The organism is Comamonas sp. C24C, assembly GCF_053345995.1.
Map to the genome: position 1 here is coordinate 107,004 of NZ_JBKFBC010000012.1, position 57,671 is coordinate 164,674.

Annotated in this window: 46 protein-coding genes, 1 tRNA gene and 1 pseudogene; 29 read left to right on the top strand and 19 right to left on the bottom strand. The window is 59.5% G+C overall.

The annotated features are described in order from the left end of the window. From ACLBXN_RS20250 to gcl, 3 genes are all read right to left on the bottom strand, one after another. Window positions 1–839, bottom strand: an 839-nt coding sequence (locus ACLBXN_RS20250; protein ID WP_447613336.1) for a 2-hydroxy-3-oxopropionate reductase, incomplete at its 3' end; no start/stop codon positions are given. An 84-nt stretch (window positions 840–923) separates the two neighbouring features. After that, window positions 924–1,727: a hydroxypyruvate isomerase gene (gene hyi, locus ACLBXN_RS20255; RefSeq protein ID WP_114864882.1), complete on the bottom strand. Its 804-nt coding sequence runs from the start codon at window positions 1,725–1,727 to the stop codon at window positions 924–926. A 149-nt stretch (window positions 1,728–1,876) separates the two neighbouring features. Then, a complete protein-coding gene (gene gcl, locus ACLBXN_RS20260; RefSeq protein WP_043008766.1) occupies window positions 1,877–3,667 on the bottom strand; it encodes a glyoxylate carboligase in 1,791 nt (596 codons plus the stop codon). A gap of 109 nt (window positions 3,668–3,776) precedes the next feature. Between gcl and ACLBXN_RS20265 the strand changes: the two genes are divergently transcribed. Further along, complete coding sequence (locus ACLBXN_RS20265) at window positions 3,777–4,694, top strand: LysR family transcriptional regulator (protein ID WP_003052436.1); 918 nt, start codon at window positions 3,777–3,779, stop codon at window positions 4,692–4,694. A 144-nt stretch (window positions 4,695–4,838) separates the two neighbouring features. On the opposite strand, the gene ACLBXN_RS20270 is transcribed toward ACLBXN_RS20265, so the two are convergent. Next, window positions 4,839–6,191 (bottom strand): glycerate kinase type-2 family protein, encoded by a 1,353-nt coding sequence (locus ACLBXN_RS20270; RefSeq protein ID WP_211459415.1) that lies wholly within the window; start codon window positions 6,189–6,191, stop codon window positions 4,839–4,841. Window positions 6,192–6,403: 212 nt separating this feature from the next. Here ACLBXN_RS20270 and ACLBXN_RS20275 point away from each other — a divergent pair, with 212 nt between their 5' ends. The 4 genes from ACLBXN_RS20275 to ACLBXN_RS20290 are packed head-to-tail and all read left to right on the top strand — an operon-like array spanning window position 6,404 to window position 11,091. Beyond that, on the top strand, window positions 6,404–7,081 hold the full coding sequence (locus ACLBXN_RS20275; RefSeq protein WP_019043607.1) for a GntR family transcriptional regulator: 678 nt from the start codon (window positions 6,404–6,406) through the stop codon (window positions 7,079–7,081). Beyond that, window positions 7,078–8,034 carry an allantoinase PuuE gene (gene puuE, locus ACLBXN_RS20280; protein WP_407714004.1) on the top strand — a complete coding sequence of 319 codons (957 nt, stop codon included), beginning with the start codon at window positions 7,078–7,080 and terminating at the stop codon, window positions 8,032–8,034. Before ACLBXN_RS20275 ends, puuE begins: the two co-directional genes overlap by 4 nt. Before the next feature lie 7 nt (window positions 8,035–8,041). Then, window positions 8,042–9,817, top strand: coding sequence for a 2-oxo-4-hydroxy-4-carboxy-5-ureidoimidazoline decarboxylase (uraD, locus tag ACLBXN_RS20285; protein WP_447613337.1), 1,776 nt, complete (start codon window positions 8,042–8,044; stop codon window positions 9,815–9,817). Next, the gene (locus tag ACLBXN_RS20290) at window positions 9,814–11,091 is read left to right on the top strand and encodes a M20 family metallopeptidase (RefSeq protein WP_447613338.1); all 1,278 of its coding nucleotides are present in this window, start codon (window positions 9,814–9,816) and stop codon (window positions 11,089–11,091) included. Before uraD ends, ACLBXN_RS20290 begins: the two co-directional genes overlap by 4 nt. A gap of 84 nt (window positions 11,092–11,175) precedes the next feature. On the opposite strand, the gene ACLBXN_RS20295 is transcribed toward ACLBXN_RS20290, so the two are convergent. Continuing rightward, a complete protein-coding gene (locus ACLBXN_RS20295) occupies window positions 11,176–12,150 on the bottom strand; it encodes a LysR family transcriptional regulator (RefSeq protein ID WP_447613339.1) in 975 nt (324 codons plus the stop codon). A gap of 129 nt (window positions 12,151–12,279) precedes the next feature. Between ACLBXN_RS20295 and ACLBXN_RS20300 the strand changes: the two genes are divergently transcribed. The 4 genes from ACLBXN_RS20300 to ACLBXN_RS20315 all read left to right on the top strand — a co-directional run bounded on the left by ACLBXN_RS20300 (window position 12,280) and on the right by ACLBXN_RS20315 (window position 18,434). Further along, window positions 12,280–13,464 (top strand): MFS transporter, encoded by a 1,185-nt coding sequence (locus tag ACLBXN_RS20300; RefSeq protein WP_447613340.1) that lies wholly within the window; start codon window positions 12,280–12,282, stop codon window positions 13,462–13,464. A 657-nt stretch (window positions 13,465–14,121) separates the two neighbouring features. Then, entirely contained in the window at window positions 14,122–15,609 is a 1,488-nt protein-coding gene (locus tag ACLBXN_RS20305; RefSeq protein WP_003063711.1) for a nucleobase:cation symporter-2 family protein, read from the top strand. A 170-nt stretch (window positions 15,610–15,779) separates the two neighbouring features. Beyond that, window positions 15,780–18,077: an NADP-dependent malic enzyme gene (locus tag ACLBXN_RS20310; protein ID WP_167011343.1), complete on the top strand. Its 2,298-nt coding sequence runs from the start codon at window positions 15,780–15,782 to the stop codon at window positions 18,075–18,077. A gap of 267 nt (window positions 18,078–18,344) precedes the next feature. Then, window positions 18,345–18,434: transfer RNA gene (locus tag ACLBXN_RS20315), tRNA-Ser, on the top strand. A 510-nt stretch (window positions 18,435–18,944) separates the two neighbouring features. Here the strand turns inward: ACLBXN_RS20315 and ACLBXN_RS20320 are convergent. Together ACLBXN_RS20320 and ACLBXN_RS20325 are read right to left on the bottom strand one after the other, a co-directional pair. Then, entirely contained in the window at window positions 18,945–19,781 is an 837-nt protein-coding gene (locus tag ACLBXN_RS20320) for an alpha/beta fold hydrolase (RefSeq protein WP_447613341.1), read from the bottom strand. 37 nt (window positions 19,782–19,818) lie between these two features. Further along, the gene (locus ACLBXN_RS20325) at window positions 19,819–20,496 is read right to left on the bottom strand and encodes an isochorismatase family protein (protein WP_211457263.1); all 678 of its coding nucleotides are present in this window, start codon (window positions 20,494–20,496) and stop codon (window positions 19,819–19,821) included. Here ACLBXN_RS20325 and ACLBXN_RS20330 point away from each other — a divergent pair. Further along, window positions 20,495–20,653, top strand: coding sequence for a hypothetical protein (locus tag ACLBXN_RS20330; protein ID WP_447613342.1), 159 nt, complete (start codon window positions 20,495–20,497; stop codon window positions 20,651–20,653). The two genes, ACLBXN_RS20325 and ACLBXN_RS20330, sit on opposite strands and share 2 nt — an antisense overlap. A 716-nt stretch (window positions 20,654–21,369) precedes the next feature. Then, window positions 21,370–21,804 carry a sel1 repeat family protein gene (locus ACLBXN_RS20335; protein ID WP_447613343.1) on the top strand — a complete coding sequence of 145 codons (435 nt, stop codon included), beginning with the start codon at window positions 21,370–21,372 and terminating at the stop codon, window positions 21,802–21,804. Window positions 21,805–22,289: 485 nt separating this feature from the next. On the opposite strand, the pseudogene ACLBXN_RS20340 reads toward ACLBXN_RS20335, so the two are convergent. Further along, a pseudogene (locus ACLBXN_RS20340) lies at window positions 22,290–23,264 on the bottom strand (Bug family tripartite tricarboxylate transporter substrate binding protein). Between the two features lie 474 nt (window positions 23,265–23,738). Next, the gene (locus ACLBXN_RS20345; RefSeq protein WP_447613344.1) at window positions 23,739–24,296 is read right to left on the bottom strand and encodes an ureidoglycolate lyase; all 558 of its coding nucleotides are present in this window, start codon (window positions 24,294–24,296) and stop codon (window positions 23,739–23,741) included. A gap of 192 nt (window positions 24,297–24,488) precedes the next feature. Here ACLBXN_RS20345 and ACLBXN_RS20350 point away from each other — a divergent pair, with 192 nt between their 5' ends. The 15 genes from ACLBXN_RS20350 to ACLBXN_RS20420 all read left to right on the top strand — a co-directional run bounded on the left by ACLBXN_RS20350 (window position 24,489) and on the right by ACLBXN_RS20420 (window position 43,106). Next, a complete protein-coding gene (locus ACLBXN_RS20350) occupies window positions 24,489–25,823 on the top strand; it encodes an MFS transporter (protein WP_211459383.1) in 1,335 nt (444 codons plus the stop codon). Window positions 25,824–25,948: 125 nt separating this feature from the next. Further along, window positions 25,949–26,668 carry a FadR/GntR family transcriptional regulator gene (locus ACLBXN_RS20355; protein ID WP_407714014.1) on the top strand — a complete coding sequence of 240 codons (720 nt, stop codon included), beginning with the start codon at window positions 25,949–25,951 and terminating at the stop codon, window positions 26,666–26,668. A gap of 486 nt (window positions 26,669–27,154) precedes the next feature. Continuing rightward, a complete protein-coding gene (locus tag ACLBXN_RS20360) occupies window positions 27,155–27,811 on the top strand; it encodes a flavin reductase family protein (protein WP_447613345.1) in 657 nt (218 codons plus the stop codon). A 520-nt stretch (window positions 27,812–28,331) separates the two neighbouring features. Continuing rightward, window positions 28,332–28,826 (top strand): sigma-70 family RNA polymerase sigma factor, encoded by a 495-nt coding sequence (locus tag ACLBXN_RS20365; protein WP_447613346.1) that lies wholly within the window; start codon window positions 28,332–28,334, stop codon window positions 28,824–28,826. 1 nt (window position 28,827) lies between these two features. Continuing rightward, complete coding sequence (locus tag ACLBXN_RS20370) at window positions 28,828–29,865, top strand: FecR domain-containing protein (RefSeq protein WP_447613347.1); 1,038 nt, start codon at window positions 28,828–28,830, stop codon at window positions 29,863–29,865. Between the two features lie 285 nt (window positions 29,866–30,150). Further along, the gene (locus tag ACLBXN_RS20375; protein WP_447613348.1) at window positions 30,151–32,568 is read left to right on the top strand and encodes a TonB-dependent siderophore receptor; all 2,418 of its coding nucleotides are present in this window, start codon (window positions 30,151–30,153) and stop codon (window positions 32,566–32,568) included. A gap of 627 nt (window positions 32,569–33,195) precedes the next feature. Then, a complete protein-coding gene (locus ACLBXN_RS20380) occupies window positions 33,196–33,513 on the top strand; it encodes an iron uptake protein (RefSeq protein ID WP_447613349.1) in 318 nt (105 codons plus the stop codon). A gap of 17 nt (window positions 33,514–33,530) precedes the next feature. After that, a complete protein-coding gene (locus ACLBXN_RS20385) occupies window positions 33,531–35,234 on the top strand; it encodes a PepSY-associated TM helix domain-containing protein (protein WP_447613350.1) in 1,704 nt (567 codons plus the stop codon). Next, the gene (locus ACLBXN_RS20390; RefSeq protein WP_447613351.1) at window positions 35,201–35,515 is read left to right on the top strand and encodes a DUF3325 domain-containing protein; all 315 of its coding nucleotides are present in this window, start codon (window positions 35,201–35,203) and stop codon (window positions 35,513–35,515) included. The genes ACLBXN_RS20385 and ACLBXN_RS20390 overlap by 34 nt, the downstream gene beginning before the upstream one ends. Window positions 35,516–35,632: 117 nt before the next feature. Next, a complete protein-coding gene (locus ACLBXN_RS20395; protein ID WP_447613352.1) occupies window positions 35,633–36,181 on the top strand; it encodes a sigma-70 family RNA polymerase sigma factor in 549 nt (182 codons plus the stop codon). Continuing rightward, the gene (locus ACLBXN_RS20400) at window positions 36,153–37,325 is read left to right on the top strand and encodes a FecR family protein (RefSeq protein WP_447613353.1); all 1,173 of its coding nucleotides are present in this window, start codon (window positions 36,153–36,155) and stop codon (window positions 37,323–37,325) included. Before ACLBXN_RS20395 ends, ACLBXN_RS20400 begins: the two co-directional genes overlap by 29 nt. 150 nt (window positions 37,326–37,475) lie before the next feature. Continuing rightward, the gene (locus tag ACLBXN_RS20405; protein ID WP_447613354.1) at window positions 37,476–39,902 is read left to right on the top strand and encodes a TonB-dependent siderophore receptor; all 2,427 of its coding nucleotides are present in this window, start codon (window positions 37,476–37,478) and stop codon (window positions 39,900–39,902) included. 47 nt (window positions 39,903–39,949) lie between these two features. Continuing rightward, a complete protein-coding gene (locus ACLBXN_RS20410; RefSeq protein WP_447613355.1) occupies window positions 39,950–40,180 on the top strand; it encodes a hypothetical protein in 231 nt (76 codons plus the stop codon). 394 nt (window positions 40,181–40,574) lie between these two features. Next, a complete protein-coding gene (atzF, locus tag ACLBXN_RS20415) occupies window positions 40,575–42,362 on the top strand; it encodes an allophanate hydrolase (protein ID WP_447613356.1) in 1,788 nt (595 codons plus the stop codon). Between the two features lie 66 nt (window positions 42,363–42,428). After that, window positions 42,429–43,106: a GntR family transcriptional regulator gene (locus ACLBXN_RS20420; RefSeq protein WP_447613357.1), complete on the top strand. Its 678-nt coding sequence runs from the start codon at window positions 42,429–42,431 to the stop codon at window positions 43,104–43,106. A 30-nt stretch (window positions 43,107–43,136) separates the two neighbouring features. On the opposite strand, the gene ACLBXN_RS20425 is transcribed toward ACLBXN_RS20420, so the two are convergent. From ACLBXN_RS20425 to ACLBXN_RS20440, 4 genes are all read right to left on the bottom strand, one after another. After that, the gene (locus tag ACLBXN_RS20425) at window positions 43,137–43,934 is read right to left on the bottom strand and encodes an alpha/beta hydrolase (RefSeq protein ID WP_447613358.1); all 798 of its coding nucleotides are present in this window, start codon (window positions 43,932–43,934) and stop codon (window positions 43,137–43,139) included. Window positions 43,935–43,948: 14 nt separating this feature from the next. Beyond that, window positions 43,949–44,749, bottom strand: a complete 801-nt coding sequence (locus ACLBXN_RS20430; protein WP_447613359.1) for an ABC transporter ATP-binding protein — start codon at window positions 44,747–44,749, stop codon at window positions 43,949–43,951. Next, window positions 44,742–45,641 carry an ABC transporter permease gene (locus ACLBXN_RS20435; protein ID WP_447613360.1) on the bottom strand — a complete coding sequence of 300 codons (900 nt, stop codon included), beginning with the start codon at window positions 45,639–45,641 and terminating at the stop codon, window positions 44,742–44,744. The genes ACLBXN_RS20430 and ACLBXN_RS20435 overlap by 8 nt, the downstream gene beginning before the upstream one ends. An 81-nt stretch (window positions 45,642–45,722) precedes the next feature. Then, entirely contained in the window at window positions 45,723–46,661 is a 939-nt protein-coding gene (locus ACLBXN_RS20440) for an ABC transporter substrate-binding protein (protein WP_447613361.1), read from the bottom strand. Between the two features lie 608 nt (window positions 46,662–47,269). Here ACLBXN_RS20440 and ACLBXN_RS20445 point away from each other — a divergent pair. Continuing rightward, the gene (locus ACLBXN_RS20445) at window positions 47,270–48,124 is read left to right on the top strand and encodes an AraC family ligand binding domain-containing protein (protein ID WP_447613362.1); all 855 of its coding nucleotides are present in this window, start codon (window positions 47,270–47,272) and stop codon (window positions 48,122–48,124) included. A gap of 63 nt (window positions 48,125–48,187) precedes the next feature. Beyond that, on the top strand, window positions 48,188–49,240 hold the full coding sequence (locus ACLBXN_RS20450) for a threonine aldolase family protein (RefSeq protein ID WP_447613363.1): 1,053 nt from the start codon (window positions 48,188–48,190) through the stop codon (window positions 49,238–49,240). A gap of 34 nt (window positions 49,241–49,274) precedes the next feature. Here the strand turns inward: ACLBXN_RS20450 and ACLBXN_RS20455 are convergent, their stop codons facing one another. After that, complete coding sequence (locus ACLBXN_RS20455) at window positions 49,275–50,483, bottom strand: MFS transporter (protein WP_407714031.1); 1,209 nt, start codon at window positions 50,481–50,483, stop codon at window positions 49,275–49,277. A 129-nt stretch (window positions 50,484–50,612) separates the two neighbouring features. On the opposite strand from ACLBXN_RS20455, the gene ACLBXN_RS20460 reads away from it, so the two are divergent. Further along, window positions 50,613–51,515 (top strand): LysR substrate-binding domain-containing protein, encoded by a 903-nt coding sequence (locus ACLBXN_RS20460; RefSeq protein WP_447613364.1) that lies wholly within the window; start codon window positions 50,613–50,615, stop codon window positions 51,513–51,515. A gap of 323 nt (window positions 51,516–51,838) precedes the next feature. On the opposite strand, the gene ACLBXN_RS20465 is transcribed toward ACLBXN_RS20460, so the two are convergent. From ACLBXN_RS20465 to ACLBXN_RS20485, 5 genes are read right to left on the bottom strand one after another with little or no spacing between them, the layout of a single operon-like run. Continuing rightward, window positions 51,839–52,213, bottom strand: coding sequence for a hypothetical protein (locus ACLBXN_RS20465; RefSeq protein WP_447613365.1), 375 nt, complete (start codon window positions 52,211–52,213; stop codon window positions 51,839–51,841). After that, window positions 52,200–53,060 carry a DUF3325 domain-containing protein gene (locus ACLBXN_RS20470; RefSeq protein ID WP_447613366.1) on the bottom strand — a complete coding sequence of 287 codons (861 nt, stop codon included), beginning with the start codon at window positions 53,058–53,060 and terminating at the stop codon, window positions 52,200–52,202. The genes ACLBXN_RS20465 and ACLBXN_RS20470 overlap by 14 nt, the downstream gene beginning before the upstream one ends. Further along, a complete protein-coding gene (locus ACLBXN_RS20475; RefSeq protein ID WP_447613367.1) occupies window positions 53,057–53,359 on the bottom strand; it encodes an iron transporter in 303 nt (100 codons plus the stop codon). Before ACLBXN_RS20475 ends, ACLBXN_RS20470 begins: the two co-directional genes overlap by 4 nt. Beyond that, on the bottom strand, window positions 53,356–54,993 hold the full coding sequence (locus tag ACLBXN_RS20480) for a PepSY-associated TM helix domain-containing protein (protein WP_447613368.1): 1,638 nt from the start codon (window positions 54,991–54,993) through the stop codon (window positions 53,356–53,358). The genes ACLBXN_RS20475 and ACLBXN_RS20480 overlap by 4 nt, the downstream gene beginning before the upstream one ends. 25 nt (window positions 54,994–55,018) lie before the next feature. Continuing rightward, window positions 55,019–57,544 carry a TonB-dependent siderophore receptor gene (locus ACLBXN_RS20485; RefSeq protein ID WP_447613369.1) on the bottom strand — a complete coding sequence of 842 codons (2,526 nt, stop codon included), beginning with the start codon at window positions 57,542–57,544 and terminating at the stop codon, window positions 55,019–55,021. Between the last annotated feature and the right edge of the window lie 127 nt (window positions 57,545–57,671).

A 57,671-nucleotide genomic window follows, 5' to 3' on the forward strand; every position in this document is an offset into this window, starting at 1 on the left:
GCTGCACCTCCGTGGGCCACGCAGCTGTTGAACAGTTCCTGTGCCTGTGCCGTGTTGGGCAGAGACACACCCAGCTGACGTGCGCTGGACAGAGCCAGGTTCAGGTCCTTCTGGTGCAAGGCAATGCGGAAGCCAGGATCGAAGGTGCGCTTGATCATGCGTTCGGCATGCACTTCCAGGATCTTGGAAGAGGCAAAACCGCCCAGCAGGGCTTCACGCACGCGGGCTGGATCGGCACCGGCGCGCGATGCGAACAGCAGGGCTTCGGCCACGGCTTCGATGTTCAGCGCCACGATGATCTGGTTGGCCACCTTGGCCGTCTGGCCGTCGCCGTTGCCGCCCACCAGGGTGATGTTCTTGCCCATCTTGTCGAACAGGGGCTTGACGCGCTCGAAAGCTGCATCGGGGCCGCCGACCATGATGGACAGGGTGCCGTTCTTGGCGCCGACTTCGCCGCCGGAGACGGGAGCGTCCAGGTACTGGGCGCCAGCGGCTTCGATGCGCTTGGCGAAGTCCTTGGTGGCCACGGGCGAGATGGAGGACATGTCGACCACGATCTTGCCGGAGCTGCCCTTGAGGCCAGCTGCCACGCCGTCTTCACCGAACAGCACCTTCTCCACATCGGGAGTGTCGGGCACCATGATGAAGATGATGTCGGCACGCTCGGCCACACCGCGAGCGGTGGTGCACTGGGTGGCGCTGGTTTCGGCGATGTTGGCAGGCACCTTGCCCACGGTGTTGACGAACAGCTGGTGGCCGGCCGCAATCAGGTGGCCGCACATGGGCGCGCCCATGATGCCCAGACCGATAAAGCCCAGCTTGAGAGACGATGCGTTCATGGTTGTACTCCTCAGTTTTCTTGATACTCAAATTCGGGGGCCGATGGCGCTTTGCGATCAGGCGCCACAGGCCTTTTCATCCGTTCAGGCAGCCACGGCGACCTTGCTCCAGCCGCCGATCTTCTGCAGCCAGCCCAGGCCGGACTCGGTGCCGTTGGCGGGCTTGTATTCGCAGCCGATCCAGCCGTCGTAGCCGATGCGATCCAGGTGTGCGAACAGGAAGGGGTAGTTGATCTCGCCGGTGCCGGGTTCGTTGCGACCGGGGTTGTCGGCCAGCTGGATGTGACCGATGCGGCCCAGCTGCTTTTGCATGGTGGCAGCCAGCTCACCTTCCACGCGCTGGGCGTGGTAGATGTCGTACTGCACAAAGGCGTTGGGCGCACCCACTTCGTCCAGGATGGACAGGGCTTCATCCGTGCGGTTCAGGTAGAAGCCAGGGATGTCGAAGGGGTTGATCGGCTCGATGAGCAGGCGGATGTTGGCGGCGCTCAGGGCGGCGGCAGCAAAACGCAGGTTTTCCACAAAAGTGCGGCGCACCACGGCAGCGTCGACACCGGCAGGAACCTTGCCGGCCAGGCAGTTGAGCTGGGGCACACCCAGGGCGTGGGCATAGGTCACGGCCTTGGCCACGCCGGCGCGGAACTCGTCCACGCGCTTGGGGTCGCAGGCAATGCCGCGCTCGCCCGCATCCCAATCGCCAGCGGGCAGGTTGTGCAGAACAATCTTCAGGCCGGTGGCGTCCAGACGCTCCTTGATCTCTTCCACGGTATGAGCGTAGGGGAAGAGAAACTCCACGGCTTCAAAGCCTGCGTTTGCGGCACGCTCAAAACGCTCGAGGAAAGGCACCTCGGTGAACAACATGCTCAGGTTGGCTGCAAAACGGGGCATGATAAAAGTCTCCGGTAATCGTTAATAGTTGCAGGCGCTAGACGCCAAGCAAGGGCCTAAGCCGGCCGCGCCGCCCCTCAGCGAAGGTGTCGTCCCCCTCCCGCACAGAGAGGGGGAAGCGGCAGAGCCGCTCAGGGGGAGTTTTCCTATCAGTCCAGCAGAGCCAGTGCGCTGGGCGCGTCGGCCTTTTCGGTTGCCAGGTCTTCGAACTCGACCACGTTGTCGATTTCGGCGCCCATGGAGATGTTGGTCACACGCTCCAGGATGCACTCGATCACCACAGGGGTCTTGTGCTCGGCCATCCAGGCTTCGGCCTGCTGCATGGCGGGGGCAAAGTCTTCGGCGCGATGAACGCGAATCGCCTTGCAACCCAGACCTTCAACGACCTTAACATGGTCAACACCGTAGCCGCGGGTCGCATCACCCTCATCCATGTTGATATTGTCGAACGCCAATTGCACGCAATAGTCGATCGAGAAAGCGCGCTGTGCCTGACGGATCAGACCCAGATAGCTGTTGTTCACCAGCACGTGAACATAGGGCAGCTTGAACTGCGCGCCCACGGCCAGCTCTTCGATCATGAACTGGAAGTCGTAGTCGCCGGACAGCGCCACGATCTTGCGCTGGGGATCGGCCACGCGCACGCCCAGAGCGGCGGGAGTGGTCCAGCCCAGAGGGCCGGCCTGGCCGCAGTTGATCCAGTTGCGGGGCTTGTACACGTGCAGGAACTGGGCACCGGCGATCTGCGACAGACCGATGGTGGACACATAGGTGGTGTCGCGGTCCAGCGAGTTGTTCATGCACTGGTAGACGCGCTGGGGCTTCATCGGCACGTTGTCGAAGTTGGTCTTGCGCAGGTATTCGACGCTGTTCTTGCGCCCCTGGCACTCGGCCACCCAGGCCTTGCGGCACTTGAGCTTGCCGGCAGCCTTCCACTCCTTGGCTACAGCAACGAATTGCTCCAGAGCCGCCTTGGCATCGGAGACGATGCCGTAGTCAGGCGCGAACACGCGGCCGATCTGCGTGGGCTCGATGTCCACGTGGATGAACTTGCGGCCCTTGGTGTAGACCTCGACCGAGCCGGTGTGACGGTTGGCCCAGCGGTTGCCGATGCCGAACACGAAGTCCGAAGCCAGCATGTTGGCATTGCCGTAGCGGTGGCTGGTCTGCAGACCGCACATGCCGACCATCAGGGGGTGGTCGTCAGGGATGGTGCCCCAGCCCATCAGGGTGGGGATCACGGGCACGTTCAGGATCTCGGCCAGCTCGACCATCAGATCGGAGGCATCGGCGTTGATCACACCGCCGCCGGAGACCAGCAGGGGACGCTCGGATTCGTTGAGCATCTCGATGGCCTTCTCGGCCTGCTTGCGCGAAGCAGCTGGCTTGTAGGCAGGCAGGGGCTCGTAGGTGTCGATGTCGAATTCGATCTCGGCCAGTTGCACGTCGATGGGCAGATCGATCAGCACGGGGCCGGGACGACCGGAGCGCATCAGGTGGAAAGCCTGCTGGAAGGCACGCGGCACCTGGGCGGGTTCCAGCACGGTGGTGGCCCACTTGGTCACGGGCTTGGCAATGGAGGCAATGTCCACGGCCTGGAAGTCTTCCTTGTGCAGACGCGAGCGAGGTGCCTGACCGGTGATGCACAGAATTGGAATGGAGTCGGCGCTGGCCGAGTACAGACCGGTGATCATGTCGGTGCCGGCGGGGCCGCTGGTGCCAATACACACGCCGATATTGCCAGCCACCGCACGGGTGTAGCCTTCGGCCATGTGGCTCGCGCCTTCCACGTGACGGGCCAGAATGTGACCGATGCCGCCGTGGTTCTTCATTGCAGCGTACAGCGGGTTGATGGCCGCGCCGGGCACACCAAACGTCACGGTTACACCTTCTTTTTCGAGCACCAGGACTGCGGCGTCGATTGCTTTCATTTTGGCCATGAGGGTCTCCTAAAAACTTGGTTGAACTTTAGTCAAGACCTTTGCTTGCTGGAAGGCGCTCTCAGACCATAAAATTTATTCCACCCAAGAATAAATAGGAGACAAATCCATGGACAGACTCGACGCGATGCACATGTTTGTGCGCGTGGTGGAGACCGGCAGCTTCACCAAGGTCGCACAGGAATTCGCCACCACCCAGCCCACCGTGACCAAGCAGGTCGCGGCCATGGAGGCGCGCCTCAAGGTGCGCCTGCTCAACCGCAACACACGCGGCGTGAGCCTGACCGAAGCCGGCGCGCTGTACTACGAGAAGTGCAAGATCATCGTCAGCGACGTGGCCGAGGCGGAGAACGTGGTCAAGGTGCGCCAGACCCAGGTCCAGGGTCAGCTGCGCATCGGCAGCTCGGTAGCCTTCGGGCGCCGCGTACTCATTCCGCTGGCCATGGATTTCATGAAGCACAACCCGCAGGTGCAGGTCGATCTGAGCTTCGAGGACCGCTACACCGATCTGGTGGCCAACGGCATCGACGTGGCGCTGCGCCTGGGCAAGCTGGCCGACTCCTCGCTGGGCGCGCGCATGCTGGGCGTCAACCCCTGGGTGCTGGTGGCTTCCAACACCTATCTGCGCAAGCACGGCACGCCGCGCCGCCCCTCGGACCTCAAGGAGCATTCCACGCTGATCTACAGCAGCGTGCAGGGCAACGATATCTGGCGCCTGCGCAATGCCAGCGGGGAGCCGGTGTCGATTCCGGTCACCGGGCGGCTGCGCTCCAACAATCTCTCGGCCCTGCTGGCCGCTGCCCGCTCGCACATGGGCATTGCGGCCCTGCCGCGCTACGTGGCCCAGGACTCGCTCAAGGACGGTCGCGTGGTGGAAGTGCTCAAGACCTGCCGCCTGCCCGAGCAGGAGATCCATGCCGTCTACCCCTCGCCGCGCCTGGTGCCGCAGAAGGTGCAGTCCTTCATCGCCTTCCTGCAGGGCAAGTTTGACGATGCCTGGTGGGAGGATCTGCCGCGCGGCGGGTGATTGCATATTGATTCTGCAAAAGAATCAATCCCTGCATATCGCTATCGAAAACAAAGCAGCTATCGCCCTCTGTTATTCAACTTCATTATCGATAGAGCCTGAAATCCTTGATGATCAGGCGCAAGCTGCTATCGATACAGCGGATCAGAGCACCAGAATGGCGCGGAAGTCGTTGACATTGGTGTGCGTGGGGCCGGTGATCACCAGATCGCCCAGTGCCGAAAAATAGCCATAGGCATCGTTGCGATCCAGGTGATCGCTGATGCGCAGGTTCAGCTCTGCCGCGCGCTTGAGCGTGCAGGGCGAGACACGGGCTCCCGCGTTGTCCTCGACACCGTCGATGCCGTCGGTATCCGCGGCCAGCGCCCAGACCTTTTCCTGACCCTGCAGGGCCTGGGCCAGACCCAGGCAGAACTCGCCGGCACGCCCACCGCGCCCCTTGGCCGCACCGGGTTGACGCGGGCGGATGGTCACCGTGGTTTCGCCACCCGAGAGAATCACGCAGGGCTTGGCAAAAGGCTGGTCATGCCTGGCCACGGCACGCGCCAGCGCTGCATGGACCTTGCCCACCTCGCGCGACTCGCCCTCCATCTCGTCGGACAGCACATGCACGGCAATGCCTGCCGCGCGGGCAGCGGCTGCCGCCGCTTCCAGCGACTGCTGGGGCGTGGCGATCAGATGTACCTCATGGCCTTCGAAGCGGGCATCGCCAGGCTTGGGCGTCTCCAGCTCGCCGGCTTGCAGCGCAGCGCGCACGGACTCGGGAATGCCGATCTGGTAGCGGTCCAGGATGGCCAGTGCGTCGGCACAGGTCGACGCGTCCGGCACCGTCGGTCCGCTGGCGATCACCGAAGGATCGTCGCCGGGCACATCGCTGATGGTCAGCGTCACCACCTTGGCAGGATGGCAGGCGGCTGCCAGACGGCCGCCCTTGATGCGCGAGAGGTGCTTGCGCACGCAGTTCATCTCGCCAATCGCCGCGCCGCTCTCCAGCAGCGCCTTGTTGATGCGCTGCTTCTCGGCCAGGTCGATGCCTTCGGCGGGCAATGTCAACAGGGAAGATCCGCCGCCGGAGATGAGGCAGATCACCAGATCGTCGGCCGTCAGCCCCTCGGTCAGCGCCAGAATGCGCTCGGCCGCAGCCAGACCGGCCGCATCCGGCACGGGGTGGGCAGCTTCCACCACCTCCAGGCGCTGGGCCAGCCCTTCGGGGCGTGGGGGAATGTGCGCGTAGCGCGTCACCACCAGACCCGACAGCGGGGCATCCTGCGGCCACAGAGCTTCCAGCGCCTGCGCCATGGAGCCACCGGCCTTGCCGGCGCCCAGCACCAGCGTGCGCCCCTTGGGCGGCTTGGGCAGATGACGCGCCAGACCCTCGATGGGCAGGGCATTGCGCACCGCCACGTCATACAGATGACGCAGAAAGCCAGCCGGGTCTTGCTGGGGAACAGGCGTTGCCGCGGCCTGCGCGCGCGAGGATGTATTCTGTGCTTGCATAGCTGCGCATTGTGCATTCGGGCTTTTTTCCCTTACAGAGGGCCCCCAGTCACAACACTGCTGATCTTTGCAATACCAATGTTGCAAGCCCTTGCTCCCATTGGGTTTGTGCGCTTGCGCACAGCTTTCTGCGCCTGAACATCGATACAAACACCATGTTTGGTGAACAGAAACTGTATACAAAACTTGTCTTCAACCGCTATGATGGATTTATGGAAACTTCCACCACCAGTTTCATTGTCGAAAGCCTGACCAAGGCCATCGTCGAGCATCGCCTGATGCCCGGCACCAAGCTGGCCGAGCAAAAGTTGGCCGACCACTTTGGAGTTTCCCGCACCCTGGTGCGCCAGGCCCTGTTCCAGCTTTCGCAGAACCGTCTCATCCGGCTCGAGCCCGCCCGCGGCGCCTTTGTGGCCACGCCCTCGGTGGACGAGGCGCGCCAGGTGTTTGCCGTGCGCCGCATGCTCGAGGCCGAGATGGTGCGCAGCTTTGTCAAGCAAAGCAGCGCCGCCAAGATTCGCGCCCTCAAGCAGCATGTGGCTGCCGAGAAGAAAGCCATGGAAGCCAATGACGTGGGCCAGCGCACCGAGCTGCTGGGCGACTTCCACGTGCGCATGGCCGAGCTCATGGGCAATGAGGTGCTGGCACAGCTGCTGGGCGAGCTGATTTCCCGCTGCGCATTGATCACCCTGATGTACCAGTCTGCATCGGCGGCCGAGCATTCGCACGAAGAACATGCCGACATCGTGACCGCGCTGGCTGCGGGCGATGCCGAACATGCGGTGCAGCTGATGCAGCTGCACCTGGACCACGTGGAAGCAGGCCTGACCTTCGACCGCGATTTGCCAACGAACGATCTGTCGATGGCACTTTCATCCGTATCCCTATGACTTACGATTCCACCGCCTCCTATCCACGCGACCTGATTGGCTACGGCCGCAACACGCCCCATCCCGAATGGCCCGGCAAAGCCCGCGTGGCCGTTCAGTTCGTGCTGAACTACGAAGAAGGCGGTGAGAACCATATCCTGCATGGCGACCCCGGCAGCGAACAGTTTCTGTCGGAGATGTTCAATCCCGCCAGCTACCCGGACCGTCACATGAGCATGGACGGCATCTATGAATACGGCTCGCGCGCCGGCGTGTGGCGCATTCTGAAAGAGTTCGAGAAGCGCGGTCTGCCGCTGACCGTGTTCGGCGTGGCCACGGCGCTGCAAAAGCATCGCGAGCTGGCCCAGGCCTTTGACGAACTGGGCCACGAAGTGGCCTGCCACGGCCTGAAGTGGATTCACTACCAGAACGTGCCCGAGGAGATCGAGCGCGCCCACATGCAGCAATGCGTGGACATCTTTGAAGAGCTGTACGGCGCGGGCGGCGACCACGGCCTGGGCTGGTACACCGGCCGCGACAGCCCCAACAGCCACCGCCTGGTGGCCGATGCCGGTCGCTTTACCTACGACAGCGATTACTACGGAGACGACCTGCCCTTCTGGATGAAGGTCGCCAAGAGCGACGGCACAACGCACAACCAGCTCATCGTTCCCTACACGCTGGACGTGAACGATATGCGCTTTGCGCTGCCCCAGGGCTACTCGCATGCCGATCCGTTCTTCCAGTACATGAAGGACACATTCGATGTCCTGTACGCCGAGGGCAATGCCAGCGGCGACAACGCCCCCAAGATGATGAGCATCGGCATGCACTGCCGACTGCTGGGCCGTCCCGGCCGAATTACAGCGCTGCAGCGCTTCCTCGATCACATCCAGAAGCACGACAACGTGTGGGTGTGCCGCCGTATTGATTTGGCTCGTCACTGGGCCGAGCGTTTCCCTTGCAAGGATTGATTGCGACATGGCTTTGACCCTGGAACAACTGAATGCCGCCGATGCGGCAACCGCCACCGACCTGCTCGATGGCCTGTACGAGCACTCGCCCTGGATTGCCGCCAAGGCGCTGGAGCAGCGTCCCTTCAAGTCCATGGCGCATATCAAGCACGCCATGGCCAAGGTGCTGGCCGAGTCCAGCGAGCAGGCCCAGCTCGATCTGATCCGCGCTCACCCGGAGCTGGCCGGCAAGCAGATGGAGACCAACACGCTCACCGCTGAGTCGACGAATGAGCAGAAGAAGGCTGGCCTGACCAACTGCACGCCCGAAGAGCTGGAGCACATCCGCAAGCTCAACGCCGAATATGGCAAGCGCTTCGGCTTCCCCTTCATCCTGGCCGTGCGCGGCGCGCGCGGTCTGGGTCTGAGCAAGGCGGAAATCATCTCGACCTTCGAGCGTCGCATGTTCAACCATCCGGCCTACGAACAGGCCGAGGCACTGCGCAACATCCACCGCATCGCCGAGATCCGCCTGAACGACAAGTTCGGCTACGAGCCCATCGAAGGCAACGAAGTCTGGGACTGGCAGGAGCGCCTATCCACCAACAGCGACCCCGGCTACGCCGAAAAAGGCCAGCTGACGGTGACTTATCTGACCGACGCCCACCGCGCCTGCGCCCAGCGCATCAGCCACTGGATGCGCGAGATCGGCTTCGACGAGGTCGAGATCGACGCCGTGGGCAATGTGGTGGGCCGCTACAAGGCGGCCACCGAAGGCGCCAAGACCCTGCTGACCGGCAGCCACTACGACACCGTGCGCAATGGCGGCAAGTACGACGGCCGCCTGGGCATCTTTGTGCCCATGGCCTGCGTCAAGCAACTGGCACAGCAAGGCAAGCGTCTGCCCTTCAACATCGAAGTGGTGGGTTTCTCGGAAGAGGAAGGCCAGCGCTACAAGGCCACCTTCCTGGGTTCGGGCGCACTGGTGGGCGACTTCAAGCAGGAATGGCTGGAACAGAAGGACGCCGACGGCATCACGCTGCGCGAAGCCATGCTGCATGCCGGCCTGTGCATCGACGACATCCCCAAACTGGAGCGCGACCCCGCCAAGTACCTGGGCTTTGTGGAAGTGCACATCGAGCAGGGCCCCGTGCTCAACGAGCTGGACATTCCCCTGGGCATCGTCACCTCCATCAACGGCAGCGCCCGCTATGTCTGCGAATTCATCGGCATGGCCAGCCACGCCGGCACCACGCCCATGGACCGCCGCCGCGACGCCGCAGCCGGCGTGGCCGAGCTGTCGCTGTACATCGAAAAGCGCGCCGGCCAGGATGGCGACAGCGTGGCCACCATCGGCCAGCTGAATGTGCCCTCGGGATCGGTCAACGTCGTGCCCGGCCGCTGCCAGTTCTCGCTGGATCTGCGTGCCCCCACCAACGAGCAGCGCGACTCCATGATCAACGACATCATGGCCGAGATGGCAGCGATCGCCGAACGCCGCGGCCTGCGCTACAGCACCGATCTGTCCATGAAGGCAGCGGCTGCGCCCAGCGCTCCCGAATGGCAGAAACGCTGGGAAAACGCTGTCGACGCACTGGGCGTGCCCCTGTTCCGCATGCCCAGCGGCGCCGGTCACGACGCCATGAAGCTGCACGAGATCATGCCCCAGGCCATGTTGTTCGTGCGCGGCATGAACGCCGGCATCAGCCACAACCCGCTGGAAGCTTCCACCTCCGACGACATGCAACTGTCCGTGGATGCCTTCGCCCACCTCCTCCACCAACTGGCTCAAGAACAGCAATGACCAATATGAATCAAGACAAGCAAGCCACCTACGCCGCCATCGATGCATGGATTGACGAGCACTTCGACGAAGAAGTGAAGTTTCTGCAGGCCATGGTGCAAGTACCCACGGACACACCTCCCGGCAACAATGCACCCCACGCCGAACGTACTGCCGAGCTGATCAAAGGCTTTGGCTTCGACGCCGAAAAGCACGTCGTGCCCGAAGCCGACGTCAAGGCCTACGGCATGGAATCCATCACCAACCTGATCGTGCGCCGCCCTTACGGTGACGGTGGCCGTACCATCGCCCTGAACGCCCACGGCGACGTGGTGCCTCCAGGCGAAGGCTGGACCAAGGACCCTTACGGCGCCGAGATCGAAGACGGCAAGCTCTATGGCCGCGCCGCTGCCGTGAGCAAGAGCGACTTCGCCTCCTTCACCTTTGCCGTGCGTGCTCTGGAAGCCGTGGCCAAGCCCTCCAAGGGCGCCGTGGAACTGCACTACACCTATGACGAAGAGTTCGGCGGCATCATGGGCCCCGGCTGGCTGCTGGAAAAGGGCCTGACCAAGCCCGACCTGATGATCGCAGCAGGCTTCAGCTACGAAGTCGTGACCGCTCACAACGGCTGCCTGCAGATGGAAATCACCGTGCAGGGCAAGATGGCACACGCCGCCGTGCCCCACACCGGCGTGGACGCGCTGCAAGCCACGGCGGTGCTGCTCACGGCTCTGTACGCCGAGAACGTAAAGTACAAGCAAATCACTTCCAAGGTGCCCGGCATCAAGCACCCCTACCTGAACATCGGCCGCATCGACGGCGGCACCAACACCAATGTGGTGCCCGGCAAGGTCATGCTCAAGATCGACCGCCGCATGATTCCTGAAGAGAATCCCGTGGAAGTCGAAGCCAGCATCCGTGCTGTCATCGCCAAGGCCATCGCCGACTTCAACACCCAGGGCGGCTACACCGGTGAAGACGCCGTGCGCGTGGACATCAAGCGCCTGCTGCTGGCCAATGCCATGACACCCCTGGACGGCAACAAGCCTCTGGTCGACGCCATCCAGGCCCACGGCGAAGCCGTCTTCGGCGAAAAGCCTCCCGCAGTGGGCACGCCGCTGTACACCGACGTGCGCCTGTACGTCGAGCGCGGCATCCCCGGCGTGATCTACGGCGCCGGCCCCCGCACCGTGCTGGAATCGCATGCCAAGCGCTCCGACGAGCGCCTGGTGCTGGAAGACCTGCGCCGTGCCACCAAGGTGGTGGCCCGTTCGCTGGTGGACCTGACTGCCTGAGCACCCACTACCGTTTGAACGCCTAGCCTTCTCCGGACTGGATGAAGGTTTTTCAAGGAGCCTGGATTCATCCAGGCTCTTTTTTTAGGTGCGCGCCGCCAGCAGGCTGGCGGGCATTTCCTCAGCATGGCTGAGGTTCACATGTCTGGCCAGAAAATCCAGCACTGCCCACGTTCTCACCGGCAGCTGGCCGGGCTTGCCCACATACACGGCATGGATGGGCTGCAGATCTCCGGGATTGAAGTCCTCGAGCAGCGCCTGCAGCCTGCCCGCGTGCAAATCCTCCCAGGCGTGATAGAGCGACAGCCGCGCCAGACCCGCCCCGGCCTTGGCCAGGTTGGCCATGGCTTCGCCATCGTTGACGCGCAGCACCTCCCCCATGCTCACCGTCACCGCCTTGCCCGCCACCACAAACGGCCAGTGCGGAATGGCCCGCGGGTAGTTCCAGCCAATGCGCACATGGCCTGCCAGCTCGTCGGGATGGGCCGGCCTGCCAAAGCGCTGCAGATAGTCGGGCGAGGCCACGATCACCTGGCGCGTGTGACCCAGCTTGCGCGCCACCATGTCGGAAGACGGCAGCGCCCCCCAGCGCAGGGCGATATCGGCACGGGCCGCTATCAGGTCCACGACATGATCGGTAAAGCTGAGGTCCAGCTGCAGGCCCGGCCAGGTCCGCATCAGCGGGCCGACCAGCGGCACCAGCAGCCGATTGCCGGTGGACGAGCTGGCATTGATGCGCACCACGCCGGTGGGCTGGCCCTGCCGGGTGACCGAGGATTCCAGCGCCAGCCAGTCCGCCAGCAGTGGCCGGCCTTGCTCCAGCAGCTGCTCGCCCTCCGCCGTCAGCTCCAGCCGCCGGGTGCTGCGACGCAGCAGTTGCACGCCCAGCCGGGTCTCGAGCCGGGCCACGATCTTGCTGACCGCCGACGGCGAGACCTCTCGCAGGCGCGCCGCTGCCGAGAAGCTGCCTTGCTGGGCCACCAGCACAAAGGTCTGCAGTTCCACAAAGCGGTCCGATCCCTGCTCCTGAGCGGTCGGCATAGCAATCGATTTCTTCATGAATCACATCATAGATATGCGATTTATTCCGCACAGGAACAAATGCTTGTCCGCACCAAGGGCTAGCGCACCTCCTGCCGCAGGTTCACAGTTCAGCCCTTCGCGGATTTTTCACAAGGACGGTTCTTCATGCCTGCAGCATTGCTTGCGCTGGCCGCCGGAGCCTTCGGCATCGGCACCACGGAATTCATCATCATGGGCCTGCTGACCCAGGTCAGCCAGGATCTTCATATCTCCATCCCCACGGCGGGCACGCTGATCTCGGGCTATGCCGTAGGCGTCGCAGTGGGTGCCCCCGTGCTCACGCTGGCCTCGCGCCGCTGGCCGCGCAAGCTGCTGCTGCTGAGCCTGATGCTGCTATTCATCGCCGGCAATGCCGCCGCCGCCCTGGCACCCAGCTACGGCTGGCTGCTGGCAGCACGCGTGCTGACCTCGCTGACCCACGGCACGTTCTTCGGCGTGGGAGCGGTCGTCGCCACGCAACTGGTGGCACCCGAGAAGAAAGCCTCGGCCATTGCACTGATGTTTTCCGGCCTGACCCTGGCCACGCTGCTGGGCGTTCCCTTCGGCACCTGGATCGGCCAGCACTGGGGCTGGCGCATGGCATTTGCCAGCGTCAGCGGCATCGGCGTGATCGCGCTGCTGATTCTGCTGCGCCATGTGCCACGCGCACTCAGCATGCCCAGCCCTCAGAGCCTGACGCAGGAGCTGGCCGTGCTGCGCAATCGCGCCATGTGGCGCGGCCTGTTGTTGACGGTGATCGGTTTTGCTGGCGTCTTCACCCTCTACACCTATATAGAGCCGCTGCTGACCCAGATCACGGGAATGGACAACCGCATGATCGCCTTCACCCTGTTGCTGTTCGGCGCGGGCCTGGCCCTGGGCAACCATGCGGGCGGCAAGCTGGCCGACCGCTTTGGCGTGCAGCGCGCGCTGTGGGTGTCGCTGGCCGCCTTGATGCTGGTGCTGATCGCGGGCCGCTGGATGTTTGCGAGCACGCCCCTGGCGATTGCCTTTGTGTTGCTGCTGGGCATTGCCGCCTTTGCCACCGTGGCGCCGCTGCAGATGGGCGTGCTGCAATCTGCGGGCGAGGCCGGCATGAATCTGGCATCCAGCCTCAATATCGCGGCCTTCAATCTGGGCAATGCCCTGGGTGCCTGGCTGGGTGGAGCGGTGATCGCGCAGGGCCTGAGCCTGACTTCGCTGGCCTGGGCTGCCGCTCTGCCTGCGGCCGCAGCGCTGCTCATGGCCAGCCTGGCGCCACACCGGGCCAGTTCCGGCCACTCACCGGCCATGGCGGCAGGCATGCATTGAGGGCAGGCTGAATGGCGTGGCTGCCTCGGCAGCCGCTACAACGCGTTCCCGCAGCGCACTCCACACCCAAGGCGACCTCGAGGTCGCCTTTTTTGCGTGCGCACCACTTCGGCATGGTTCTTGCACCGCTTTGGCTCCTGTTGCAGCGCAGCGCCTCTTGGCGGTCATCCATGCACGCTTTTGCACGGAGGTGCACCAATTCCGGGCTCGATGCCTTTTTTTGCACCTTCCTCAACGCTAATGCATGCGCGCGATCCTCGCTTGGGAGCCCGCTTTCTTTCACTAGATGTTTCAAGACCCGAAACCTGCGCGCGCATAACCGGAGCCAGATCCGCGCCGATTGCATATCGCGCAAGATTTGCTATGAAAAACAAAGCACCTACCGCTTGATATCAAAAGGTTTCAATATGTTTTATTCTGAAAATTAGAAAAACAAAGCGTCAGAAGCTACATATTTGATAGCAATCGGTAATTACCTTAGATGGTTATGCGCAGAAAACATAACCATTGACATCCCATCCAGAAACTGAAATTTGAGCAGGGTTTACCGCTAGATGCTGTGCGTTATGAGCTGTATACACTTTTTGTATGGATTGCATGCCGTTCGCGAATCGCATGCCAACCTGAAGCCAATATAGAGTGAGGAGACATGTTTTTATGACATCCCAAGTGCATCCCGTCGATGAGGTTCTGCCATTCGGCAAGCTCACCGCCTTAGGTCTGCAGCACGTTCTGGTCATGTATGCCGGCGCCGTCGCCGTGCCGCTGATCGTGGGCCGTGCCCTGAACCTGCCTCCGGAGCAGGTCGCGCACCTGATTTCTGCCGACCTGTTCGTCTGCGGCCTGGTCACCCTGATCCAGGCCATGGGCGCAACCCAGTGGTTCGGCATCAAGCTGCCCGTGATGATGGGCGTGACCTTTGCCAGCGTGGCCCCTATGGTGTCCATGGCACAGAGCACCGGCGGCAATGCCGGCGCAGGCCTGATCTTTGGCTCGGTGATAGGCGCGGGGGTGATCTCCATCCTCATTGCGCCGCTCATCAGCCGCATGCTGCGCTTCTTCCCGCCGGTCGTGACGGGCACCATCATCGCCGTCATCGGCATCAGTCTGATGCGTGTGGGCATCAACTGGATCTTCGGCAACCCCGTAGGCCCGACCGCCCCTTCCGTACCCAACCCCGAGCATCTGAAGTGGCTGGCCGAAGCCCAGGCCATGGCCGGCGCCCCCGGCTCCTCGCTGCCCGCCATTCCCAAGGGCTTCTCGGTGCTGCCCACCATGCCCAACCCCAAATACGCCGATCTGCAAGGCGCTGCGGTCTCGGGCATCGTGCTGCTGTCCATCCTGCTGATCGCACGCTTTGCCAAGGGCTTCCTGGCCAATATCTCGGTGCTGATGGGCATCCTGATCGGCGGCGTGATCTCCGTGGCCATGGGTCTGATGAACTTCGAGAAGGTCGCCAAGGCCGAGTGGTTCACCCTGGTGCTGCCCTTCCAGATCGCCATGCCCGTCTTCGACCCCATCCTGATCCTGACCATGAGTCTGGTGATGGTGGTGGTGATGATCGAGTCCACCGGCATGTTCCTGGCCCTGGGCGACATGGCCAAGCGCGACATCACGCAGGACGAGCTGACCCGCGGTCTGCGCACCGACGGTCTGGGCACCCTGATCGGCGGCATCTTCAACACCTTCCCCTACACCAGCTTCTCGCAGAACGTGGGTCTGGTGGCCGTGACCGGTGTGCTCAGCCGCTGGGTCTGCGTGGCCGGTGGCGTGATCCTCATCGTCCTGGGCGTGCTGCCCAAGATGGGGGCACTGATCGAATCCCTGCCCACCGTGGTGCTGGGCGGCGCAGGTCTGGTGATGTTCGGCATGGTGGCTTCCACCGGCATCCGCATCCTGGCCAATGTGGATTTCCGCAACAACAAGAACAACGCCATGATCGTGGCAGTGTCTATCGGCGTGGGCATGATTCCTCTGGTTGCCCCTAATTTCCGTCAGTGGATGCCCCATTCCATCCATCCACTGATTGAATCCGGTATCCTGCTGTCCTCGATTACCGCCGTGGCATTGAATCTTTTCTTTAACGGAGCCGCCAAAGACAACAGCGCTGCCATCAACGCAGCACGTGAGGCTGACGCTCACTAAACGCCAGTCCTGATGCGAACGCTGGCTTACCGGCCAGCCCAAGCCCCCTGCCGCCCCACAGTGCGCCAGGGGGTTTGTTGTCGATACAGTTGAAGCAAAACAGACCTGACTCAAAATGCTTCTTGCCATCCGGTAAGCTCCGAGAAGCAACTTGCTGATAAAAATTTCGTATGACACAAAACCTGTCCTCCGCCGAACAAGCCCTGCGCGATGCGGCCCGCGAATACCACCGCAGCCCCGTCAAAGGCAAGATTTCCGTCACCCCTACCAAGCCCCTGTCCAACCAGCGTGACCTGTCCCTGGCCTACTCGCCGGGCGTGGCCTATCCCTGCCTGGACATCGAGGCAGACCCTTCGACCGCAGCCGAGTACACCTCGCGCGGCAACCTGGTCGGCGTGATCACCAACGGCACCGCGGTGCTGGGTCTGGGCGATATCGGCCCGCTGGCCTCCAAGCCCGTGATGGAAGGCAAGGGTTGCCTGTTCAAGAAGTTTGCCGGCGTGGACGTGTTCGACATCGAACTGGCCGAGCGCGATCCCGACAAGCTGATCGACATCATTGCCTCGATGGAGCCCACCCTGGGCGGCATCAACCTCGAAGACATCAAGGCTCCCGAGTGCTTCTACATCGAGCAGGAGCTGTCCAAGCGCATGAACATTCCGGTGTTCCATGACGACCAGCACGGCACGGCCATCATCTCCAGCGCCGCCTTGCTCAATGGCCTGGAACTGGTGGGCAAAGACATCGGCGCCGTCAAGGTGGCCGTCTCCGGCGCCGGCGCGGCAGCCATTGCCTGCGTAGACGTGATGGTGGGCCTGGGCATCAAGCGCTCCAATGTCTACATGGTGGACTCCAAGGGCGTGATCTATGAAGGCCGCCCTGGCGGTCTGGATGCCTCCAAGCAGCGCTACGCTCAGAACACCGAAGCCCGCACCCTGGCCGACGTGGTCGACGGCGCCGACGTGTTCCTGGGCTGCTCCGCTCCCGGCGTGCTGACTGCCGACATGGTCAAGACCATGGCCGACAAGCCCATCATCCTGGCCCTGGCCAACCCCGAGCCCGAAATCCGTCCCGAGCTGGCCAAGGCCATCCGCCCGGACTGCATCGTGGCCACCGGCCGCTCCGACTATCCCAACCAGGTCAACAACGTCCTGTGCTTCCCCTACATCTTCCGTGGCGCGCTGGACTGCGGCGCCACCAAGATCACCGAAGCCATGAAGCTGGCCTGCGTGCGTGAAATCGCCGCTCTGGCCAAGCAGGACGTCAGCGACGAAGTCGCCGCCGCCTACCAGGGCAAGGAACTGACCTTCGGCCCCGACTACCTGATCCCCACGCCCTTCGATACGCGCCTGATCCTGCGCATCGCTCCCGCCGTGGCCCAGGCTGCCGCCGAATCCGGTGTCGCCACCCGCCCCATCGAAGACATCGCCGCCTACCGCGAAAGCCTGACGCGCTTTGTCTACCAGACCAGCATGTTCATGCGCCCCGTGTTTGCAGCCGCCAAGGCCAATCTGCAACGCGTGGCCTATGCCGAAGGTGAAGATGACCGCGTGCTGCGTGCCGTGCAGGTTGCCGTGGACGACGGCCTGGCCAAGCCCATCCTGATCGGTCGCCCTGCCGTCATCGAAGCCCGCATTGCCAAGGCCGGCCTGCGCATGCAGCTGGGCAAGGACGTGGAAATCTGCAATCCCGAAGACGATCCCCGCTTCCGTCAGTACTGGGAGACCTATCACAAGCTGATGGGCCGCAACGGCGTCACCCCCGAAGCCGCCAAGGCCGCCGTGCGCCGCTCCAACACCCTGATCGCAGCCCTGATGGTGCACCTGGGTGATGCCGACGCCATGCTGTGCGGTCTGGTCGGTCGCTTCGACAGCCACCTGGCCCATCTGGAAGACGTGCTGGGCCTGAAGAAGGGTGCCAACGAGTTCGCCACCGTGAACGCCGTCATGCTGGAATCCGGCACGCTGTTCGTGGCCGATACCTACATCAACGACGCCCCCAGCGCCGAAGAGCTGGCCGAGATCGCCAAGATGGCTGCCGACGAAGTGGCCCGCTTCGGCCTGCCCCCCAAGGTGGCCTTCCTCTCGCACAGCAACTACGGCTCGTCCACACGCGGCTCGGCCCGCAAGATGCGCGCTGCACGCGACCTGTTCGCCGCCGCCAACCCCGGCATCGAATGCGATGGCGAAATGCACGGCGATGCGGCCCTGGACGCCAACGTGCGCAGCCACTCCCTGCTCGAGTCCTCGCTGACCGGCGCAGCCAACGTGCTGATCTGCCCCAACCTCGACGCCGCGAACATCCTGTTCAACGTGCTCAAGACCACTGGCGGCCATGGCACCACCATCGGCCCCATCCTGATGGGCTGCTCGGCTTCCGCCCACGTGCTGACCCCCTCCTCCACCGTGCGCCGCGTGGTCAACATGACCGCTCTGGCAGCCGCTCAGGCCATTGCACTGCGCAGCTGATCCTGCGAAATCTCTCGGGCATCCCGCCCGAGCCAGTCACAGAACGCCCTTCGGGGCGTTTTGTTTTGCTCTCGAACCTTGAGCATCAGCCCCTTGGTTCGCCGGCCGTGACCATTGCCAGCGTCGCCAGGCCAAGCGCAGACAGCATGATGAAAAGTGGCTGGCACTCCCTATGCAGCAAGCACAGCACGCTATGGTTTTCGTGAACAGGACAAAATGCGCGCAATGCCGGACAGCGCACAATCCTTGTGTAGAATCCTGGCATCCGGAGGTTTGGGTGAGTGGTTTAAACCAGCAGTCTTGAAAACTGCCGAAGGAGTGATCCTTCCGTGAGTTCGAATCTCACAGCCTCCGCCAGATAAAAAGATAAGCATAAAGTGGCGGAAATAGACAGCTTATGCTTTATTTCGCGTTACGCCACATCTTGCTTTATCGCAAAAATGTGCTGACGGGCGATCAATGCCAAAAGGCCCATCGAGGATCTCGATAGGCCTTTTCTTTTGTGGAATGTGCCACCACTCAGTTCGTGTTGGCAACCCTTTTAGGCTGGCTACCGTCATTCAAGGTCGGCAGCACATCGGCCACTGTTGCGGGCACCGGTCGTTCGGTTTTGCAGCTGAATGACTGCTGCGCCTCCGGGATCTGCCCTTCAGAAATTGGTCTTGCCCCCGCCGACCAAGGGCCCAGATGCCCTCGGGTTCAACGGCTGCTCTACCGGTCGATCAAATTGCGGTACCGCCCCAAAGCTGACAGCTGCACTACAAGTATCTAGTGTTAAGTTGCCGGCTTGTGTCTCCTCCCAGGCCTGCTCAATGATGAAGACGGAGGCAGTGCTTGAAGGTCTGCGCCGCCACAGCCACTAGATGCTCAGCCCTGGATAAAGGCCAGGATGTCGGCGTTCAGCTCTTCGGCATTGACCGTGAGCATGCCGTGCGAATAGCCGGGGTACACCTTGAGCGTGCCGTTGGGCAGCAGCTTCACGGCCTTCAGCGCGGCATCGGCAATGGGCACGATCTGGTCGTCGTCGCCGTGCAGCACCAGGGTGGGCACGGTGATGGCTTTCAGGTCTTCGGTCTGATCGGTTTCCGAGAAAGCCTTGATGCCTTCGTAGTGGGCCTTGGCACTGCCCATCATGCCCTGACGCCACCAGTTCTGGATGACGCCCTGGTGCACGGTGGCGCCCGGCCGGTTGAAGCCGTAGAAGGGACCGGACGGCACGTCCAGGAACATCTGGGCCCGATTGCCGGCCACGCCGGCACGAAAACCATCGAACACCTCCAGCGGCAGGCCTTCTGGATTGGCCTCTGTCTTGAGCATCAGGGGCGGCACGGCCGCCACCAGCACGGCCTTGGCGACCCGGCCTGCGGGCTGGCCGTGGCGCGCCACATAACGCGCCACCTCGCCGCCGCCCGTGGAGTGGCCCACGTGCACCACGTTGCGCAGGTTCAGGTGCTCGACCACGGCAAAGGCATCGGCTGCGTAGTGGTCCATGTCATGGCCTTCGCTGACCTGGGCCGAGCGGCCATGACCGCGCCGGTCATGGGCCACGACACGAAAGCCCCGCTGTACGAAATACAGCATCTGCGCATCCCAGTCGTCCGAGGACAGGGGCCAACCGTGGTGGAACATGATGGGCTGGCCGTCCTTGGGACCCCAGTCCTTGAAGAAGATCTCGACGCCGTCGGTGGTGGTGAGAGTGCTCATGGTGTGTGCTCCGGTGGTGGTGAGGGGGAAAGAGGGATCAGCCTTCGTGGGCGCCGAACATGGTCTTGGCGTAGGTGATGCCGATGCCGTAGCCGCCGCCCAGCTTCTTGGCGATGCCCGTGGTCATGTCATAGGTTTCGGTGCGGGCCCAGTCGCGCTGCATTTCCAGCAGGTATTGCAGCGAGGTGATGGGCTGGGCTCCGGCCTGCACCATGCGATCCATGGCGCGGTTGTGCGCTTCGGTGGAGATGTCGCCACAAGCATCGGCGATCACAAAGACTTCAAAACCCTGGTCCAGGGCCGACAGGGCCGGGCCCACGATGCACACGCTGGTCCACAGGCCGGCCAGCACGATGCGGGGCTTGCCGATCTCGTTGACTTTGTTGATCACGGCCTGGTCTTCCCAGGTGTTCATCGAGGTGCGGTCCAGCAGGGCCTGGCCGGGGAAAGGCGCGGTCACTTCCTCGAACATGGGGCCGGAGAAGCTTTTTTCGGCCACCGTGGTCAGGATGGTGGAGGCACCGAAACCGGCAGCGGCCGAAGCGACCAGGGCGGCGTTGGAGCGCAGCTGCACGGGATCGATGGAGTGCGTGGCAAAGGCCATCTGCGACTGGAAGTCGATCATGATCAGCGTGTGGTCATGGGGGTTGAGCAGCTTGGCACCGGGCTTGGCGACGGCGACGGGACGGGCGATGGAAGCGTTGGCATTGGACATGATTTCAGTTCTTTCAATCGATGATATTCACACTAAAGATATTCAGCCTTCTGCCTTGATTCCTCATGGCTTACTTGCTGCGATGGATGAAGTATCTGGTGTCTTACCGCCATCCAGATTGAAAGGAATTGGGATTCATCATCGAATTTATCGATGATGAATTCGAAGCCTCAGCATGCTGGGAAATCGTCTCGCAGAACCACTACTGCGATGGCGCCACCTCCAACGGTTATTGAAGCTCAGGGATGTCAGCTCTCCAAAAGAGCGTCGAAGCGAAGTCAAGCGCACTTGTGGCGAGGCATCAAGCAGATTTTTCGATCGGAAGGCCCTCGTGCAAATGAACACCATCGTGAATCGAGAACCTGGGACCCAGCGTCCCTGCGCGTCATCGTTTCAGCGCCAGAGACAAGAGCGGCTGCAGCACACGCGCTGAGTGCAGCGGGATTCGCCGCCCATGAAGACCACTATGGCGCTGCGCTCTTGCTTTCTGGAAAAGCAAGAACATGCGAGGTGCGGGCGCTGGCCTTAATTGACCATCATTCCGATACGCGACGACCGGCTTTCTTGTTCTGGCCACCAGCAGCAAACGGCCCATTGCGATCGTTCGCTGTGCCTCGATCAATGCCTGCAGTCTTTCATTACGACATCACCACCGGTGGCTCCAATGCCAGTAGCAGCTACCGAACTGCAGCCCATTCATCTTCTTAAGACCTCCCAGAATCCGGGGGCGGTCCAGTGCAGGCTTTTCGCAGGGTGGATACATCAGTTCGAATCAGCCTCTGGGTGGCGCTGAGGGCGTCTTCGAAAATTCCCAATTTTCAGCGAGCGAGATTGCTACGACGATGGGTCCACTCAGTTCAAGTGGAGACAAAAATGCGATTCGAATTCCGTTCAATTGCCACACTGGCCCGATATGCAGGGCATGGCTTGTTCATCGCAGCGGCCTTGTCTGGCGCGCTGGCAAAGGCGGCCCCCTTGCCTTTTGACATTGCAACCACCCCCGAGCAGCAATTTCAACTGGCCATGGAAGCCCAGACTGCAGGTGACTACGCCCCTATGCTCGGGTTGCTGCGCCAGGCAGCCCACGATGGCGAGGCACAAGCGCAGGAAACACTGGCATGGGCGCTCCTGGCAGGCCCAATCTTGTTCGGTACTGCGGTGAAGGCGGACCGCTGCGAAGCAGCTCACTGGCTACGGCAAGCCGTCGCAAAGGGGAGTCAAACGGCCAGAAGCCAGTTGAATTTTCTGAACCGCCTGCGAAATGCACCGACTGGCCAGATAGCCTGCGCACCCGAGTGGAACGGGTGATATGCGCACAGTCCTTTTTCAGATCGCGGCGTCATCTTCAATGATGTGCCAGGTGCCCAACTCGACTGGGCCGACGCGTGGAGGCCTGGCCACATTGGATCTACATGTTCTGCGACGACTCCAGGGGTCCAGTTCGGAGCTTGGGGGCGCTGTGGCAGTCGGAGCTGCCTCGGCCATTGTTGGCGCCTTTGCGGACATCCGGCCTTGGCTGATGCTGCGGCATGGCATTGTGTGACCGCCAGTGGCGAACCGGGGGAGTTCGATTTATTCACCAGCAGCAGTCACTCGACTTGCGTCAGCCAGTTGCTCAATGACAGCTATCGGTGACGAGTACGAAATGATGCTATCGGCCAGAAGCAGTCCTTGGAGTTGTTTCCATTGGCGACTGTTTCAGACTGGTTGCCGACATCCCGTTGTACCGGACCGATGACCGCTGCCACCTTTACCAGTCATTGGGCTTTCCCTTCGACCGCCAGCGGCTGTCGTCAGTTGACCTGCATCTGGGCCTTACGTGCCACATCACCCAGTCGTTTGTATTCGGACTGTGTCAGCGCTTCGAAGCTTTGGGCCGCTGACCCCTTGGGAGTGAAACCGGCCTGCACCAGCTTGTCCTTGACGGCGGGATCGCTCAGGGCCTGGTTGATGGCAGTATTGAGTTTGGCCGTGATCGCAGGATCTAGCTTGGCTGGGCCATATACGCCGAACCATGGATCGACTGCGTAGCCTTTGAGGCCGCTCTCCGCGATGGTCGGCACATTGGGTAAGGATGGACTGCGCTCGCTACCAGCCACGGCCAGTGCTTTGAGCTTGCCCGCCTGAATGTGCGGCAGGGAAGCGGGCAGGTTATCGAACATGGCGGGTAGGTGGCCACCAAGCATGTCGGTAATACCCGGTACGCTGCCTTTATAGGGCACATGGACAGTATCAAGGCCTGTCATTTGCACAAACATCACGCCGGCCAGATGCATGCTGGTTCCGGCACCGGCAGTACCGTACTGAAAGCCCGGGTTCGCTTTGATGTAGGCGATGAACTCCTGCACATTGTTTGCCGGGAAGCTCCTGCCTACTTCCAGCACGATGGTGGAGTAGCCCAGCATGGAGACTGCAGTGAAGTCCTTGCGGGGATCGAACGCCATCGATTTGTAGATGTGCGGGTTGAGCGCATTGGTGGAGATGGCTCCGAAACCGATCGTGTACCCGTCGGGCTTGGACTTGGCCACGACATCCATGCCGATATTGCCTCCGGCGCCAGGCTTGTTCTCGATCACCACAGCTTGGCCCAGCGTGCGTGCCATGTGTTCACCCACGACTCGTGCCACGAGATCGGTTGTTCATCCAGCCAGATACGGAACGACAAAAGTGATCGGCTTTTGCGGGAAAGCAGATTCCGCATGGACGGCTGTCATGGAGGTAAGCGCACATGCAGCGGCAATGGAAGCAAGTATCTGTCGACGGTTCACCAGGGGTCTCCTTAGTAGTTCTGCGGGTAGCGTTTGAAGTCGATATCCGGAATCTGCTTGAAGCAAGGTCTTGGAGGCCGTGATCGCCCAAAGCAGATTGAGAGGCAGTGTATTTGTTCAATACAGTCAATGGGTGCTCAATCTGGCAGCTGCTGATCAAGGACTGGGTTCAGGCGCGGATACACCTGCGTGCCGCGCCGCCTTCGACTGCGCGCTCCCGCTGACCTGACTATCTGTGCCTGGTATGACTGACCAGTCCGGTGATCGCGAGCGGCTGCGGTCGACCGGGAGCCATCGGTCAACTCTTAGCCCAGCGGCCTGCTGCAATCTGTATGGAGTCACTCAACGCAAAGATGCCAACGAACGCTCATGCGGGTCTGACAGACCCACTAGGGGTCGACACGACCCCACTACCGGCCCTGATCCAGACACCAACACATATGCATCGTGATTGCGTCTTCAAAATCCGGGGCTTTAGCCGACGTCCGGCAGCTCCAGCAACACGCCGCTGCCATCGCCAATGGCCACCACATCGCAGTTGTGGCCGGGACCGCCGCGATCCACAACGATAAAACGTGCAGAGGCCTGTAGGGCGATCAGGGAGTGATGCCAGACGCCGCGGTGGTAGTTCACCCCCTGGCGGCCATTGGTCACAAAGGCCTGCAGATCGCCTGGTTGCACGCTTTCGCCCGCAGCGGCAACAACGACGATAAAAGGGGTCTCCTGCAAGGGGACGAAGGCCTGGCTGCCCAGCGGGTGGCGCTCCATCTCTTCAAGCCTCAGCGGCAGCTGGTAAGGCAGGGCGTGGAACAGGTTGATCAGCGCATGGCCTTCAGCGCCGCCGGTGTCCACCTGCGCCAGTGCGTGGTAGCGCTCGGTCATGCCATGGTTGATCTGTATGGGGGCATGTCCCGCGCTTTCGATCACGTCACCGAAGCGGGCAAAGGCTGCGGCAGTCAGAGGCTGAATACTGAGGCGGGGGAGGACAGAGGTGTCGCCGCAGGAGGGCGTGGTTGCCAGGGCAGTGGTCATAAGAGTTCATTCTTGAATTGGTCTAACTGGTAATACCAGTATGTTTTTCCCCAGAGACTTTGTCAAATCGCAATCTGAAATGCTGGCTAGGGTAATTGCGAGTGCGTAATGACTTGATCTTGATTAAGGTTGCGGTCGTCAAATCATACCGGTAATACCAGTTAAACAAACCACCGCCAACAAGGATCCAAGATGTCATCCCTTTCCTCCACCCCTGACGTCGCCGCGCCGGCGGCAACGCTGGCCGGCGAAACCGCCGCAGAGGCTGCGGTCTACCGCAAGGTCGCCTGGCGACTGCTGCCATTCATCATGGCCTGCTATGTGGCGGCCTATCTGGACCGTGTCAACGTGGGCTTTGCCAAGCTGCACATGCTGGCGGACCTGCAGTTCAGCGAGGCCATGTACGGCCTCGGTGCAGGATTGTTCTTCATCGGCTACTTCTTCTTCGAAGTGCCGAGCAACATGCTCATGCACCGCATAGGCGCCAAAGCCACAATTGCCCGCATCATGATCATGTGGAGCCTGATCTCGGCAGCCATGATGTTCGTGACCACGCCAACGCAGTTCTATGTGCTGCGCTTTCTACTGGGCGCGGCCGAGGCAGGCTTCTACCCCGGCATGATCCTGTATATGACCTACTGGTTTCCGTCGTACCGGCGTGCGCGCATGGTGGCGCTGTTCATGTGCGCGATCCCGGTCTCGGGCATCCTGGGTGGGCCGCTGTCGGGCGGCATCATGGAGCTGATGCAGGGTGTGGCCGGCCTGCGCGGCTGGCAGTGGCTGTTCCTGATCGAGGCTGTTCCCTCGCTGCTGCTGGGTCTGGCCGTGCTCTGGTACCTGGACAACAACATCCGCAGCGCGAACTGGCTCAGTGAATCGGAAAAGACGCTGCTTGAGCGCAACATCGCCCGCGAGAACGCCAGCAAGGCCGACAGCCACATGACACTGCGCGCGCTGTTCGCCGATCCGCGCATCATCAAGATGGCCATGATCTGCTTTTGCACGGTGATGGGCCAGTACGGCCTGACATTCTGGCTGCCCTCTCTGATCCGCCAGTCGGGCGTGGAAGGCGCTTTCCAGATCGGCCTGCTGACGGCCGTACCGTTCTCGGTGGCCGTGGTGTCCATGAACCTGGTAAGCCGCAGCTCGGACCGCATGCGCGAGCGCCGCTGGCATCTGATCGTGCCGTTCTGCGTGGGTGCGCTGGGGCTGATGCTGTCAGCTATTTTCAGCGGCAATGTCTATCTGTCCCTGGCGGCACTGGCGCTGGCCGCTGGCGGCAGCCTCGCGACCTCGCCACTGTTCTGGAGCCTGCCCACGGCCATCCTGTCCAGCGCGGGGGCAGCGGCCGGCATTGCGCTGATCAACTCCTTCGCCAATCTGGCTGGCTTCATCAGCCCTTACATGATCGGCCTGATCAAGGATGCGACCCAGAGCACCAATGCCGCCATGTTCGTGCTGGCCGGTGTGCTGCTGTTCGGCGCCTTTCTGACCTATACCGTGCCGGCCAAGCTGGTCAACAAATAGCCGCGCACCGCGGCAGGCACCGACCCGAGGCTCTGCCGCAGTGCAGTCGGGAGCAGTACCAGGGGCGGTGATCGAGGCGGGATATGCTGCACAGTCGTTAAGATGGCGCGCATCCCCTTTTTGCGATGAACGATTTCCCCCGAATGGAACCTTCAGCCTCCTCCAATGTCGCCGTTGCCAGCCAGGCCGCCCGCTTGATCCGGGACTGGATCGAAGCCGGAACTTACCCGGTGGGCTCGCTCCTACCCTCGCAGCGCGATCTATCGGAGCAGCTGGGCATCAGCCGGACGTCATTGCGCGAGGCCTTGTCCACGCTGCAGGGGCTGGGGCTGGTCGTGGCGAGGCCCGGCAAAGGCATGTATGTGACCGAGGCACCCGAGGCTCCAGCCAGCGAGGCCTGGCGCTTTGCCGATTCGCATGCGCTCACCGATGTTTATCAGTTGCGCTACGCGTTGGAAGGCTTTGCGGCGCGCCTTGCGGCCCTGGTGGTACAGCCCGAAGACCTGAAGCTGCTGCAGGCCAATCTGCAGGGCATGCAGCAATGCATAGATGCCTCGGACTTCCTGCAGGCCAGCCACCTGGATTTCGATTTTCACATGCAGATCGCCACCATCTCGGGCAATCACGCGATTGCAGACGTGCTGCGTGGCAGTGGCGAAGTCATGCAGGAGAGCCAGCGCCTGCCCTTCTACAAGCGTGGCGCGCGCCATGCGACCTGTGAGGAGCATGCGGCCATCATCGATGGTCTGGCCCAGGGCCGGCCGGAGCTGGCCCAGCAGGCCATGTCCGCGCACATCGTGCAGGCAGCTCAGCGTGCTGGCGTGCACTTTCCAACCGGCTTGTAGCCAAAGAATATTGGTTGGAGCTGCCTGGACTGCCCCCAGTCTCGTAGACAGCTACCCAAAGTCCGTTTCTTGAACAATCACCAGACTCAGTCAGAGCTCGGAGAAGTTGGACATGGAGACCCGAAGACTGAAAGGGCGCCCTTAAAGCACAGCCTGATTTGATCTGCTACCAAGCCCCAACTTCTCCCACATAAATTTGGTAAAAATTGTGCTCAATCACTTGCAGCCGCAGCAGCGCCTGCCTGCTCGGAGCAGGAGCTTGTCTCCCGATTCAAAGGACGGCTTTTTTACGCACAATCAGGCGCTCATCTTTTGTGCTGATGCGTGAGCACATTGCCAGTGCGAGACGGCTATAGCGACGAGTTGGGCCTCAGGCTTGGTGGAGCCCCAGCAGCCCGACCTCTCCAGCACGCCGTTAGACTCGCACTATCTCCCACGAATGCAGCTGAGCACTTCCCGACAAGGCAGACGCCAGAACCACCAGCGATGACAATTGACTCGCATACCTATGAGCCCCGCAAAGGGCACGGACTGCCGCATGATCCCTTCAACGCCATCGTCGGCCCGCGACCGATCGGATGGATTTCGAGCAGGAGCGCGAGTGGGCAGATCAATCTGGCACCCTACAGTTTCTTTAACGCCTTCAACTACGTTCCTCCCATCATCGGCTTCTCCAGCATCGGCTGGAAAGATACGGTGCGCAATATCCAGGAGACTGGCGAATTCGCGTGGAATCTGGCTACGCGTGAGCTAGCCGATGCCATGAACCAGACCTGTGCCGCCGTCTCTGCGGAGGTGAATGAGTTCGAGCTGGCAGGGCTAGAAGCCGTGGATTCGGAACTGATACGGGTGCCAAGAGTGGCACAGAGCCCGGTAAGCTTCGAATGCCGATTGACCGACATCCACCAGTTGCGTACCGCCAGCCATGAGTCGATTCCGTCTTGGCTCGTGCTTGGGGAGGTGGTAAAGGTCTACATTGATCGTCGGCTGCTCAAGGACGGTGTGTTCGACACCGCCAGTGCCGGAGTGATTCTGCGCGCGGGGGGCCCGGCAGACTATTTCTCGATTGGCGATGAGCAGAAGTTCCGCATGTATCGTCCCAAGGAGCAGATGGCATTGGCCTACCCTCGCAAGCCAGATTGAGCCCAATAACGGTTGCTTGGGTGTCTGCAATGTGGCCGACACCGTGAGTTCGGGACTTCGCTACGACAGGCAACAACCACTGAATAGGAGTCTTTGCGTACTGAAGACCGAAGGACAGCAATGGTTCGATCGTTGGCAGTCGCAGACTGGCCAGCAGCAGTCGTTCGGAGATGCACTGCGGCTGTCCGCACCTCAAGGAGAGCGCCAATACGCTGGTTATCACGCAGCAGGCAGGCTCCCGACTGCCTCGAAGCCATTGCCACTATTCAAGTCTGCAACTCCAACGGTTAACGAAACGAACGCCAACCCGTCAACGAAGGTTTGCCGGACTAGAGCCGACCTTTGTCCCTTGCGACCTGCTGAAATCCCACTTCTGCCACCGCTTTCAAAGATGCATAATTGGAACTGATTCTCATTTAATATTCATGTAACTGCTCTGCAATCTGTGCGCTGCGCTCCGGTTAACGATGCAGGATCGAGACTGCTCGTGAGCGCACCCTCTGCCCCTGATACTCCGTCTGTGGAAACCCTCTACTGCAATCACCATGGATGGTTGCAGGGATGGCTGCAACGCAGACTTGGCAATGCGGCCGACGCAGCGGACCTGGCGCAGGACGCTTTTGTTCGATTGCTGGGCAAAGCAGTTCTGCCGAGTTTCAATAGCGTTGTCGAGGCACGTGGCTATCTGCGTACCATTGGAAGCGGACTGTGCATTGATTTGTGGCGGCATCGAGAGGTCGAGAAAGCGTGGATAGAGGCATTGGCTGCACAGCCTGAGGCTTTCGCACCATCGCCTGAGCAGCAGGCGATAGTGATTGAGACCTTGGTGGAGGTCGGTCGGATGCTCAGTCGCCTGCCTCAAAAGGCAGCTACAGCTTTCATCCTGGCTCAGGTAGACGGCCTACCTTACCGCGAGATTGCCATCGCACTGACGGTTTCCGAGCGAATGGTCAAGAAGTACATTGCGCAGGCCATGCTGCAGTGTGCGCTTATTGAGGCAGGCCTGGCCCATTGATATGTCGGTCAACGAACGGAGCGACACTTTGCATGGGCATTCGCTGCAACACGCTGGCTCAACAGTTCCGGTTAGTGTTGGCAGCCTTGAGCAGGCTGCCCACTGGTATGCGACCTTGCGCGACGACGACGTCACCGAGAATGACCGCATGGCTTGGACAGAATGGCTGCAGGCTTCCCCAGAGAACACTCAGGCCTGGGAGCACATCGATGCCGTCAGCCGCAGATTCGATCCGCTGCGCAACCAGAAAACGGGCGGCACGGCTGCAGTGATCGCCGGAGTGGATGCCGCCCGGGGTCTGACCTATCGTCGGCGCAACTTGGTGAACGGCCTGGCAAGCGTGCTGGGACTAGGCGTGGCCGGATTGCTTGGCTGGCGATACACACCTGTTCCTCGATACGTTGCAGCCATCCGCTCGGATCATCACACCACCACGGGAGAGTTGCGTGCTATCGAGCTGGATGATGGATCCCGGGTCTGGATGAACACGACAACTGCACTCCAAGTGAGATACCAGGACACTCTGCGCCAATTGGTACTGCTGGACGGGGAGATCCTAGTTGATACCGCGCAGGATGCTCGAGGACGGCCTTTCTATGTGCATACGAGCGTCGGACGTATGCAAGCGCTGGGAACGCGCTTCTCCGTGCAGTTCATCGACAAGCAGGTGCGTTTGGATGTATTTGAGGGTGTAGTCGAGATCCAAACGACTGCTGGAGTGATCCGACACGTTGATGCGGGCCAAGCCTCAGCGTTCGACGACATCACCGTGACCGCATTGGGCTCCGCAAGCCCCGCACGCGACGCTTGGCACAGGCGCCGTTTGCCCGCAGACGATATGGCGCTGGGCGATCTTCTGACCGAGCTTGGGCGCTATCGCTTTGGTCATATCACTGTGTCGCCTGAAGCAGCACAGTTGAAGGTCATGGGTGTCTATCCCACAGATGATACGGACAGGGCACTTGCCATGCTCGAACAGAACCTTCCCATTCAGGTTCGTCAGCCGCTGCCGTGGTGGACGTACATCGCAGTCCGATAGAACGGACAAAAAAGTAGCACAACTGGTTCCCTTTTTTTGAGCTCGTCCGGTTTAGCTGGTAAGAGTCGATCAAAGCGCTCGCCAAACCGCTTCAGTTCCTGCTGTCTTTTGCTCTGCAAAGCAGGTATCCCGGTTCCTCGCAGCGAATGGTCGCCTCGCCACTTTCAATGGATGAGGAAAACCTATATGTCGCACCAACACGGGCCCCAGCTTGTGAGCATGGCCATTAAGAACCCCCGAGCGCTGGAAACGCCGCGTACTGCCATACGCCCCGTTGTACTCGCCGTGCATCTGACTATTGCTTGTATAGCCATCAGCTCAGCAATGTGGACGACCGAGGTCCAAGCACAGGAGAGCGGTGCTCAACAAGTCCGCCAATACCGTATCCCAGCGGGTTCTCTCAACACCGTTCTGAACCGCTTTGCAGAGGATGCAGGAGTGCTTCTTGGGGCCTCTGGAGACCTGACCGCAGGTAAATCCAGCACAGGTTTGAGCGGAAGCTATAGCGTGGAAGCTGGGTTCGCCACCTTGCTCACTGGAACGGGCTTGGTTGCGACCAAGCAAAGCAACGGAAGCTATGGTCTTAAAGCAAACCACCAGGATGCCAAAGGACAGGACGGTGCTAGCGTCATGCAACCCGTTTTGGTCACTGCAGATGCGACTCGAGACGGCAAGACGGAAGGCAAGCGCAGCTACGCGGGCTCAACCAGCGCCACGCGGCTGAACCTTTCGCTGCGCGACACACCTCAGTCGGTCAGCGTCGTAACGCGGCAGCAAATAGATGATCAAGGCCTGATAACTCTGCAGGACGCTTTGGTTCAGACACCAGGCATCACCGTCGACAAATCCACCAGTACCCAGGAGTACACCCAAATCTATTCAAGAGGCTTTGCCGTTGACAACTATCTGCTTGACGGCATTCCCATCCCGAACGCAGTAGATGCGGTAGCTTTTGACACAGCAGCCTATGACCGAATTGAGGTGGTGCGTGGTGCCACCGGCCTGATCAGCGGCATTGGCAGCCCAGCCGCAGCCGTCAATCTGGTTCGCAAAAAGCCGACGCGCACATTTGAAGGCTCTACTACTTTGCAAGCAGGCTCTTGGGATCGCTACCGTAGCGAACTGGATCTCTCGGGACCTCTTACAGCCGATGGACGCGTTCGTGGACGGATCGTCGCAGCGCATCAGGATGACCATTCCTTCATCGACCGCTACCGTGGCCGCAAGGACATGGTCTATGGCACCTTGGAGACGGACTTGACACCGAGCACCTTGCTGAGCGCTGGCTTTGGATACCAGAAAAGCCGATTGAATAACGCCAGTCGTGGCTTCCCCGCCTTCTTCAGCGACGGAAGCCTCACAGATTTTCCCCGCTCCACCAATGGTGCAGCGGCCTGGAGCAACTACAACCGAACGCAGAACATGGCGTTCGCCACGCTGGAGCATTATTTCGACAACGACTGGGTGGCCAAACTCGCTCTTAACCACTCATCCAACCGCTACCAAGCACTACAGGGCTATGCACAACAAGGCTACCCCGACAGAGGCACTGGTGCAGGTAGCGGGCTTTGGCTGGCCAATTGGAATGGCAAACCCCAACAGAGCTCCATCGACGCTTATGCCAGTGGCCCTTTCACTTTGCTCGGACGAAAGCATGACCTGGTAGTTGGGGCAAGCGTTTCGCGTCTTACGTCCAATGGCCCTAGTTATCCCAGTTGGCGCCTTCCGGGCTATGACGCATCGATCCCCAGTTTTTATACCTGGAACGGCAACTCGCCCCGGCCTGACTTCGAGTCCAGCCAAACCGGCACCTACAGTGACTCGGAGCGGCAGACCGCTATCTACAGTACCTTGCGTCTACGGCCCACGGACAGACTTTCCCTCATCCTGGGTGGACGCCTCTCGAATTGGGAGCGCGACACTAGCAGTACACCGTTTGACGGGAACAAGCTATATGACCACCTGAAAGAAAAGAACAAGCTGACGCCGTATGCCGGATTGGTATTTGCGCTAGATGGGAACTGGTCCGCGTACGCCAGCTACACCAGCATTTTCCAGCCGCAGAGCTACCGAAACCTTCAAGGCAATTTCCTCCCCCCGCTCGAGGGCACAAACTACGAAATGGGGATCAAGGGAGAGTTTTTTGGTGGTGCGCTCAATGCCAGTGCTGCGGTGTTTCAGCTAAATCAAGACAACTTGGCCGAGGCCGAACCTGGATTCATCTGGGTTCCAGGCACCGGAGGTGGATCGTACGCCTACCGAACTGTGAAAGGTGCTAAATCCAAGGGGCTTGATCTGGAGCTTTCTGGTCAATTGCTACCTGGCTGGCAAGTACTGGCCAGCTACAACTACAACAAATCCCGCGATGCCGACGGACTGCGGATCCAAACCGTTCAGCCCTCGAACACTATCAAGTTATGGACGACGTACCGACTTTCTGGTGCATTGAGCGGCCTCACTTTGGGTGGCGGTGTAAATTGGCAGAGCAGCATCTATCGTGAAGAAGTCGGGCCCAACAACGAACGATTCACCCAGAAGTCTTATGCGGTGACGGCGCTTATGGCCCGCTACCAATTCAATCGTCAACTGTCAGGCAGCATCAACCTCAACAACCTGTTTGATAAAACGTATTACTCGACAGCCTTTGGTGGCTTCTACGGCGATCCCCGCAATGTAGTGGTTAGCCTGAAGTATCAGTTCTGACCGAACGAACGAACCAAGGAGTCGACGAACGCGGAGATCACTGTACTCAAGGGTTTCCGTGTTCACTCTTGTTGTTGGATGACGTTGTCATCGCTGGCAACCGAATCCTTCGCTCCACAGCGACACAAAACATAGCAGCCATCAATGCATCCACAGTGATTGAGTGTGTGAGCTATTAGGTCGCACTCTGGCCACTTATTCTTCGGCAGTTGATGGCTACTGTCGGCCGCTCACCTCACCCCTTCATTGGGCAACTTCCAGGCTAGTTTTTGCGCCGAGGCGTCCCCTTAAGTCCCCTCCATCTACGATACCCGCTGGCAGCTATCTTTCGGGTGACTTCGACTGTAGTCGGCGGCTGCGCTCTGTCTGGAGCTTGCGCCATGCTGCTCCAGTCGATCTGGCCCCGCCTCATTCTCGGGCCATCATGCTTGGCTTAGCCGTTCAAGCATCCGTATTCGGGCGACCAGTCCAAGATTGATGCCGCAGCCTTGCCCCAAATACGGCACAAATGCCTGTCAATCGAATTGCAACTTACAATAAGAATTATTCGCATCATTCATGACTTGTGAACCATTCACAATAAAAGTGAGGAGTGGCTTTGCAAGGTTTCTGAGTGGCCGCACAACCATGAAAGCAGGCACCCGGAAAATGGACACTCTCTCCAGTCCCCGTATGGCTATCGCGCTACGAATCAGCACCGCCATTTTTGCGGGCTATGGTTTCACCTGGGGCTTCATTGCAGTAGCAACCGCCGGGCTGTTTGCACTAGGCATGGCCTTTCATGATGCCGAGCACCTGAGCGCCATTTTCGGGCTTGTGATTTATCTTTGCGCATTTCTGTGGTCCTTCGCGGCCCGCAGCCTCGGACGTGTGTGGGCCGTGCTGGTGGGCGGTGGTGCTGCGATGGCAATTGCTGCTTCGCTGCTTCAGCGCCACCTGATCTAAGGACGAAGACAACACCCATGTTCCAGAATTTCCGTCTCTCCATGGCATGGCTGCATACCTGGTTCGGGCTCGCGCTTGGCTTTGTGCTGATGGCCTGCTTTTTCTTTGGATCGCTGTCAGTGTTTGACCGCGAGATTGATCGCTGGGCGATTCCTTCATCGCGCTTTGAACCACAGCCCATGCCCTCATTTGAGAAGGTGCTGCGCCCGGCTTTCGAGCAGATGCAACCGAGCAAGGCAAGTCTTGATTTCATGCGGGATCGTGTCAACGGCCCCATGCCGGAGCGCTTTGACACAGTCAAAAGCTGGGCTGCATACACCACGCACCGCGACCCGGTACTCAGTCTTTTTTCAGGCTATGAAGTGTCCAACGCTAAAGATCCTGAAGAAGGCGTCTGGGGCAATCGCACCATAGATCCGCGCAGCGGAATTGCGCTGTCAGACGACCAGCTCAAAATCGGCAGCCAATTTTTCTATCCATTGCATTACAGCCTGAACCTGCAATGGAAAAGTGTCGGCTATTGGATCGTCGGATTTGCTGCACTGGCGATGCTTGCTGCATTGGTCAGCGGCGTTGTCATGCATCGCAAGATCTTCCGCGAGTTCTTTACCTTTCGGCCGAAAAAGGCGACGCAACGCAGCACACTTGATCTGCACAACATGACCGGCGTTCTCGCGCTCCCGTTTCACTTCTTCTTCGCATTCACAGGCTTGGTGATTTTTGCTGGTATCTACTTTCCCGTCACGCATACGCAACTTGAACCACTGCACGAATTGCACGAAAAAATCGAGGCACGGGAGACTGGCCTGCCACATGATCGAGCGGGCATTGCAGCTCCGCTGGCATCGGTCGATGAGATGATGAACGAAGCGCGCCGCCGCTGGGCCGACAAAGGCATGGCAGGTGAAGTAGGCCTGCTCTCACTCAACCACGTGGGCGATGCCAATGGCTACGTCAGCGTCTTCCGCGCAGGCACCGATCGCATCGCGCTGGTGGGCGACGGCATCCACTTCAAGGCCAGCACCGGGGAGGTACTGCGCGAAGATCCGCCCCGCACCGTAGTGGACAGCATCAACACGTTTTTGACGGGCCTGCACCTGCAGCACTTCCGCCACTGGCTGCTGCGCTGGATGTATGTGCTTGGCGGGCTGATGGGCTGTGTGTGCATCGCCACAGGTTTTATTTTCTTTGTGGAGAAGCGCAAGAAGCAGCATGCCAGGACAGGACAACAAGGGGCCCGTGTTGTAGATGCGCTGGCTGTCACCACGGTCACCGGTATGGTGATTGCAACCCTCGTCATCTTGATCGCCAACCGCCTGCTGCCGCAAATACTACCTGCAAGCTGGCCCGCTCGCGGCGATCTGGAGCAGTACCTGTTCTGGGCAGGATGGGGCCTGGCAATGGCTCATGCGTTTATGCGCAGTGCACCCGTTGCCAAGGGACTGATGAATCCCGCGTGGCGCGAGCAATGCAGGGCGATTGCGGCTCTCGCCGTACTGGCCGTGCTGCTGAACTGGTTCACAACGGGTGATCACCTCCTCAAAACCGTTTGGAGCGACACTTACTGGCCCGTTGCAGGCGTGGATCTATTCCTGCTCTCGGGTGCCTGGCTGGCGTGGGTATCAGCGCGCAAGCTGAACCAGCGCGCCGCAGCGACACGTTCCGCCCCCCCACATCAAGACCAGCCATGCGTGAAGCCATTTTTCTCGGGGCAGCGCTGATCACCGGCTTGATCGGCATGGGCTGGCTTTCACTGGCCATGGACACGCATTGGCAGCAGGTGCGAAGCGAACCGATCTCGCCTCCAACCACCGTACGTCTGCGCATTCTCGGAACGCTGCTGCTCACATGCAGTCTGGGCTTTTGCCTTGCAGCTGATCACGCGTCGATGGCCATGCTGGTTTGGGTGATGGGGCTGGCCGCCTCAGCGCTCGCCATCGCGTTCACGCTCACATGGCGACCCAGGTGGCTGAAAATCTTGACGCGACCAATTCAGCCCTGACTGCACCTTAAATGATATTGAATATCATTTGCATCGCATACTCGCCCCCGACGTGGCGACCGGCCGGAAAGGCCAGAATACGCGACGAAGACGCCGACATCCATCCCTGATCTTCCTGTGCTCGCACACTATTACCGAGAGTTGTTGAGGTTTCTGCAGGGAGCTGTCAGAGATCGCGATACGGCCGCAGACCTGGCGCAGGAAAGCTATGCCCGAGTGCTGGCCGTGCAGCAGTCCGGCGAGACCATCACCGAGCCACGCGCCCTGCTCTACCGCACTGCTCGCAACCTGGTGATTGATCAGTACCGCCGCAGCGAAGTGCGCAATACCTATGCGGCGGCAGAAGGCGACTCCTTCATCGACGCTGCCGATCTGGCTTCTGGCCCTGAAGCCCTCGAGCCAGAGGTGGCCGCGATGTCGTCTCAAACGGTAGATGCGCTGTTGGCGGCTATTGGCGAGTTACCTCTTCGCTGCCGTGAGGCATTCATCCTGCACAAGTTCGATGGGCTGTCTCAGCCCGAGGTGGCGCGTCAGATGGGCATTTCCGTGACCATGGTGGAGCGCCATATCAAACTGGGAATGCAGGCCTGTCGAACCTGCCAGGAGCGGATGCAGGGAGGCGCAGGCTCCCCCTCTCTTGGGGTTCAACCCAGGAGCGGCCAATGAGAATTGGCGCTTTCTTTTCTTTTCCAGCATTGGGTTTTGGCAGACTCGTGCGTCTACCTTCATATCGCCTCTGGCTTTTCGCATCCGCATGACTGATCGCACCATTGCCCAATCGCCAAACAGCGACCTTGATGCCGAGGCCCTGGAATGGTTTGCGCGTTACAGCGATGCACCCGATGCGGCCTATTCAGACGCGGCCTTTTGCAACTGGCTGACTGGGCACCCGGATCGAGAAGCCGCATTCAGCCGCTGGCAAGCCGATTGGCGGCAACTGGATGCTCTGCCTCAATCGGGCGTTGAACGCTTGCGCCTCCAACTGAAAAAGGATCAGGCGGAGTCATCAAGAAAGAGCCGCACCTCGAAGCGCAAACCATCACGCTGGTCTGCGCTCATCCCGCAAGCCGCACTGTCAGCCATTCTGATGGCGCTTGTTGTCGGCGGCGGGTACAAGGCCTGGGACCATTGGCAGCAGCAACCCTTGTTTGTACACATGTACCAAACAGAGCGCGGACAACAACTGAGCGTGCAGTTGCCGGACGGCAGTCTCCTGAGGCTGGATACCGCGACACGCGTCGAGGTGAGCTTGTACCGCCAGCGTCGCGAGGTGAAATTGCCGCAAGGACAGGCCGTGTTCGAGGTGCAAAAAAATGTGGACCGCCCATTCGATGTGGTAGCCGGCAGCATCAAGGTCACTGTGGTGGGCACGCGCTTTTCCGTGCGCAACACCGCAGGAAGCCCTGTGCAGGTCGCCGTCGAAGAAGGCAAGGTGCGCGTGAGTCCGCTTCAGTCGGATGGCAGCAGCAGACCGGGGGCTGCTGACGTCCTGCTGATGGCTGGCCAGCAGATGGCTGCTGCTGCTGATGGACCGTGGGGCCCCGTGAGAGCGGTTGCTGCTTCCGGCATCGCCCCCTGGCGCGATGGCCGGATCACCCTGGAGAACGTAACGCTTTCCGAGGCATTGGCTGAGTTCGAGCGCTACGCTCCCACACGCATGGTGGTGCGCGATGCGACGGTGGGCGCACTGCGCCTTTCAGGTACGTTCGACCCGCAAACGCTGGCCCATTTCCGCTACGCCCTGCCCAAGGTGCTTCCCGTACGTTTGAAGGAAAACGGGGATGTCACGGAAATCGTGACCCGCCACTGAAACATGTCCTAGACGCCGCGCGGCATCGTTGCGGGCTGGGATCCCCGTAACCCCATTTTCAAAAAATTGGTGCGTGCAGGTTGGGGTTTTGCATTGTCATGCGTCTTCCTGAGAACGATTCTTGTTTCGTGTCTTTTGGAGAATGTTTGCATGTCCCGTTTTCGATTCCATCTTGCGCCGCTGGCAGCCGCTGTGACTGTGATTTTGGCAACCTCAGGCGCACAGGCGCAATCAGTCAGTGTGCAGGCCGCGCTGACCGGGCCGGTTGAAATCCAGATCACTGCCCAGCCGCTGTCGCAAGCTCTGGTAGTTCTCGCACGCCAGGCGCACCTGGAATTGATGGTGCAGCCTGCATTGGTCGAAGGCCGAAGCGCGCCCGCAGTGCAAGGTCGCTTCACCGTGCGGGAAGCTCTGAGTCGCTTGCTCGCGGGAAGCGGCCTGCACGCCGAAGTGGAAGGAAGGTCCGTCGTTGTGCAACGCCAGCCGCAAAGCTCGGACGCGGCTACCATGCCGACGGTCACCGTGTCCGCCCAGGAGGAACGCGGAGCCACCACCGAAGGCTCGGACTCTTTCGCCACGCGTGCGGTAAGCATCAACAAAGGCGATCAGGCGCTCAAAGAAATCCCGCAATCCATCAGCGTTATCACGCGCAAGCAGCTCGACGAGCAAGGCATCACGGACCTCAAGCAGGCAGCCAACATCGCAACCGGCACCGTGGGCGTAACCGGAGTCGGGCAGGGCATGGTGTTGGCGGCACGCGGCTTTCAGATCGACAACTGGCAATACGATGGCGTCGCGATTCCTCGCAACATGTACTCGCTCGGCAATTGGGCTGCAGAAGGGATGGTCTTCTATGACCGCCTGGAAGTCCTTCGCGGCGCATCGGGCCTGTTGCAAGGCACAGGCAGCCCTGGTGGCGCAGTCAACCTCGTTCGCAAGCGCGGCCAGAACGAGAAGACTGTGACACTGACCACGCGTATCGGCTCATGGGATCGCTACGGCGCTCAGCTGGACGCTGGAGGCCCGCTCAATGCAGAAGGGACACTGCGCGGCCGGGTAGTGGTGGACGAAGCCAGCAGCCATTCTTTCGTCGACTATGTGAACGAGCGTACTCGATCGCTATATGCGGCACTGGACTATGACATCAGCCCAGACACGACGGTTGGCCTGGCAGTGAGTCAGCTGGACAGCAAGGGGCGGCCCTTCATCTATGGCGTTCCCCTGCGTGCAGACGGCAGCGATGTAGGACTTTCCCGCTCCACGTTCACGGGTGCATTGTGGAATCACGACAAACTCAAACAGACCACGGTTTACGCCGACCTGAATCATCGCTTCAACGCGGACTGGAAGCTCAAGATTTCGGCCTTGCACATGAGCGAGACGAACAACTCCACGCACCAACGCATGCATGGCACCGTTGCTTCGGACGGAAGCGGAATGACCTACGCAGACTGGATCACCCACTTCGACTCCAGCAAGGTCGGGCTCGATGCGTTCGTGAACGGCCGCTTCGATGCCATGGGGCTGCGCCACGAAGTGACGCTTGGTGCGGATTACTCCAAGTACAAATCCGATGATATGTACGCCCGCAACTTCACGTCGGGTGGCAACCTCTTTGATATCGATCACAACCGCCCCAAGCCCACCGTTGACAGTCTGCTGGCGGCCGGTGGCCGGCAAGCCTTCTCATCGTACGACGTGCAGCAAAAGGGCATCTATGCCAGCTGGCGCGCTCAGCTCACCGAACCGTTGACTGCCATCGTGGGTGCCCGCGCCAGCTGGTACGACCTCCTCTACAAAGGATCGCTGTTCGACACCCGCGAAGTCATGCACGCATCGGGAGAAATCATCCCTTACGCCGGTTTGGTGTATGCGCTGACGCCCCAGTGGTCGGCCTACGGCAGCTACACCAGCGTGTTCGAACCCCAATCGGCGCGCACAGCCGCAGGCAAGGTACTGGACCCCATCATCGGCTCGAACTACGAACTGGGCATCAAAGGCGAGCTGATGGACAAGCGCGTCAACACTTCGATCACTGTGTTCCGCTACGACCACAAGAACCGCGGCGTCAACGATATCGCATCCGGCTATGCCTGCGACGGCTGGTTCTGCTCCACCGCGTCCGGCAAGGTTCGCAGCCAGGGCCTTGAAGCCGAGGTGAGCGGCGAAGTGATGCGCAATCTGCAATTAGTGGCAGGCTATACCTTCAATACCACCAAATTCTTGCGTGATCCCGACAACCAGGGCAAGGTCTTCAGCACCTGGACCCCCAAGCATATGCTGCGCGTTTGGGCGTCCTACCGCCTGCCTGGCGACTGGAACCGCCTCACCACAAGCGCCGGTTTCACCACGCAAAGCCATACGCTTGGCTATGACCGCTCATTCGACATTGGCGGTTTCACCACATGGAACATGCGAGTTGCCTATCAAGTCACGCCCGAGCTCAACGTAGCGCTGAACCTGAACAACATATCCGATAAACGATACATCGTTCCAGGCTACACCGGGTACACCGGCGCTAACTATGGAGATCCGCGCAACATCATGCTTACTTTGAAATACACCCCTCGCCTTTAACGGTTCACGAGGTACCTAGGCCAAAGAGTTGAGCAACGTCTGCGGACTTGACGATTTATTTTTTGACGCCGCTCAATGCTGCGCTCAGCCACAATCTGCGCTGCTGCATGCTTGGCCACTTCAGTTCGCGTGGCATCAATAAAAAGCCGCCCGATAGTTTGAACTCCATCACGCATGCCAATGTGGGGCATCGTGATGCGGAAGGCAGTGCCCGGCATCATCCGGGAAAGCTTTTCGGCCGGTTTCAGTTCCAACCATCGACGGCGGCTTCAGTCTGAACACGGCTGTTCGGATAGAACGAAGCAAAGTAATTGCTCGTTTTATTCATGAGGAAATTCCTTTAAAGATTCAGTACGAGATGTGATGCTTTGTGCGCGCCTGTCACGGCCCTATTTCGGTCGTTAATCATTTTCGGACTTGTCTGTTTAGCAATCACATGTGCGCCCTTCCCGCAGTTCAGTAAACCGGACATTCTTCCGCTTGGTAGCCTGGGTCAGATCAGTTGTAAAAATTCCAATCTAATCCAGCAAGTGGGGTGCGGATGAAATCTTGGACTAGTGATCGGTCTAAGAGTGCTGATGCGCTTTCATTCTTTGGAAGCGGATACTTGAAAAGCCAACTGGCACGCAACCTGCTTAAGCCAAGCATCTTGTATACATTTGGGTATTCATCATGCTGATTGGTTCATTTGAAGATTGGAAGCGGGCTTACCAAGAAGGCGCTGAGCCTGCTGCATTGCTTGAGCAGCAGCGCCGTAGTCTGACCAGCGATGACTCGGCCTGGATCAGCATTGCCAGCGACGCGCAATTGAAAGCACAGCTGATACAACTAGAGGCACTTCAACAGACCCAAGGGCGTGAGCGTCTGCCTTTGTACGGCATCCCCTTTGCGGTCAAGGACAACATCGATGTAGGGGGCTTTGTCACCACGGCGGCCTGCCCTGCTTTCGCCTACCAGGCACAGCGCGATGCTGTGGCCGTTCAGCGTCTCAGGCAAGCCGGAGCCATTGTTCTAGGCAAGACCAATCTGGACCAGTTTGCCACCGGTCTCGTCGGAACACGCTCACCATTTGGTGCCGTGCCCAATACGTTTGACAGCCGACTTGTTTCCGGCGGCTCCAGCTCCGGCTCGGCATCTGTGGTGGCGCGTGGTCTGGTTCCATTTGCCCTGTCCACGGACACGGCTGGATCGGGTCGAATTCCTGCGGCCTTCAACCAGATCGTCGGAATCAAGCCCACTCCCGGTGCAGTGCCCGGCACTGGTTTGGTGCCTGCCTGCCGCACGCTGGACTGCATAGGTGTTCTGGCGCTGAATGTGGCCGATAGTGCTCTGGTCCTGTCACTCATGGAAGGACCTGACACACAGGACAGCTACGCTCGATCACGCCCCTTCATCGCCAAACATACCCCGCTGTCTCAACTGCGCGTGGGGGTGCCTGATGCACGCAAGCTTTCCAGCGACTATGAGGATGCATTTGCTGCGTTTCTTGCTCGTCTGAAGCCGCAAACCGAACGGGTACAAGCCCTGCCCTTTGATGCATTGTTTGAAGTCGCCAATCTGCTGTACTACGGCCCCTGGGTGGCTGAACGGGTGGTCGGAGCACGCGACATCTACGAACACCAGCCAGAAGCCTTGCTGCCAGTGATTCGCCAGGTTCTGGACGTACACCAGCGCTTCAACGCTGCCGACACCTTCAATGCCCAGTACCAACTGCAAGACCTCAGACAGCAAGCCCAGCATATCTGGCATGAATGTGATGTGCTGTGTGTTCCGAGCGCACCGCACCACCCCTCCATGGCCGAGGTGGAAGCTGACCCGATCGGCGTCAACTCGGAGATGGGAACCTATACCAACTTCGTGAATCTTCTCGGTTGGTCGGCGATCGCAATCCCTGCATCGCAACTGCCAGACGGCCTGCCCTTCGGCATCACCTTGATAGCGCCGGGCTGGCGCGAGCCTGATCTGGTGCGCTGGGCTCAGCAGTTGGAAGCACAAACCAATCTGTATGCCGGCGTTACAGGCCTTCCCGCCCAAAACACTGGCTCACTGCCCACATGGCGGGTACCGACACAAGGCGAGACCATCGAAGTAGCCGTGGTGGGTGCACATCTGCGCGGCATGCCTCTCAATCATGAATTGCTGGCTTGCGGTGCGCGCTTTCGCGAGGAGACAAGCACCGCCTCGGACTACCGCCTGTATGCCCTGCAAGGCACAGTACCTCCCAAACCTGGAATGGCACGGTCAGACGAAGGGGCGGCCATCACAGTCGAAGTGTGGGATATGCCAATTGCCAACTTTGGCCGCTTTGTAGCCGGCGTTCCAACGCCTCTGGGCATTGGTTCGGTGCAGCTGAAGGATGGACGCAGCGTGAAAGGCTTTATCTGTGAAGGCCACGCATTGACGCAGGCCCGGGACATCACCGCGTTCGGCGGCTGGCGCGCGTACTGCCAGTCTCTGTGAAGCACGCTGCGGCGCACAGCCCCCTGCACGGCGCCGCAGCCAAAGAAAAAACAAGGAGCCCACATCATGTCTTCCACCAGCCTGGCCAGCCTTGCTTACGAAAAACTACGCCAAGCCCTGGACAATTTTCAATATGTTCCTGGTGACCGCTTCAGCGAAAACGAAGTTGGCGCGGATCTCGGCATGAGCCGAACCCCCGTGCGCGAGGCACTAGTACGCCTGCAGCGCGAAGGATATATCTCCGTCATACCCAAGCTCGGCTGGATCGTGAACAGCATTGACTTCACGATGTTCGAGCAGTTGTACGATGTGCGTTCAGTACTGGAATGCGCAGCGTTGGATCTACTTGTTCAGACCCCCGACCTGGAAGTACGCTTGCATGAGCTGACCGCGCTATGGTGCATCCCCGCGCCACAACGGCTGTCTGAAATAGCCACTGTCTCGCGCAACGATGAGCAGTTTCACATGGCCTTGGTGGCGGCCAGCGGCAATCAGGAAATGGCCCGCATCCACCGAGATATCACGGACCGAATTCGTATCGTGCGGCGTCTTGAATTCACGCGCAACTACCGCATTGACGTGACCTACGAGGAGCACGGCAACATTCTCAGATCATTGTTAAACCGAGACGGCTCGCAGGCCAAGTCGTTGCTGCAGCAACATATCCGAGTGAGCCGTGACGAGGTAAAAAACATCACTTTGCATACTCTGCAGAATGCAAGGCAGAAGCAGTCTTCCCTCTAAGTTTCACGAGCACTGCCGTTGATCTTTGGATCACCGATGCTGCAGCAAAGCCTGCAGCAGCACTCCATCCTCTTGAGCCAGCGCATTCAGGATGCTGAAGTGATCCGCGCCTTCTATGGCTACTTCTGCATCACCCTCCATGCCACAGCGATAAGCCGCAAAGGCTTGACTCTGCGCCTGCAATTGGGGAAGTTCTGCCGTTCCATAGGCTGCCACAAATGGCTTGTGTGTTGCAGGCAGGCATAAGGGACTCAGTTGCTCGATCTCAGCGCCAGACAGCCGGAGCGCCTGGTTCAGGTAGGTATGAGCAACCGGTGCCAGGTCGTAGATGCCGCTGATGCCCAGGCCTGCAACCACTCCCTCGCAATTCAGGCCCATTGCGGTGAGATGACCACCCGCGGACCAACCGCATAGCAGGATGCGTCCGTTGCCTCCCTGCTGCAATGCATGGCGGCGCACAGCCACGATGCCTGATCTCACCTGCTCCACGATCTGAGTCAACGTGGCCTCGGGAGCCAGCGTGTATCCAATCAGAGCAGCATGCAGTCCATGCGCGAGCGCGCCCTGTGCCACAAACCGAAAAGTGTTCTTGTGGCGCATCTGCCAGTAGCCGCCGTGAATGAACAGCAGCGTGCTGGCACCGGCCTCGCCCTCAAAGAAGTCGTAGCGCAAACGCTCTGCCGTTCCGAACGGCACATCCAGTTGTCCGGCGGATCGCTGCACCAGCTCCACACTGCGGGCTTCGAAATCAGCGAGCTGCCGAGCACTGTTGGCGACGGCACGGGTATTGTCGTAGGCCGCATCACGCGCGACCTGCGGGAGGTTCAATAAACAATCCAGCATCAGGCGGCCTTGGCATGATGCGCAACATGACTGCTGAGCATTTCTGTCAACTCCTTGCGCACCAGGTTGAATTCTGGCGCCGTGATATGGCGCGGGCGCTCCAGTGGAATGCGATAGTCACGCTCCACACGGCCTGGACCGGCCGTCATGACCACCACGCGGTCGGCCAGCAAAACAGCCTCCTCCACTGCATGGGTGACGAAAATCACGGTCAGCCTGGTCTTTTCCCAGATATCCAGCAGCTCTTGCTGCAGCACTTCGCGAGTCAGCGCATCCAGTGCACCGAAAGGCTCATCCATGAGCAGCACTTCACACTCATTGGCCAGCGCTCGCGCGATCGATACGCGCTGCTTCATGCCGCCTGAGAGCTGGTTGGGGAAGTGATCTGCAAACTTGGTCAGTCCCACCATGTGCAGATAGTGATCCGAGATTTCCTTGAGCTTCGCCTCTGTCAGGCCTCGTTGCTTGGGACCAAATGCAATGTTCTGACGCACGGTGAGCCATGGAAACAAACCATAGTCCTGGAAAACCATGCCTCGATCCGGCCCGGGCTCGGAAATGGGCGTGTGATACATCTTGGCCACGCCCGTGGAGACTTTCTCAAAGCCCCCCATGATGCGCAGCAGCGTGGATTTCCCACAGCCCGAAGCACCGATCAGGCAAATGAATTCGCCCTTCTGGATCTTCAGGTTCACGTCCTTCAGAGCGTGGATGGGACGGCCATTCAAACTGAAGACCTTGCTGACATTGGCAATGTCCAGAACGGGTGCGGGAGTACGGTGGGCAAGGATTTCAGACATTGTGTTGCGGGCTCCACTTGAGCAGACGATTGTTGAGTGCGACCAGCAGATGGTCGGTGACAAAGCCAGTGAAGCCGATGACGAGCATGCCGGCAATCACCACATCAGTACGCGAGAGCATGCGACCGTCCATGATGGCGGCACCCAGTCCTTCGGGAACGCCCGTCATCTCACCGACCACGATCAAAAACCATGCAATTCCGTGCCCCAGGCGCAGGCCATTGAAGATGGATGGCATGGCCGCTGGCAGCACCACCTGACGAAACATGGAAGCACCCTGACAGCCCAGCATGGCTGCAGCCTCAAACAGACGAGACTCCACCGACTTCACGCCAAAGGTGGTGTTGATGACAATAGGAAAAAACGCCCCGAGGAACACCAAGAAGATGGCCGCGTTGGGGCCTACACCGAAGAAGATCATTGACAACGGAAGCCACGCCGTCACAGGCACAGGGCGCAGCATTTGCAGCGTGGGATCTACAAAACGGCGTACGGCGGCATTCTTACCGATCACCAGGCCCAGGGGTATGCCCAGCAGAGCAGCCAGTCCAAAAGCTCCGTAAACACGAGACATGGACTTCAACCAGTGAATGCCCAGAGTTTCGCTGAAGGCATCGCCATAGATGCCGCCAAACGCGAAGTCCCACAGCATCAAGCCGACTTCCTTGGGTGAAGGAACCAGCATGGTTCCGGTCGCACGCACGGCCAAGTCCCAAGCGATCAGCAACAACAGCGGAAGCACGGCAGGCACCAGCCAGGTTGTCATCCAAACCTTGGCGGCATTGGGTTGCGGCGGCATAACGAGATCCGCAGACGTTGAAGCAGCGTGATTGATGGGCACTGCGGGCGCCACAGCCGCATGTGCTTGAGGGTCAAGAGTGGAGGATGACATGGCAAGGATTCCTAAAGCAGGCAATAACAGCTCAACAGCGTCAAGACCTGACCGCGTCGTACACAGCCAGGCCTCGCCGCGTTACTTCGGGTTGAAACCCGTCACGATGAAGCCGCTGTAATCAGGCAACTTACGAATCTGCTTGCGCTCCAGCATCAGCGAGCCGTAGTACTTGCTGCGGTTGATCCAGTCCTGATCGATCTTCCATGTCAGCTCTACATTGTCTGCAGCCAGATTGGCCACATCGGCGGGCAGACCCAGCTTGGCGCCCGCCATCTGTACCAGTTCAGGACGATGGGCCATGGCGTATTCGGAGGCCTTGCGGTGAATCTCCAGGAATACCTTGGTCAGTTCCGGATCGCTTTTGACAGTGTCGGCATGGGTGGTCATGACCATGTTGACCTTGCCCGTGGGCGTGCTGTAAGGAAACTCGAGAACCTTGCCCACACCGCGAATAGCGCTGATGGAAGGGCCAGGTTCTGCGCCCACATACCCATCGATATCTCCACGCTCCAACGCACCCGCCATTTCACTGAAGGACACGCGCACGGACTTCACATCCTTGAGAGTCATGCCTTCAGCCTTCAGACGATCCAGAAACACGGCTTCCTGCGTGGAGCCGGGCAGAATGCCCACTCGCTTGCCTTTGAGCGCCTTGAAGTTGCCAATGCCGCTATTCTTGCCGACCACGATCGCCATACCGCCATTGCAGGTCGGCGCAACTATGACCACCGGCTCACCCGCAGCAGCGCCCAGGGTGGCAGCGGCCAGACCGTAGGTACCGAAATCCACAGATTTGGTAACCACGGCATTCTTGCCATCGGTAGGTGTTTCAAACGGGATGACTTCGATCTTGTAGCCCGCCGGTGTGAACTTGTCGTAGAAATATGGCGTGATGCCATGAATCAGTTTGAGCGTTCCCACCTTGATGACCTTGTCAGCGACCTGTGCTGGAGCCGTCACCGACAAGGCCATGGCAGTAGTAGTCAAAGAAGCGAGCAAAAGACGGCGAGACAGCATGGCAATTCCTTTGTATAGGAGGCAAAGAGAGAGAACGCGTGTCACTTGAATACATGCCTGTACACAAGCGCATAGAACACTTAAAGCAAGCGCCGTGCCAATCACGTTTTCTCTTTGAAAATTGCCAAATTGCGTTGGCAACACACTGTTTCCGTGCGTTTCCACACGCTGACATGCTCTATCCATGCACGCCGTGCACCGAAATGGGTATGCCGCTCTGCGCTCTGTATTGGCCTAGCGTCCGATGCGCATTCATCTTGAGTCGACAGCATGTGTTGGCTGCAGTTGACCGAACTGCTCATCGTGACCGGCCGAGTTCGGCCAGCAGCTGCTATCTAAATCAGACTTTTTCAGGACTCGATATCTTTGAAGTCCAGGTATCAGTTTGGTTGTGCAATTACACCTGACCGACCAAAGCAAACTTGGTCAATCTGCCATGAATCGGCACAGAAGATCTACCAGGCTGCATCAGTAGGGGCAACGTACGGCCGCAAGCGTTGTTGATACCGATTTCAAAGCCCCAAGAGCAGTATGGGACAGCGATGAACAACAGTGCAGACTGCTCGTTTCTGTGAGACTAGTCAGCAGAACATACCGGAGAAGACGTCTTGCGTGACGAGGTTCAATACAGTCACACCACAGCCATACCTGGCCTTGTCTTGAGCACAGCTAGGTTTGCCGATTTTCGTTTCGAGCCTCACTACCATCTCGATTTTCACGTTGCACTGGTTGCAAATGGTGCGCAGCGTCAATCATTCAAAGGCGAGTCTCTATTACTCACCCCAGGCGCCATCCAATTGATGCCGGCAGGAGAAGTCCACGATGGAACTGCTGCGGAGGCTGAATCCTATACGCTGCATACCTTTCGCTTAACGCCCTCATTGCTCGCAAGCGTTGGGCAGGAAGTGACCGGCAGGCACCATTTCCCGTCGCAGGCCACAGTGGTGCTAGAGGATCGCAAGCTTGCAAATGAGCTTCTCAGGCTGCATGCCTGCATGACTCAGCCAGCAAAGGAGCCGTTGATGGAAGAAGTACAGGTGCTCGAATTGTTCGAGGCCTTGTTTGCACGCATCCGGCATCCTGCGCCCCAAGTCATTCAGGGGCGACTGACGCATCAACAATTGCAACGTGTGAGAGATTTCATGGAGGCGCATATAGCTGACAAGCTCGCGCTTGAAGATCTTGCCACGTTGGTGGGCCTTGATCGTTTTCGGTTTCTCAAACAGTTCAAGAGTGCCGTTGGGATGACGCCTCATGCCTGGCTACTTCGATTGAGGCTGGAGACTGCCCTGAAAATGATCCACCAGGGAACGGATATCTCAATGACGGATGTGGCTCACACTGTCGGCTTCTTCGACCAGAGCCATTTCACGCATGCATTCCGTAGCGCCTACGGGACAACCCCAGCACGCTTTCAGAGGTCGCAAGGCAATTTTTTACAAGGCGCCTCAGGCACGCGTTGATAGTCTTGTGATTCGAACCCGCATAGCCCGCAGGGTGTGAAACCAAGACTATTCCAACCAAACATGTTTAGCTTCCTCGACGACTACAGCGAAGGTGCCCATCCAGACATCCTGCAAGCATTGACTGACTCCAATCTCACGCAGGAGAGCCCGTATGGCACCGATAGCCATTCACAGGATGCCGTGCTCCGTATCAAGGAACATCTGGGCACTGGCTTCCAGGGCTCTATTCATTTTGTGGCCAGCGGCACCATGGCCAACATCATCTCAATCTCCAGTTGCCTTCGCCCCCATGAGGCGGTGATTGCCGTTGAGACGGGCCATATCGTGGTGCGTGAGGCCGGCGCAATTGAGGCCACGGGACATAAGTTGATTACCGTACCTCCGGTCAATGGAAAACTCACCCCTGACGCAATCGAAGGTGCACTGGCAAGCAATGCGCACTTTCCGCACATGGCGAAACCACGGCTGATCTACCTCTCCAACGCCAGCGAGACAGGAACTATCTACACGTTGGCCGAGTTGCGTGCCATTTCCGCACTTGCCAAAAGGCGTGGTCTTCTTGTTTTCCTTGATGGAGCTCGGCTTGGTGCCGCCTTGGCATCGTCCAAGAACGATGTCAATTTGGAGGACATTGCGTCGTTGGTGGACCTCTTTTGGATAGGAGGTACCAAGGTGGGCGCGTTATTGGGAGAAGCCATCGTCGTCAACAATCCAATGCTTGCCGAAGACTTTGCATTCCACATCAAACAACGCGGAGGCATGTTGGCCAAAGGCCGACTGCTGGGTATCCAGTTCCAGCAACTCTTTGGCCCCAAGCAGCTTTTCACGTCCCTCGCCAGCCACGCAAATGTCATGGCAGCGAAGCTGGCGTCAGGCATCCTGGCTACGGGCTACCAGTTGTCCGCAGATACGGAGACCAACCAGCTTTTCCCTATTCTCCCCAATGGGGTCATTGCGGCACTGCAAGCTCATTTCTCCTTCTACGTATGGAGCAAGTTTGACGAAGACAGCTCCATCGTCCGTTTGGTGACGTCATGGGCCACCGAGGAGCAGCATGTAAATGCGTTCTTGAGACATCTCGAGCAGGCATCGCACATGGAGCACAGTCACTGACCACGGCTCCGAGCCCGCGTAGCAATTACCGTGATCAGGCGGTGGCCAGTCGCTCTGCGGGCCTGGCTTCCCTGATGGGCAGGTTGACGAAAGCAGCTGCCAGGGCCAGAGCGGCATCGGCCCACCACATCCATTCGTAACTGCCAGTCTGGACAACGGCCACTCCCCCCAGCCAAGCGCCCAAGAATCCACCAATCTGATGGCTCAACAACGTCAACCCAAAAAGGGTCCCGAGGTAGCGAGCGCCAAACAGCTTGCCGGTGAGCCCAGCGGTCGGTGGCACAGTGGCGAGCCAGGTCACGCCCAAAGCTGCCGCAAAGATGTAAAAGGTCAAAGGCTCTTTCGGGGCGGCCATGTAAAGAACGATGGCCACAACGCGCGATGCATACATCCAGAAAAGAATCATCTTCATGCGCACCCTGGAACCTAATGCACCTGCGAACAGACTACCGAACACATTCGAGAGGCCGATGATCGCCAGTGAAGTCGAAGCCACGCCAGGGCTCAAACCACACAGGTCGACTTCACCAGGCATGTGCGTCACCAGAAATGCGATATGAAATCCGCAGGTGAAGAACCCAGCATGCAAACACCAATAGCTCTTGTCCCTAAACGCAATTCCGAGTTGCTGGCGCAGGGTAATTGAGTCTCGGGATGAAGTGGCTGTACTCGCTTGCACAGGCGTCTTGCGCAGCCACCATGCCATCGGCGCCGTGGTGAGCGCCACGACAGCCATCATCCACATGGCGCTCATCCAGCCATAGGCCGACATCACCGCCTGGTTCAACGGTGCGAAGATGAACTGCCCCAAACTCCCACCTGCGTTGATAACACCCCCAGCGAAGGAACGTCGCTCCACCGGGATGCGCTGCGCGGTGGCGCCGATAAGAATAGAAAAGCTTCCTGCTCCAGCGCCCGCAGCGCTCAACAAGCCCACTGCGAAAATCAATCCCCACTGGCTGGTGACCTGCGTGGTCAGCGCAGATCCCGCTGCCAGCATGAAGGCCCCCAGCACAATAACCCGACCGGGCCCCCAGCGATCAGCCACTGCACCAAAGACAGGCTGCACTGCCCCCCACACCAGTTGGGCGACAGCCATGGCAAAGCTGATGTTTGCTATGCCCAATCCCGTATGTGTATTCAAGGGCGACAGGAACAATCCCATGGACTGCCGTGCCCCCATGGTGATCATCAGAATCGCCGATGCCACCAAGACCAGTGACCAGGTTTTTTGATTTTTCATATATGCAGATGCACTGAGTGAGCTAGGTCAGTTGAGCGATCCTTCGCTGCAGCTTGTGTGAAATTCTCCCGAGGAAGATCATTTCGCACAACCGATTTAAGCTCTTTTATGTAATAGAAAATCTACGCCATGCAATCCTCACTCCCTATCAAATCTCTGCTGTTTTTTGATGCCGTCATGAAGCACCACAGCTTTACCCTGGCTGCACAGGACCTGCATGTCACGCAAGGTGCGGTCGGCCAGCAAATCCGGAAGCTCGAACAGTGGCTAGGAGTGCCTCTGTTTATACGGGGAGTGCGGCAGTTGCATCCGACCGCTGAGGCATCAGCGTATTGGGCCGGCATCAAACCTGCACTTGCTCGTATCCAGCAAGCCAGCGATCAGCTTCGGCTCAGCCATGCCAATGAAGTTTGGCTGTCTATGCCTCCCACACTGGCAGCTAAATGGTTCGCTCCCCGGATGGAGGGATTTCTGGCCAAATGCCCAGGCACATCACTGCATCTCAGTGCAGATACGGCGCTGATTGATTTCGAACGAGATCGTGTCGACCTGGCAATCCGCTACTTCGATGGACAAGATCCCACTTTAGACGTAGCACTGCTAAGCAGCGATGAAGCACGCCTGTACTGCTCTCCAGAATATGCCCGCAAGCTGCACCTAAAAACGCCAGATGACTTGCGTCGAGCCACCCTGCTGCACACAACACTGCAGCCACATTGGGTATCGTGGCTTCGGCATTTCAGCACGCTAAGTGATACGCAGATAGCAGCCATATCTGGTCAGCATTTCGATCAGTCCATCCTGGCCATAGAGACTGCCCGGCATGGGCAAGGGGTCGTCCTGAGCAGCGCCATACTGACAGAGGCCGAAGTGCGCGAAGGGACACTTTGCGAGCCATTCGATGCGCGCCTGGATGTCGGCAAGGGCTACTATGTGGTGAACGCAAAAGGAGCGGACTTGCGCCCTTCAGCGGCGATGCTTAAACAATGGCTTTTGAGTACTGTTTCGGCGGATAGAAGCCCTAAAGATTGACTATTTCAATATCTGCTTTGGGTCTCGAGCAGTCCTCGGCGTTGGCTGCTATCGGCCAATAGCGGACCTCGACTGCTGTTGACTCACCGTCCGCTCTCAACCTAGAAGCGGACAATCAAAGGATATACAGGGGGACCGCTTGCACGAAGCGGCGACCCAGCATTAGCAAGCCAAGGAAAGCCGCATTTGTGCGATCCAAGAAGGTGGTCGATATGCCCACCTCAACGTTTCCTGGAACTTGCCGGTTGTGCAGCTGATGAAAAAATGCCTGAGGCTTGGCGTACAAGGATTTCCTGGGCCGGCAACAGGCTGGCATGTAGGAATCAGGGCCGAAGCCATTGCGCTTTGCGTTGTTTGGCATTTGGCAAGCGGATTTCATCCTGCTCGACAATGGTCTGCAGACCCGGTGCTATTTCGAACAACACATAAAAAGCCTGTGCCGGCCTGGCAAAGCTCATGGTCGAGTTAGAGCTGAGCTTTCCTTGCAGCAGGGTTCGGCCGTCATGGGTGATGACGTCCATTCTTGCTCCGGGCATCTCGTCGCCGTCATTCGTCACCCCGCGGCAACGAATCGTGTTGGCGTCCATGAGGAAGCAACGCGCTACAGGCTCATGGGCCTGAGCACTCGTCATCGCTATTAGCACCAAGCTGGCACAACCCAAGCGAAGCAAGGATGCAGCAAGTTCAAGGCATTGCATGGGACTTCCTTTGTTGCTCAAACCATTGCACTGTCGATGGAGACACATGATCCATGCGCCATGCCACCTGATAGACGCTGGCGTCCTTGCCGACTACCGTAAGCCATAGCTCACTTTCAGCTCGCAAGGTATCCGGCAGAGGAATTTCCACCTTGCGTTCCCAGCGTTGGCCGATAAATGCCATTCCTGTGGCGCCAGGACCGCGAGGTCGATTCACCTTCAGGCTGACTTGGCGAATCTCGGCGTCGCAGGCTTCGCAGAAGCGCAGGCGAAAAGTCTTCATGGGAATGTCCATTGCCACCAGTTCCGGAGGTTTGTGGTCAGCCTCCTCCAAGGTAAAGCTCCAGGGACCTGCTTTGCCTTGAAGCGCGTGTCCTTGCGAGCGGGCACTGGCTTGCTCCTCCAGCAGCAATGCGCTAAACCCGCCGACCGTCAGGCTGAGTGCGATCCAGGCACCTATTCGCTCCATGCGTGCGCTGCGCGGGGATACAAACTCAGGGACAAATGTGGCAGCTGGCTTCGCAGGGCGTCGTGGCTGTGTGACTGCAGCTGCGGCCCGTAAAGGCCATTTGGGCAACGCAAAAACCAGACTCAGTGCCGCGAGACCGAGCCATCCCAACCAGATCGTGATGCCGATACCTGTGTCCAGCATGGCAATACCCCATGCCAAAGCAAGTGCCAGCAGCACCCAGCCAGTCACTCGTGATAACAGACGCTGCTGCGGCGCTGGTTCATGACCGAGGAGATGGGCTCCATATCGATCCGTCGCCAACACCAATGCCACCAGACCTATGGCGCCTGCCCCTAGCAAGCCGAGGTGGACTGCACTCAGATAGGCACCGCTCATGTGGAGACTCCTGTTCTTAGCAGCCACACAGACAGCGCCACCAGCACCGTTGAGGCCGAAAGACCCAGCCATGCACGCAGTGCACTGGGCGTGGCGAATGCCCAAAGCACGGCGAAAGCGTAAACGGCGAAGCTAAGCATGGTGGCCCACATGACAGCCTGCGCAGGTGGCGCGGGCCAGATCAGCGAGAGCAGCATGGTGCAAGCCACGGACAGAGCGTAGCCGCCGACTGCGGCAGCAGTCGCCCGAGAGGCAATTGCCAGCCGGTACCGTAGAGAGACAGCGCTTGAAGGGTTCATCGTGCGTTCCTGTTCAAAGCCTGCCATGACGGAATGCCTTGGTCTGTTGTGGTCAGGCGGCGGCGCAGTTTCACGGCCATCCATGCGAAGACGATCGCCAGCGCAAGCATGCAGAGGTCAAATCCGGCAAAGACCCAGTCGCCGGAGGGCAGGCTGCGCCCAAGATGGCGGTCGGTGGACAGTGCATTGAGGATCGGTATGACAAGGTAGGCGATGCCAGCCATCCAGAACAGCTCTATCCATGCACGTGCCAATGGCCTTGCAAGAGCGTAGAACAGCGTTGCCAGCCACGCAGCAAACAGCGTGTGTATCTCCCAGTCCGCCCGGGCCGTCATGCCTACGGGCAGCAAGCGATTGGCCCAGAAATAGGCGGCGATCGCAAGAGGCAGGCCGGCTATGGTGGCGACATTGAGCGTTTCGACCAGGCGCAGTCCGGCGTGTTCCCGGTACTCAGCGGCAAGGCTCAGGTGGTGCTTGCGTCGCTTGACGGTCCACAGAACCATGCCGGTACCAATCATGGCGCATCCCGACAGGCCGGCGATAAAGTACAACCAGCGGCCCCAGATATCCGCAAAGAGGCCCTCGTGCAGATTCAGCGTGATGACTTGAACCTTTCGAGCACTGCCGCCAGGCACGGGCTCTTCTTCCAGGGGCGCTGCCGTGTTGGCGTCAAAGCGCAACTTGGCGGGACTAAAAAAATCGACGCTGCCCTGATTGATACGTGCAACGGTGATGACTGGAGCCTCTCCTTCCCTGTGCTCCAGGGTGATGCTTCCCACTGCAGACGGACCCCATTGAGTTTGGGCCCTGGCCACCAGCGCTGCTAGGTCGATCTGAGGACGTTGGACCGGTATGCGTGTGTGAACACGGTCCAGCAATTCGTCGTAATAGGTCTTGTTGGCCATGGGGCCAGTGCCATAAAGCATGTCGCGCCCTGCGGGCATGTAGAGGAACAGGAAGAACACCAGGCCGCTGTAGGTGATCATGAGAAAGAATGGCAAAGCCGTCACGCTGAGTGCGTTGTGTGCATCCAGCCAGCTGCGTTGACCTTTGCCCGGCCGAAACGTGAAGAAGTCCTTGAAGATTCTTTTATGCGTGATGACACCGCTGATAATGGCCAGCAGCATCAGCATGGTGCATATGCCTACGATGCGAACTGCCCATTCAAACGGCATATAGCGCAGCTCGTAGTGCATTCGGTAAAGCCCCAGACCTCCATAGGTAGCGCGTGGCTCAATGCCATGCGATTGCACCGCACCGGTCAAGGGATCCAGTATTTCGCTGCCACTGGCTCCACGCTCGCGCCCTGCTCTGGGCATGTCCTCCCAGCGGATGGCCAGGTCCTGCCAGCCACGCGGGTTCAAGGACTCATGCGGCAGGGTGATACGCCAACTCGCAGCAGCCGGGGCCACTTTCTCCAGCCTGTCCAGGGACAGTGTGAGTAATTGTCGGGTTGGGACATGCTGTGTCGATTCGCTCTTGTGCTGCAAGCGTTCCGGTTGCATCCAGCGGGTAATTTCCTGCTGGAAGTAGCCAGGCGTGCCCGTGGCGAAGACGAAGAAAAGTACCCAGCCCGCCACCAGCCCCACCCAGGTGTGGAGCCAGGACATGGACTGACGCAGATTGTTTTTCATCAGCGAGCCTCCATGTTCCAGGCCATCAGAAGACGTAACGCATGGTCAGCTGGACATTGCGTGTGGGGGCATAGATGCCTGTGTAGAAGGTGGTATCCAGACCCTGGAGATATTTTTTGTCGAAGATGTTGTTGAGGTTCAGCGTTGCCGACAGCTTTGGGTTGAACTCATAGCGAGCCATCAGGCTGGTCACCGCATAAGCCTTCTGCTGTCCGTACAGGGCAAGCCCCGACGACGTTGCGCTGTAATAGATACGGTCCTGCCAGTTGACGCCTCCTCCGAGGGTAAGCCTGCTCCAGGCGCCAGGCAGGCGATAGCTGGTCCAGAGCTTGGCCATTTGGCGCGGGAAAGTGGTACGGATGCGTGTGCCGCTGGCATCTTCCGTAGAACCATAGCTGTAGCTGGCACTGAGCTGCCATCCCCGAGCCAACTCGCCATTGACTTCCAGGTCGATACCTCGAGTCTTGGCTCCCTGCACCGCACGATAGGCGGCTTCGACAGGCGAAGTGCCGGGCACGGTCTGGCCGCCGTCGGCTTCTGCAAGATTGTTTTGCCGGATTTCATACAGCGCAACCGTGCTATTTAGCTTGCCGCCGAACCAGTCACTCTTCAAGCCGATCTCGTAGTTGTCACCGTCACGGGGATCCAGCACATTGCCGAAGCGGTCTCGATTGCTCTGTGGCTTAAAAATGCTGGTGTAGCTCGCATAGACCGAATGGATTCGATTGAGGTCGTAGACTATGCCGGCATACGGAGTCACCACGCCGGACTCCTCCATCGTAGTGGTGCGATTGAAGCGTGCGGAGGCGGCGGCGGTGTAGGCGAGAGAGAGGCGATATCGATAATTGCTGATCCGGGCTCCGGCAATGAGGGTCAGGTCATCGCGCGGCTTAAATCGCACGGCGCCATATGCACCGCTTTGCTTTTGCCAGCCGTCATAGTCATAGAGCTTAGTGCCTGTGATGTTGGGGCCGGCTGTTTCATTGCCCCAGTTGTAAATGTTGACATAGCGACCTTCGATGGCCGCACCTTGCTGGGGTTCATGGAAGTTCTTGAAGTCGGACCAGTTGAAGCCCAGAACTGCTTCATGTCGACGTCCAAACATCTCGAACGGTCCTTGAACCTGCACGTCGAAGCCACTTTGGCGCTGAGTGGCTGAGCCCAGACCGCCATACAAACGTACGCCATCACCCGTCGCTTTGTCAGGAAAGCCCCAGCTGGCATCTGCACCCGAGAAGTCTCGCTTGCCTCGCATGTGGTTTGCAGTAAGTCCCAGCTTCCAGTCATTGTCGAAACGATGTTCGAGCTTGAGGAACGCGTTGTAGACGTCCATCTCATTGCGTTTCCAGCGTGCAGCCGCATTCATGGAGGGACTGAAATCCGTTTGCTCGCCATTGCTGTAGAACAGCGGCAATCCTGTGGAAGACTGTCCTCTAGGGTCGGAGTGCTGATAGTCCATACCCACAGTCAGCAATGTCTGAGGAGTCAGATCTGCTTCCAGTACGCCATACAGCACACTCTTTTTTTGCTTGTACCAGTCGATGTGCGTACCGCCTTGCTCATGCGCTGCGACCAGGCGACCTCGGATGCTGCCGGTCGCATTGAGTGGTCCGGACACATCGACTTCCCCGCGACCGTGCTCCCAGCTTCCAGCGTTCAGGCTGGCGTGACCCTGAAACTCGTGGGTCGGCTTTTTGCGAACCAGATTGACTGTCCCGGATGGATTGCCTGCACCGGTCAGCAGGCCAGCGGCACCACGCAGTACTTCAACCCGGTCGTAAATGGCAAGATCGGCCTGGGACTGAGGGATGTTCTGGGACACGATGTCGGTCGCCGTGACAATGCCGTCATATTGGTAGTTATCGATGTCATAGCCGCGCGAAAGAATGGAGAACCGGCTCGCACCAATGTTCTGCACGGAAATTCCCGGCGTGCGATCCAGCACCGTTTCGATGCTATCTATTCCTTCGTCGTCCATGCGCTGGCGTGTCATCACGCTGATGGTCTGAGGCGTTTCGCGCAGCGTCATCGGCAAACGCGTGGCAGTCGTGAGCGGACCCGTTGCCGCATAACTGCCTGACCCCTCGGTGTCTGCACTGCGCACCGCATTCTCGGTGACAGTCACTGTCGCCAACGTTGAGGGATCGTCCTTGCTTTCCTGTAAGCCGGCTTTTGCGGCTCGCAGTCCATAGCTGCCATCGGGCTGAACATAGGCTTCAAGCCCGGTGTTGGCCAGCAAGGCCACCAAACCTGCCTCTACGTTGTAACTGCCTTTGAGTCCCTGGCTTTGCTTGCCTTGCGCCATGCGGCTGTTGCCTGCGAGATAGATACCCGCTTCGCGCGAATAACGGGTGAGTGCCTGACTCAGCGGCCCGGCGGGGATATCGTAGCTGCGGATCGCCAGAGTGGCGCTTGTCTGTTGCGCGAGAGCTGAAGGCGAATGGGAGGCTGCGCCGATGGCCCCCCCAATAATGAGCAAAGGAATGCCTAGACGGCGGGCTGACTTCTGGTGACGTTGGCTGGAGGTACGAGTGGTTTTGCGCAGAGGCATGGAGGGCTCCGAAAGAGGTGTTCAACTTCACGAAGAACACAAATCACCATCCATCTGATTGCCTGGGCAGGCACACAGTGCCAACGTGCAAATCGTCCTTGGGTAGCAGCGCAACGGCGAAAGATGT

What these genes read in the sequence shown, in the direction of transcription:
- gcl (WP_043008766.1), bottom strand. Translation starts at nt 3,667, where the DNA reads ATGGCCAAAATGAAAGCAATCGACGCCGCAGTCCTGGTGCTCGAAAAA.
- ACLBXN_RS20385 (WP_447613350.1), top strand. Translation starts at nt 33,531, where the DNA reads ATGTTCCAGAATTTCCGTCTCTCCATGGCATGGCTGCATACCTGGTTC.
- ACLBXN_RS20355 (WP_407714014.1), top strand. Translation starts at nt 25,949, where the DNA reads ATGAACGATTTCCCCCGAATGGAACCTTCAGCCTCCTCCAATGTCGCC.
- ACLBXN_RS20320 (WP_447613341.1), bottom strand. Translation starts at nt 19,781, where the DNA reads ATGAGCACTCTCACCACCACCGACGGCGTCGAGATCTTCTTCAAGGAC.
- ACLBXN_RS20305 (WP_003063711.1), top strand. Translation starts at nt 14,122, where the DNA reads ATGACATCCCAAGTGCATCCCGTCGATGAGGTTCTGCCATTCGGCAAG.
- ACLBXN_RS20435 (WP_447613360.1), bottom strand. Translation starts at nt 45,641, where the DNA reads ATGTCATCCTCCACTCTTGACCCTCAAGCACATGCGGCTGTGGCGCCC.
- ACLBXN_RS20300 (WP_447613340.1), top strand. Translation starts at nt 12,280, where the DNA reads ATGCCTGCAGCATTGCTTGCGCTGGCCGCCGGAGCCTTCGGCATCGGC.
- ACLBXN_RS20295 (WP_447613339.1), bottom strand. Translation starts at nt 12,150, where the DNA reads ATGAAGAAATCGATTGCTATGCCGACCGCTCAGGAGCAGGGATCGGAC.
- ACLBXN_RS20465 (WP_447613365.1), bottom strand. Translation starts at nt 52,213, where the DNA reads ATGCAATGCCTTGAACTTGCTGCATCCTTGCTTCGCTTGGGTTGTGCC.
- ACLBXN_RS20275 (WP_019043607.1), top strand. Translation starts at nt 6,404, where the DNA reads ATGGAAACTTCCACCACCAGTTTCATTGTCGAAAGCCTGACCAAGGCC.
- puuE (WP_407714004.1), top strand. Translation starts at nt 7,078, where the DNA reads ATGACTTACGATTCCACCGCCTCCTATCCACGCGACCTGATTGGCTAC.
- ACLBXN_RS20475 (WP_447613367.1), bottom strand. Translation starts at nt 53,359, where the DNA reads ATGAACCCTTCAAGCGCTGTCTCTCTACGGTACCGGCTGGCAATTGCC.
- ACLBXN_RS20270 (WP_211459415.1), bottom strand. Translation starts at nt 6,191, where the DNA reads ATGCAAGCACAGAATACATCCTCGCGCGCGCAGGCCGCGGCAACGCCT.
- ACLBXN_RS20430 (WP_447613359.1), bottom strand. Translation starts at nt 44,749, where the DNA reads ATGTCTGAAATCCTTGCCCACCGTACTCCCGCACCCGTTCTGGACATT.
- ACLBXN_RS20290 (WP_447613338.1), top strand. Translation starts at nt 9,814, where the DNA reads ATGACCAATATGAATCAAGACAAGCAAGCCACCTACGCCGCCATCGAT.
- uraD (WP_447613337.1), top strand. Translation starts at nt 8,042, where the DNA reads ATGGCTTTGACCCTGGAACAACTGAATGCCGCCGATGCGGCAACCGCC.
- hyi (WP_114864882.1), bottom strand. Translation starts at nt 1,727, where the DNA reads ATGCCCCGTTTTGCAGCCAACCTGAGCATGTTGTTCACCGAGGTGCCT.
- ACLBXN_RS20420 (WP_447613357.1), top strand. Translation starts at nt 42,429, where the DNA reads ATGTCTTCCACCAGCCTGGCCAGCCTTGCTTACGAAAAACTACGCCAA.
- ACLBXN_RS20325 (WP_211457263.1), bottom strand. Translation starts at nt 20,496, where the DNA reads ATGTCCAATGCCAACGCTTCCATCGCCCGTCCCGTCGCCGTCGCCAAG.
- ACLBXN_RS20350 (WP_211459383.1), top strand. Translation starts at nt 24,489, where the DNA reads ATGTCATCCCTTTCCTCCACCCCTGACGTCGCCGCGCCGGCGGCAACG.
- ACLBXN_RS20345 (WP_447613344.1), bottom strand. Translation starts at nt 24,296, where the DNA reads ATGACCACTGCCCTGGCAACCACGCCCTCCTGCGGCGACACCTCTGTC.
- ACLBXN_RS20330 (WP_447613342.1), top strand. Translation starts at nt 20,495, where the DNA reads ATGATTTCAGTTCTTTCAATCGATGATATTCACACTAAAGATATTCAG.
- ACLBXN_RS20480 (WP_447613368.1), bottom strand. Translation starts at nt 54,993, where the DNA reads ATGAAAAACAATCTGCGTCAGTCCATGTCCTGGCTCCACACCTGGGTG.
- ACLBXN_RS20440 (WP_447613361.1), bottom strand. Translation starts at nt 46,661, where the DNA reads ATGCTGTCTCGCCGTCTTTTGCTCGCTTCTTTGACTACTACTGCCATG.
- ACLBXN_RS20335 (WP_447613343.1), top strand. Translation starts at nt 21,370, where the DNA reads ATGCGATTCGAATTCCGTTCAATTGCCACACTGGCCCGATATGCAGGG.
- ACLBXN_RS20450 (WP_447613363.1), top strand. Translation starts at nt 48,188, where the DNA reads ATGTTTAGCTTCCTCGACGACTACAGCGAAGGTGCCCATCCAGACATC.
- ACLBXN_RS20405 (WP_447613354.1), top strand. Translation starts at nt 37,476, where the DNA reads ATGTCCCGTTTTCGATTCCATCTTGCGCCGCTGGCAGCCGCTGTGACT.
- ACLBXN_RS20390 (WP_447613351.1), top strand. Translation starts at nt 35,201, where the DNA reads ATGCGTGAAGCCATTTTTCTCGGGGCAGCGCTGATCACCGGCTTGATC.
- atzF (WP_447613356.1), top strand. Translation starts at nt 40,575, where the DNA reads ATGCTGATTGGTTCATTTGAAGATTGGAAGCGGGCTTACCAAGAAGGC.
- ACLBXN_RS20380 (WP_447613349.1), top strand. Translation starts at nt 33,196, where the DNA reads ATGAAAGCAGGCACCCGGAAAATGGACACTCTCTCCAGTCCCCGTATG.
- ACLBXN_RS20455 (WP_407714031.1), bottom strand. Translation starts at nt 50,483, where the DNA reads ATGAAAAATCAAAAAACCTGGTCACTGGTCTTGGTGGCATCGGCGATT.
- ACLBXN_RS20360 (WP_447613345.1), top strand. Translation starts at nt 27,155, where the DNA reads ATGACAATTGACTCGCATACCTATGAGCCCCGCAAAGGGCACGGACTG.
- ACLBXN_RS20265 (WP_003052436.1), top strand. Translation starts at nt 3,777, where the DNA reads ATGGACAGACTCGACGCGATGCACATGTTTGTGCGCGTGGTGGAGACC.
- ACLBXN_RS20460 (WP_447613364.1), top strand. Translation starts at nt 50,613, where the DNA reads ATGCAATCCTCACTCCCTATCAAATCTCTGCTGTTTTTTGATGCCGTC.
- ACLBXN_RS20310 (WP_167011343.1), top strand. Translation starts at nt 15,780, where the DNA reads ATGACACAAAACCTGTCCTCCGCCGAACAAGCCCTGCGCGATGCGGCC.
- ACLBXN_RS20470 (WP_447613366.1), bottom strand. Translation starts at nt 53,060, where the DNA reads ATGAGCGGTGCCTATCTGAGTGCAGTCCACCTCGGCTTGCTAGGGGCA.
- ACLBXN_RS20370 (WP_447613347.1), top strand. Translation starts at nt 28,828, where the DNA reads ATGTCGGTCAACGAACGGAGCGACACTTTGCATGGGCATTCGCTGCAA.
- ACLBXN_RS20485 (WP_447613369.1), bottom strand. Translation starts at nt 57,544, where the DNA reads ATGCCTCTGCGCAAAACCACTCGTACCTCCAGCCAACGTCACCAGAAG.